This window comes from Paenibacillus rhizovicinus (genome assembly GCF_010365285.1).
Taxonomy (GTDB): Bacteria; Bacillota; Bacilli; order Paenibacillales; family Paenibacillaceae; genus Paenibacillus_Z; species Paenibacillus_Z rhizovicinus.
This window is the reverse complement of the sequence record NZ_CP048286.1, coordinates 3895549-3952594: the sequence shown is the minus strand read 5'-3', so window position 1 is coordinate 3952594 and position 57046 is coordinate 3895549. Positions and strand designations below refer to the sequence as shown.

The window sequence follows — 57046 nt, the reverse complement described above, 5'->3', positions numbered from 1 at the left end:
ATTTTGTTAAATAATCGGACGAGGACGTTCGCGTTTCGTGTTGCGAGTTGATTACCCTTATTATATAGCGGCATTTTGATGTGTCAATGGGCAGTTCGACAAATTCCGCGCATGTAAAAAACGCCAACCTCGTATAAAGGTAAGCGCTTCAGACGTCAATCCGTTCGCAATCCTAGGGTTTCGGCAATAGGGCCGATTCTCGGAAAATAAATATTAATTTTGCAATAAGGCTTCGACCGGCCGCCATTGCAGCTTGTCCCGCATGCCGACGACCGGGCCGATGACGATGGCGGCCGGACTGCGAAGCTGCGCCGTCTCCGGCATCGACATAATCGTCTTCAGCGTGCCGACGACCACCCGCTGCTCCTCCCATGTGCCGTTCTGGATCAGCGCGATCGGCGTGGCCGGCGGCTTGCCGTTCCCGAGCAGCTGTTCCACGATTTCGGGCAGCTGCTGCAGCCCCATCAGAATGACGAGCGTTTCCGCGCCGGCCGCCCACGCCCAATCCACGCATGCGCCGTCTTTGTCCGCGCACTCGTGGCCCGTGATGACGGCGAACGAAGCCGCAAGCTGGCGCTGCGTGACCGGAATGCCGGCATACGCCGGCGCGGCGATGCAGGATGAAATGCCGGGGATGATTTCGAACGGAATGCCTCGCTCGGATAGATAAGCCGCCTCTTCGCCGCCGCGGCCGAACACGAACGGATCGCCGCCCTTCAGGCGGGTCACCGTGAGTCCGCGCTGCGCATGCGCGGCGATAAGCGCATTAATCTCGTCTTGCTTCATCGTATGATGACCGGAGGCTTTGCCGACGTAGAGCAGCTCCGCATCCTTGCGCGCTTCCTTCAGCAGCGCTTCGGATACGAGCCTGTCGTATATAATGACGTCCGCCCGGCGGATGCTCTCCAAGCCGCCCACGGTGATCAGCTTGGGGTCGCCCGGTCCCGCGCCCGTTAAGTAAACTTTTCCGCTGCGGCTCATGCCCGTTCCCTCCTTAAGCGACGTCTTCTTCGGATACGGCGAAAAACTTGCCGATCGCCACCACCATGCTGCCCATCCGTTCTTCCTCCGGGAACAGCACCCGTTCCACGCCTTCCTCATGCAGCGCCTCCGCCGACAGTTTGCCGACGGCTGCCGCGAGCACTCGGCCAGCGAACGCCTCCCTTACCGCTTCCAGCTTGCCGCGTTCGGCCGCCCAGCCCATGACGCAGCGGACCTGCGCCGTGCTCGTGAAGGCGACGGCATCCACCTCGCCGCCGACGATCTCATCGACCAGCCGGCCGACGTCGCCGTCCTCGGGAGGCAGATGACGGTACGGGAGCAGTTCTTCGCAGACGGCGCCCCGGGCTTCGAGCTCGCTAATGATGCGCGGGGCGGGATCGCCGTACAGCTGGAGCGCGACCCGCCGCCCGGCAAGGTCGCAATGCTCCATCGCGCGAAGCAGGCCGGCCGTCGTGCCGTCGTCGTCGCGCGCATCCGGCGCCAGGCCGAACCTGCGCAGCGCCGCCACTGTTTTGTAGCCGCGGGCCGCAATCCGCATTCGGCCGAGCGCGGCGAGGAACGCCATAAGAAGTCCGAGCCTTTCTGCCGATTCGAGCAGCGCTTCCGTGCCTGTGCCGGTCGTCAGCAGGAGCCAATCCGCCGGATGAGCGATCAATGCGCGCAGCTGTTCCTCGATCGTCGTTTCATCCAAGTAAACTTGACCCTGCACCGGGCGAGACACCGCCGTCCCGCCGAATTTGGCCACCAGTTTGCCGAAATCGTCCGCCTTGCGCGGTCCCGTTACCGCTATGACTTTCCCTTCCAGTCGCGCTGCCGTCATTGTCGCCGCCTCCTATCTTGATTCCGCTCTATTGAAGCCGTGATGATGCATCATGCTCACTTGCGCCTGCGCTCCCTAGGATACTTTCGCTTCCAAGCCGTCCTCCAGGAACAGAATCACTTCGCCGTCGCCGTCCACCTCGACCCGGTACGCATTCACGCAGCCTTGATCCGGCGCCTGCACGATCCCGTCATGCAGATCGATCTTCCAATCATGCAGGGGACAATACACATGATGGTCGCACACGATTCCTTCGGACAGCTTGCCGTGCTTATGCGGACACCGGTTCTCGATCGCCTTGACCGTGCCGTCGGACAGCTTGAACAGCGCCAGCTCCAGACTGCCCATCCGGAACACCCGGCCCGAACGCTCGGGAAATTCGGAAATATGACCTACAATCACTTTGCCCATCGCTCTTCCGCTCCTTTACGCTGCCGCCAGGGCGGCAGCGTTATCTCTATAGTCGTGGTATGCAATATTAACTGATTGCTTGCCTTGCCACTGCCCGCTAACCGCCTACGACCCTGCCGGCGATGTCAGCGTCTCGAACGCGCTGCGCAAACTGTCGCTCTCGATGATTTCCTTCCATGGGTCCTTCGTCAGCTCTAACGTTTTATCAATGCGCGCGTTCAGCGCATCGCGATCCTCCTGCTTCTCGAGCGCCCGCTTGATCGCGTCCAGCCCGACGCGCAGCGACCATTCGCTCGTGCGCTCCAGATAATTCGCCGTTTCGCGGTAGTACTGCAAGTAAGCGCCGGTCCAGCCGAGCACTTCTTCCTCCGTCTTGACCTTGGTCAGCAGATCCGCCGCGCGGACGCGGGTACCGCCGTTGCCGGCGACGTAGATCTCCCAGCCGCCGTCGATGGCGACGACGCCAAGATCCTTGATCGTCGCCTCCGCGCAGTTGCGCGGGCAGCCGGACACGGCCAGCTTCACTTTGTGCGGCGTGTTCAAGCGTTCGAATTTCTTCTCCAGATCGACGCCCATCTTAATGGCATCCTGGGTGCCGAAGCGGCAGAACGTGTTGCCGACGCAGGTTTTGACCGTGCGCAGCGACTTGCCGTACGCATAGCCGGATGGCATGTCGAGATCCTTCCACATGCCCGGCAGGTCTTCTTTCTTCACGCCGAGCAGGTCGATCCGCTGGCCGCCGGTGAATTTGACGAGCGGCACCCGGTACTTCTCCGCGACCGTGGCGATCTTCATCAGATCCTCCGGCGTCGTCACGCCGCCGTAGATGCGCGGTACGACGGAATACGTGCCGTCCTTCTGGATATTGGCGTGGTTGCGTTCGTTGACGAAGCGCGATTCCTGCTCATCCTCGTGCTCTTCCGGGAACGCCATGCCGAGGTAATAATTGAGCGCGGGGCGGCATTTGGAGCAGCCCTCCGGATGATGCCAATCCAGCACGTGCATGACTTCCTTCGTCGTCGTCAGCCGCATCTTCCGAATGGCGTCGACCACTTCGTCGCGGGACAGCGTCGTACAGCCGCAGATTCCTTCCTTCGCTTGGGCCACTTGATCGGCGCCGAGCGTCGCGGTCAGGATCGCTTCCACGAGCGGCTTGCAGCCGCCGCAGCCGCCGGATGCCTTCGTGCAGGCTTTCAGGTCGGCAACGCTGGCGCATCCCTTCTCGGTAATCGCATGGGCGAGATCATCCTTCGTCACGCCGTTGCAGCCGCAGACGATTTCGTCGCCGCTCATGGCCGTGACGAGATCCGCCGTGCTCGCACCGCCTTTGCCGCCCCCGCCGCTGCCGGCAGGGCCGAACAGGACCTCCCTCTCCGAACCGGTGTAATCCTTGCCGCTGCGGATGGCCGAGAACAGCTTGGAGCTGTCGCTCGTATCGCCGAACAGCACCGCGCCGACGACCTTGCCGTTCTCGAACACCACCTTCTTATAGACGCCGTCCAAATCATCCTGAACGCGGAGCGATTTCGTCCCCGGCTGTTCGGCGAAGCGGCCGGCCGAGAATACGTTCACGCCGGACACCTTGAGCTTCGTCGACAGCACCGACCCGTGGTAACCGCCGCTCTCCGCGCCGGCCAGCCTTTTGGCCAGAACCGCGCCTTGCTCGTACAGCGGCGCCACTAATCCATAAACCATGCCGCGGTGTTCCGCGCACTCGCCGACGGCGTGAATATTCGCAACGTTCGTTTGCATGAAGTCGTTCACCACGATGCCGCGGTTCACCTCGACGCCGCTGCTCTTGGCCAGCAGAACGTTCGGCCGAATGCCGACCGCCATGACGATCAGATCGGCGTCTTCGCGCGTGCCGTCTTTGAAAGCGATACCCGTCACGCGTTCCTCGCCCAAGATCGCATCCGATTGCTTTGCCAGCAGAAACTTCATGCCCTGACGTTCCAGCTCCGCTTGCAGCATGCGCGATGCCGTCTCGTCTAATTGCTTCTCCATTAAATAGCCATGTATATGGACGACGCTGACTTCCATGTTTAAGTTGATGAGGCCCCGCGCCGCTTCGAGACCGAGCAAGCCGCCGCCGATTACGACCGCCTTGCGGTAGCGCTTGGCGGTTTCGATCATCGTCTCGCAGTCTTTGATGTCGCGGAAGGCAATGACCCCCGCTTTGTCGGCGCCCGGCAGAGGCAGCATGAACGGCAGCGAACCCGTCGCGAATACCAGATCGTCGTACTGCAGCCTCTCTCCCGCGCTCGTAGTCACGGATCGCTGTGCGGTATCGACCGCGACCGCCTCTTGCCCCGCCAGCAGCCGGATGCCGTTATCCCGGTACCAGTGCCAGTCGTTCAAAATAATATCGTTCATGCTCGCGTCCCCCGCAAGAACGGACGACAGCATGATGCGGTTATAGTTCGGATGCGGCTCCGCGCCGATAATGGAAATCTCGTAGCCGCTCGGATTCAGCTTCAATAGTTGTTCGACGAAGGAAACGCCGGCCATGCCGTTTCCAATCATGACGAGCTTCTTTTTCATAACGAATCTCTCCTTCACGTATAAGTGTTACGAGTCTTGCCCGCGTCACCGCTTAATGGCGTGATCCCCCGGGAACATAAAAAGCCCATCCCCGCGTCAAATAAAACATAGACGCTTGAGATAGGCTCCATTGCCTGATCGCGAGGGCACGCCGTTGTGCCGCCCTAATCGAAGATCTTGACTCGATTATATTTCGTACTCAGATATATGTCAACATTCTTGACACGAAATGTACATTCGTTTAATAATACTACCAGAGGCTTCTTTTTAGTTCGTAATCCGTCCTAATCAATGTCACCTTCCGTTACACTCCACGAGCCTGATTCGGCCTATTCATTAAGCCCCATGCCCCATCCACCGAGGTGATAACCGTTTGAAATCCATTCTTCTGGTTGAGAAAGATTCACCCCCTATCGACGTGCAAAATCTGCAGCGTTGCTGCAAGACCCTGCAACGGGCGACAAGCGTGAACGACGTCCGGCGCAGCATCGGCACGACCGACGCGGTCGTGCTCCATGTGCCGCACCAAGAGCTGGGCGAATGGCAGTCCGCGATCGCAGGAATGCGTCGGCTGCCGACGTTGTGGCTGTGCCCGGACGGCGCGGCGCCCACAGACAGCGACTGGGGATTGGCGCTCGATGGCGTCCTATTCGGTTCGATGAACAGCCCTGAAATGAACGTCGCCCTTCAATGGGGACTCCGTAACTTCCAGCAGCGCAAGCGCTGGGCGGAGGAACGGGAGCAGCTGACGCAGCGGATCGAAGAACGCAAGTGGATCGATCAAGCGAAGGCCGTACTGTGCGAAATCAAAGGGATTACCGAAGCCGAGGCCTACGATTTTCTCCGCAAGCAAGCGATGAACGAACGCAAGCGGATCGGAGATGTTTCCGCCTCGATCGTGAAGGTGTACCAGCTCATTCACGGCTGAAATAACGACGCGGCATCGGAGCAGGTATGGCAATTGACAGCCGGATCGTACATTTTCATTATTTTGTGTGAGGTATATTGACATCACGTTTTCTGTCCCCCTATAATGCAAACTAAGATCACAAAGACGTGTATCCGATCGATCACTAGGCGCGCACACCGACGTGCTGCCGATGGCAACGAGGCCGCATTGCAGTTTCTCTAGACTGCGATGCGGCCTTTTCTGCGCGCTCGGCGCGATTGCAATGACAGAGAGACAGAGAGAGATGAGCACTTCCAACCTGGAGAGGAGTTTTGTATCATGATGGACCGCAAAAGTTTCTTGAAGAGCGGGCATGGCCCCTCGCTGCTAAGCGCATTCCTGTATTTCGATTTAAGCTTTATGGTTTGGTCGCTGCTTGGCCCGCTGGCCGTCGTCATTATGAGCGACTATCAAATGGATGCCGCGCAGAAAGCCAATCTCGTCGCCCTGCCCGTTCTCGGCGGATCGGTGCTGCGACTCGTGCTGGGCTATCTGACGGACGTCATCGGGCCGAAACGCACCGGGCAAATGGGTCTGATCTTGACGCTGGTGCCTCTAGTCTGGGGATGGAAATTCGTCGATTCGTTGAATGAGCTGTACATCGTCGCCTTGATGCTCGGCATCGCCGGCGCGTCCTTCGCCGCGGCGCTGCCGCTTGCCAGCCGCTGGTATCCGCCGAAGTATCAAGGTCTCGCCATGGGCATCGCTGGAGCAGGGAACAGCGGAACCGTGTTCTCGACGTTGTTCGCGAATCGGATCGCGCAGCATTTCGGCACTTGGCATGTCGTGTTCGGCCTTGCGATCATTCCGATCGCGCTCGTCTTCGTCCTCTTCACTTTGCTGGCCAAAGACAGTCCGAACCAGCCCGCGCCGCGCAAGCTCTCCGATTACGGCGCCGTGCTGCGCCAGCGCGATACGTGGATGTTCTGCATCTTCTACTGCGTGACGTTCGGCGGTTTCGTCGGCATGTCCAATTACTTGACCATCTTCTTCAACACCCAATACGGACTCAGCCCGGTGCGGGCGGCGGACTTCGCCACGCTCTGCGTTATCGCCGGCAGTTTCTTCCGTCCAGTGGGCGGCTGGCTGGCCGACCGGGTCGGCGGTCTCCGCATGCTGACCCTGCTCTACGGCATCGTCGCGATCATGATGGGCTGCATTTCGTCCCTTCCCTCGCTGCCGGTCATCTTGGTCCTCCTGTTCATCGGCATGATGGCGCTCGGCATGGGCAACGGCTCCGTGTTCCAGCTCGTTCCGCTCCGCTTCCAGAACGAGATCGGCATCGTCACGGGCATCGTCGGCGCCGCGGGCGGGCTTGGCGGCTACTTCCTGCCGAAGATCCTCGGCAACCTGAAGCTGTCCACCGGCTCTTACTCGTCGGGCTTCCTCATTCTGAGCGGCGTAGCGCTCGTCTGCATCACGCTGATTCTGCTCGTTCAAGGCGCTTGGAAGAAATCTTGGATCGGCAGCGGCGGCAAAGCCCGCGGCGACGCGAATGTGCAGGGCACGATTGCATCCTAACCGATGAGCTTTTAGCGGCACGAGGCTTGCGGCACGAGGCTTGCGGCACGCTGCCCGCTGCCTGTCTGTCTGCTGATTCATCGACTTCGGCAAAAACATAAAAGGCAAGGCCGTTGTGCAGCGACAACGGCCTTGCCTTTTATTGAGATGCTGACGAGTTCCGTCCGCCAGCCCCAGCCTCTCCTTCTCATTCGCTCTCAGATAAGCCTACTCGCTGCGGCGCGCAAACTGCTCGTATAGCTCGGGCGTATTCAGGTTGATGAAGGCCGACGCCTCATCCTCCTCGGATATGGCGACCCTTATGGTCCGCAGCGCGCCCAGCAGCGACATGACCCGCAGATCGCTTCGTTCCAGCCGCGGCTCCAGCTCCCCAAGCGCGCTCGCATGGTAGAGCGCATGGAAGGGCTGGTTCGGCGTTAAGACGGCTTGCGGCGTTGGATCGAGTAACGCCTCGGTGCCAGTAACGGCCTGCCGCAGCCGGTCGAACAGCGCCGCCGAAACCATCGGCATGTCGCATGCCATGACGAAGGCATACCCGCCTTCCGGCATCGCGGACAACGCCGCATGCAAACCGGCCAACGGGCCGCAGCCCGGGTAACGGTCAGCCGCAAAAGCAATCTCCCCCGTCAGCCCTTGATGCAGCCCCTGCAGCCGGTTGCCGTAATCCCGCCCCCTTTCTTCCGTGCCGCAAGCGACGACAATGCGCCGGATACCGAGCGCCAGCATCCCTTCCGCCAAATGACGAATAAGCGGTTTGCCCGCCACAGGCAGCAGCGCCTTGTCACTTCCCATGCGCGTGCTCAGCCCGCCTGCAAGAATAACGCCGGTCACTTCCTCCGCTCTCATAGCCACCCTCCTTTTATCGTTCGATACCTATTACTTACGCAGAGATTCAAGAGAAGACTTCCTTCCCGCAACTATTCATGGACAGTCCCTAGGAAGGACACAAAATAGGTTTTCGTTCTGTTGTCTGCGGAAGCCGGCTCGCTCGGCAGCTGCCCGCATTGGTAGGCAACGGAAACCTTCGTGCCGAACATCGTTCTCCGTGTTTGCTTGACGCCGCAATCGGGACAATCGAAGCCGCATCCATCCGCCGTGTCTTTCCATTCCAGCCGAAAATGCGCCGTCGTCCTGTCGGCCGCATAACTCCGGCCGACCCACGGACACCAGGCGCAAACCGCCGTAATCACTAGCAGCAATAGGGCTGCCAGCACGATAATTTTCCGGCCCTTGTCGCTTCGCATCCGCGCCCTCCTCCCTACACCGCTCCGCTTTCCTGTTTCTCCCAGTATAAATGGCGGTGAATGGATTGTGAAGAAGGCCCGGCCTGCGGCATGCCGAAGCTCGGGCTCGGCTTTGACGCGCGTCCGAGCTGTAACTATAATAATTACAGGAAGAGAACGACCAATTAGGGAAGGATAGTCCATATGGCCATCAGCAGTCGATTTTCGGTTGCCGTCCACGTCTTGTGCTTGCTCGATGTCACGCATCCGGCCCGCTTGACCTCGGAGCGGATCGCGGGCAGCGTCAACACCAATCCCGTCGTCATTCGGCGCATGATGGGGATGCTGAGCAAAGCAGGCCTCATCCGCACAACGGCCGGCGTTGCCGGTGCCGAGCTCACTCGCGATGCAGACCGAATCACGCTGCTCGACGTGTACCGCGCGGTAAGGCAGGAACAGCAGGAAGGCTTGTTCTCCCTGCATGAAGATACCAATCCGGCTTGCCGGGTAGGCCGGCATATTACGTCCGCGCTCGAAGATACGCTGGCTCATGCACAAACCGCGATGGAGGCAGAGCTTGCGAAAGCGACGGTCAAGCAGGTGGCGGGGACGATTTTACAACGGGAAGTATTAGAAGACTACGCTTGAAGCAGGAATGAACGCGAGAGCAACCAGGGAGGATGATTCAGATGTCATTGGAAGAGATCGTAAAAGGACGCCGTTCCATTCGCAAGCTGACCAACGAGCCGGAGGTGCCGCGGTCGCAGATCGAGGAAGTCATCAAGCTTGCCCTCCATGCGCCTTCAGCCTTCAATATGCAGAGCGGCCGGTTGGTCGTATTGACCGGCGCGCACCACGAGCAGCTGTGGGATATCGTCACGGAGACATTGCGCGCCCGTGTACCGGCCGAGAAATTCGGCGCGACGCAGGACCGCATGAACGGCTTCCGCGCCGGAGCCGGCACCGTGCTGTTCTTCGAGGACCAAGCCCTGGTCAAGACGACGCAGGAGAAATCGCCGCCGTCCTACCAGGCGCACTTCCACAATTGGTCGCAGCAAGGAAGCGCCATTCTGCAGTACGCCGTCTGGCTCGGCTTGACCGAACAGGGCCTTGCCGCATCGCTGCAGCACTATAACCCGATCATCGACGAGAAGGTCATGCGCGAGTGGGAAATTCCGGACGACTGGGCACTCGTTGCTCAGATGCCTTACGGGCGGCCGGCCGAGACGCCGGGCGAACGCACCTTCCTGCCTTATGCGGACGTCGTGAAGTGGCACTAAAGCAGATTTGGCGTAATGTTTCATAACATTAAAAGCTGATGAAACAAAAATACCCACTCTTTATATTGACTATCCCGAGTTAGGTGTTATGATTATGTTATAAAACCTAACAAAATTGTTCTCTAGGGTTCCGTTTATCGATTTGTTGCTGGCGGCAGATCGGCAAAGCCTGGACCGAGAGAGAGCGGCTGCGCGCGCGGCTACACGGAGGGATAAAAGCCCGGGAGATTAGAGCGATCTAATTTCCCGGGCTTTTTATTTTGAAAAGGAGGGGTGCAAGATGAATAAACGCAACCGGTACTTGCTCATTCCCGCGGCATTGCTCTCCATCGCAGCGATATCCGCTTGCGGAACGAACAGCTCCAAGGACGCGGACATCGCGCTGCGGGTCGCGTACAACCAATGGGTCGGAAGCGCCGGCCTGTTTATCGCCGACAGCAAGGGATACTTCAAAGACGCCGGCATCGACGTCAAGCTAATTGAATTCGCCAGCCCTACGGAAGCTACTCAAGCACTGCTTAGCGACAACGTGGACATCGCGCTGACGACGCTCGATACCGCGGTTATGGTCAAATCGAACGAAGCGTCGAAGAACCTCAAAGTATTCAGCCTCACCGATCTCTCCAGCGGCGCGGACGGTATCGTAGCCGACAAGGATATCAAGACCATTGCCGATTTGAAAGGCAAGACGGTCGCCGCGACGATCGGCGCCGTGAACCATTTTCTCCTTGATCACGCGCTCAAGCAAGCCGGCCTCTCCGAATCCGATGTGAAGCTGAGCAATGTCGCGCCTGAACAAACGGGCCCGCTGTTCATGTCCGGCAAGGTGGACGCCGCGGTAACCTGGGAGCCTTACCTCTCGCAATCGATGGCCAAAGGCGGTAACTTGCTATTCTCCACGAAGGAAGCGCCCGATTTGATTATCGACGGCATGGTCGCCTCCGAAAATCTCATCCAAGACCACGGTTCCGAGATCCGCAAGCTCGTCGACGCGATCGATAAAGGCACGCAATTCTACTATTCCGATACCGACGAAGCAGCGACGATCGTGGGCGAGAAGCTCGATGCGAGCAAAGATGACGTGAAATCCATGATGGACGGCGTCAAGCTCATCCCGCAAAGCGAGGTCAAGCTCAAAATGACCGACGGCCTGAGCAGCCTCGAGCAGCATGCCCAAGACTTCTCCTCCTTCTTCTTGGATAAGAAATTAATCAAGAACGACATCAAGGCCCCCGACCTCTTCGACAATTTTTTATACCAATAGCCTCTAATAACCCCTATTCTACCGAAACGGAGTGATTTCCAATGAAACAACCGATCGATACGATCGTGGGAAAAGCAGCGCTGTTGATTATCGATGTAACGAAGGGCTCCCTGCTTCCGCCCGATAAAACGCCGATCCCGATCTTTGACGCGCAAACCGCGGTGGATAACATCAAAGTCGTCCTCGAATCAGCCCGGCAGGCGCAGATTCCGATTATTTTCTTCCAGGAGCTGCACCGTCCGGAGATGGTGGACTTCGGCAGAGAGCTCGAAGGCGTCGAGGACGTGCACTGTCTTGAGGGCTCCGAGGACGTCGAATTTCTCGACGACTTGAAACCGATGAAAGGCGAGTTCACGATCGGCAAGCGCCGGTATAGCTGTTTCTTCTCGACGGACTTGAACATTCTGCTCAAAGGACTGAAGGTGGAAACGCTCATCATTGGCGGGTTTCTGACCGATGTCTGCGTTCATTACACGTCCGCCGATGCGCATCAGCACGATTATTACGTTCGCATTATGCATGACTGCGTACGCGGCTCGAGCCCCGAAGCGCATCAGGCTTCCTTGAACGCGATTAAGTATTTGCAGACGGCATCGGAAACGAATTCAGCGGAAATTATCGGATTGCTCGAGAAAATGACGGTAAAATCCTAGGGATATCTGAAAATGCTTGAAGCCGGACGGGCACCGTCCGGCTTTTTTTTGCTGTGCGCTCAAGATCGTCCCTCCGCAGGAAACCAAAATTTTCGCCGGCAGACAAGCGTCGACAGCTTGTTCCAATTTCCTATGCTATGCTTGTAAACGAGCTGTAAATGAGGGAGGATCCCGATGAACCGAACAAGCAAATCAGCGTTCGCCTGCATCGTCATTGCCGCGGCGATCTTAACCGCGCTGCCGGAGAAACGGAAGGCCGAAGAAGCCTTGCCGGCGCTGCGGGACACCGGATCGAAGGTCCCGGCGGCACAGTCATCCGCTGCGCGGACGGCGAACGATTCTTCAAGTAAGTCCTCGGAAACCGATGCTGTCGGCCGCGCGCCGATTACACATAAACAGCTTACTGTCAGCTTCGACGGCAAGCCGCTGGAACTGACGCTCGACGCCATGGAAACAAGCGGCGGCACATTACTCCTCGATAGCTACAGCAACGGCGTCTCCATCCATCCCTGGCCCGGCCATGCGACGAAGGTCATCGCGGAAGCCGGCATCAATTTGTATACGATCGACCTCGTAACGACGCGCATGGACAAGCTGTTGGAGGACGAGAACGGCATATACAAGCTTCAGGAGGTAGAGAAAGACACGCTTGAAGATTCGGCATCTCCCATATGGGGCGGAAGCGCGACCGTCAGTCCGGACGGCCGTACGCTGATCTATTATTCCAACCGCAACGCGGCGTACGACCGCAACTATGACGGCTTCCTGTGGCGCAAAAATCTCGATACGGGCGAGGAGTGCGCCCTCTTGCCGGGCGGCTATTCCGTCCTCGGCTGGGGCCTGAAGGACGAGCTGTTCATTCGCCGCTTCGACCGAATCACGGAAGTGGACACCTCCCGCGGCACGGAGACGGAAATCGCTCCTTCCTCCCTGATTGCCGCCGTCTCGTATCCCTATTTAATCAATCAAGAAGCTTTGGGCAAACTGACCATCACGTATTTGGTCACGGGAGAAACCGCTTCCTACAGCTATCCGGGGTTGAACGCCATTCGTCAAATCTATCCTTCCCCTTACGGCTCATGGGCCGTTCTGGTCAATCAGGTCCAAGCCGATGCTTCGGACGAAACCATCGATCTGATCAATCTGTACACGGGCGAAACCCGTCATATTTTCCAGGATACGAAGTCGGCCGCCTGTGTCAGGTGGACAGCGCCCGATGCTTTTATCGTCTATGAAGAGCCGAACCATGAAGCTGACGACGAGGGCCGTCTCGTTCAGCTGCAAGCCTTGCTGGATAAGCCCGCACTGCCCATGCATAACTAGCATGACGGGCATAACCGGAACGGCTGGCAATCGGCGAAAAAAAAGAGCCGCCCCCTATGGGACAGCCCCTTCATTCAAATACCGGATCAAGCTTTCGGATCAAACGAGCTCTTCAGCGACACGATGCGGTTGAACACGACGCGTTCCGCGTTCGTATGCTTCGGATCGACGTTGAAGTAACCATGGCGGAAGAACTGGAACTTATCCTGTCCTTTCGCGTCCTTCATGTTCGGCTCGACGAAGCCTTGCAGCGTCGTAAGCGAGTTCGGATTGATGCGGTCCAAGAACTCCTTGTCGTCCGTGCCTTCCTCGTCGATAAGCAGCGGCTCGAACAGGCGGAATTCCGCCGGAACGGCTTGCGAAGCCTCGACCCAGTGGATCGTGCCTTTGACCTTGCGGCCGGTAAAGCCGGAACCGCTCTTCGTCTCGACGTCATAGGTGCAGCGAAGCTCGACAACGTTGCCGTCCGCATCCTTGATCGCCTCTTCGCAGCGGATAAAATACGCGTTCTTCAGGCGAACTTCATTGCCCGGGAACAAACGGAAATATTTGCTCGGCGGATTCTCCATGAAGTCGTCCTGCTCGATATAGATTTCGCGCGAGAACGGAATTTGGCGGATGCCCATCTCTTCGTTCTCCGCATTGTTCTCGGCGTCCAGCATCTCCACTTGCCCTTCCGGGTAGTTGGTGATGACGACCTTCAGCGGCTGAAGCACGGCCATCGTGCGCGGCGCCTTCAGCTTCAAATCCTCGCGGATGAAGAATTCCAGCATCCGCTCGTCGACCACGCTGTACGCGCGGGCAACGCCGATTTCGCGGCAGAACGCGCGGAGCGCTTCCGCCGTGAAGCCTTTGCGGCGCAGACCGCTGATCGTCGGCATGCGCGGATCGTCCCAGCTTTCGACGACGCCTTTGTCGACCAGCATCTTCAGGTACCGTTTGCTCATGATCGTATTCGTGACGTTCAGGCGGGCGAATTCATATTGATGCGGCTTGGATTCCAGCTCGCATTCCTCGATCACCCAGTCATACAGCGGACGGTGATCTTCGAATTCCAGCGTACAGATCGAATGCGTGACGCCTTCGATCGCGTCGCCGATCGGATGCGCGTAATCGTACATCGGGTAGATGCACCAAGCGTCGCCGGTCCGGTGATGATGGGCATGCGCGATACGGTACAGCGCAGGGTCGCGCAGGTTGATGTTCGGCGATGCCATGTCGATCTTGGCGCGGAGGATGCGTTCGCCGTCCTTGAACTCGCCGGCCCGCATGCGAGCGAACAGGTCGAGGTTCTCGAGGGTGCTGCGGTCGCGGTAAGGGCTGTTCTGGCCGGGCTGCGTCAGCGAACCGCGCATCTCGCGCATTTGCTCGGCGGACAGGTCGCAGACGAATGCCTTGCCTTTCTTGATCAGCAGCACGGCGCGATCGTACATTTCTTCGAAATAATCGGAAGCGAAGCGCAGGTCGTCCCACTCGAAGCCGAGCCAGCGAACGTCCTCTTGAATCGCCTCCACGTACTCTGTATCTTCTTTTACGGGATTCGTGTCGTCAAAGCGCAAGTTGGTTCTGCCCTTGAATTCGTCGGCAAGCTCGAAGTTGAGGCAGATCGACTTGGCATGTCCGATGTGCAGGTAGCCGTTCGGCTCCGGCGGGAAACGGGTAACGACCTCGCTCACCTTGCCGGACTGCAGGTCGTCGCTCACGATGTTCTTGATAAAGTTAGAGGATGATGTCTTATTCTCCATAACGACCAACCTTTCCCAAACAAAATTTCTGTCCACATAAGAATCTATTCGATTCCGAGTCTATGGAATGAACAAATCCTTAGTGGCGATCAAACAAACCTCTACCCGCGGTCGCTCATCTTCGAATAGCTTCGATAGAGGTTTTCTCATCCTACTAGTATACAGAATTTTAGCCTTCTTTATAACCACATAAGAATGAATAAAGTTTGCAAGTCTATGGAAAGAAGAAATTCTTATCCTAATCGCCAAGCTGAATGGGCGGCGCCGATAACGATCTTGACTTTCGGTCTGCCGAATATATACTTAGGTTAGCTAAACAAACTAAAATAAAAGGAGCATCGCCTTCCATGCAAGACGACTATGACCACGTACACCCTCCGCCGGCCGCGCACGAGCTGATTCGTTCCTTGCGCCAGCTGCGCCAGCTGCCTTGGAACAGCCGCAATCCCATCGAGAACTGCACGCCGAGCGAAACGATGACGCTGTTCTGCATTCGCCGGGCAACCACCGACAACCCCGCCGGGGTCAAAGCCTCGGAGCTCGGCAGCATGCTGAACGTCGCTTCTCCGACGATCACGCAGAGCGTCAACCTGCTCGTCGCCAAGGGACTGCTCCAGCGAAGCGCGGATCCGAGCGACCGCCGGGCCGTCCGCATTACGCTGACGGAAGAAGGCGCGCGTCTCACCGGACTTGCGCAGGAGGCGATGCAGGCGCGCATGAAGGCGCTCGCCTCCCATCTCGGCTCGGAACGGGCGCATCTGCTCGTCGAGCTGCTGGACGAGGTCACTACGTTCTTCCAAAGCATGGACGGCGAACCGGATCCCCGAAGCGGCACTTGGTGCAGACCCGGATGGAATTCCCCCACTACTCCCAAAGAAGGTGAATAAGTCTTTATGTTGAAACTGTTGCGCATGTTGAAACCCTATCGCGTGCTCGTCTTTTTCGTCCTGTTGTTCGTGTTCCTCCAATCGTTGTCGGACCTCTATCTGCCGACGCTGCTATCCGATATCGTCGACAATGGCGTCGTCAAAGGCGACTATCCGTACATTTGGAAAATCGGCTCCTTCATGCTGCTGTTCGCGCTTGTCGGCGGAATCTGTTCCATCGGAGCAAGCTTCCTGTCGGCCAAGTCGGCCGGCGGTTTCGGCCGCGACCTGCGCAGCCGCGTATTTGCGCACGTCGAGAAATACTCCTTGCACGAATTCGATAAAATCGGCACCGCTTCGCTCATCACGCGGACGACCAACGACATCACGCAAGTCCAGCAAGTGCTGATGATGATGATGCGGGTCATGGTCGCGGCGCCGATGATGTGCTTCGGCGGGATTATTATGGCGCTCTACAAGGACGCCCACCTCTCGCTGATCATTATCGCGATCGTACCGATTCTCGCAATCGTCATCTTGACCATCGTCAGCCGCGGCGTTCCGCTCTTCAAAGTGATGCAGGTCAAGATCGATAAGCTGAACCTCGTTCTGCGCGAGAACCTGACGGGTATCCGCGTTATCCGTTCCTTCAATCGCACGAAGCATGAACAGGCGCGCTTCAACGACGCCAACCTGGACCTGACGAACACGGCCATCAAAGTCAACCGCATCATGGCTTCCTTGATGCCGATCATGATGCTCGTCTTGAACTTCGCCAGCTTGTTCATCATCTGGTTCGGCGGCCTGCGCATCGACAGCGGCAACATGGCGGTCGGCGACCTGATGGCCTTCATTCAATACGCATGGCAAATCATGTTCGCGCTGATCTTCGCCTCCATGATGTTCGTCATGATTCCGCGGGCATCGGCGTCCGCGGCGCGGATCAACGAGGTGCTGAACATGGTCCCGGACATCAACGATCCGGCGGACGGCAGCGCGAAGCGGGCTTCGGGACGCGGAGAGCTTACGTTCGACAACGTTTCGTTCCATTATCCGGGCGCCGAAATGCCCGCGCTCTCCAACATTTCGTTCACGGCCGGTCCCGGCGAAGTGACGGCCATCATCGGCGGCACGGGCTCCGGCAAATCGACGCTGATCAACCTGATCCCGCGCTTCTACGACGTTACGGACGGCAGCATCAAGATCGGCGGCGTGGACGTGCGCGAGATCACGCAGGAGAATCTGCGCGCGGGCATCGGCCTCGTGCCGCAGAAAGCCATGCTCTTCACGGGCACGATCGCGGAGAACATCCGTTTCGGCAAATCCGATGCGACGGACGAGGAAATCCGCCATGCCGCCGTCGTGGCGCAGGCGTTTGATTTCGTCTCCGAGATGAATGACGGCTTCGATTCCCCGATCGCGCAAGGCGGCACGAACGTCTCCGGCGGTCAGAAACAGCGCTTGTCGATCGCGCGCGCGCTCGTCCGCAAGCCGTCGATCTATCTGTTCGACGACAGCTTCTCGGCGCTCGACTTCAAGACCGACGCCAAGCTCCGCGCCGCGCTGCGCCGCGAAACGACCGAGGCAACCGTCCTCATCGTGGCGCAGCGGGTCAGCACCGTCATGGATGCCGATCGGATCATCGTCCTCGATGACGGCAAAGTATCCGCCATCGGCACGCACCGCGAGCTGCTGCAATCGTCTAGCGTCTACCACGAAATCGTGACGTCACAGCTGTCAGAGGAGGAAATCGCATGAGCGAGCAACAGAAAGGTCCCGCTGGCGGCGGACCAAGCGGAACTGGCGGCCCGCCAGGGCAGCGTCCGGGAGGCCCGCCACCAGGCGGTTTCGGCTTCGGTCCCGGCCGCGGCGGCCCCGGCGGCATGGGCATGCCCGTGCAGAAAGCGAAGAATTTCAAAGGTACGCTTCGCCGCTTAATCGGCTACCTGCGACCGCATCGATTTGCCCTGCTCATCGTGCTGTTAACGGCCGTACTCAGTACGTTATTCTCCATCGTCGGCCCGAAAATCATGGGCAAAGCAACGACGAAGCTGTTCGAAGGCATCATGGCCCGCATCAACGGCCAGGCCGACGCGAAGATCGATTTTCATTACATTTGGCAAATTCTCGCCGTGCTCGGCGTGCTCTACATCATCAGCGCCGCGTTCAGCTTCATCCAGCAATACGTGATGGCGAGCGTCGCGCAGAAAACCGTCTACGGCCTGCGCAAGGACGTGAACGAGAAGCTCGAGAAGCTGCCGCTCAAGTTCTTCGATTCCCGTACGCACGGGGAAATTCTGAGCCGCGCCGTCAACGACGTGGACAATATCAGCGGGACGCTGCAGCAAAGCTTAACGCAGTTCATTACGGCGTTCGTCACGCTCATCGGCGTTATCGTCATGATGCTGACGATCAGCTGGATTATGACGCTTATCACGATCGTGACGCTGCCGCTCAGCTTCATTGCGATCAAGATGATCGCGAAGCGTTCGCAGCTGTATTTTAAAGGCCAGCAGAAGGCGCTCGGCGAGCTGAACGGCCACGTCGAGGAAATGTACACGGGGCATAACATCGTGAAAGCGTTCGGACACGAGAAGAAATCCGTTGCCAAATTCAACGACGTGAACGAACAATTGTACGAATCCGGCTGGCGCGCGCAGTTCGTCTCCGGGATGATCATGCCGATCATGGGCTTCATCGGCAACATCGGCTACGTGCTCGTCAGCGTGGCAGGAGGCATCCTCGTCCTGCACGGCAGAATCAACATCGGCGATGTGCAGGCGTTCATCTCCTACTCGCGCCAATTCGCGATGCCGATTACGCAAACGGCGCAGATCGCCAACATTATTCAATCGACGATCGCGTCGGCGGAACGGATCTTCGAGCTGCTGGACGAGGAAGAGGAAGTGCCGGAAGCGGCAAATCCGGTCGCGCTCACGGCAAGCAGCAGCGGCATGAAGGTGCGCGGCGACGTCAGCTTCAACCATGTGAATTTCCGTTACAAGGAAGATACGCCGCTGATCGAGGATATGGACATCCATGTCCGCTCCGGTCAGATGATCGCCATCGTCGGACCGACCGGCGCCGGCAAAACGACGCTGATCAACCTGCTCATGCGGTTCTACGAGCTGAACGGCGGCAGCATTACGATCGACGGCGCGGCCATCACGGACTTGAAGCGCGGCGATCTGCGCAGCCTGTTCGGCATGGTGCTGCAGGATACGTGGCTGTTCAACGGGACGATCCGCGACAACATCGCCTACGGGCGAAACGGAGCGACGGAAGAGGAAGTCTTCGCGGCTGCCCGCGCGGCGTACGCGGATCATTTCATCCGGACGCTGCCTGAAGGCTACGATACGGTGCTGAACGAAGAAGCGTCCAACATCTCGCAAGGGCAGAAGCAATTGCTGACGATCGCCCGCGCCATCCTGGCGGATCCGGCGATCCTCATTCTCGACGAAGCGACGAGCAGCGTCGATACGCGGACCGAGATCCACATCCAGCGCGCCATGAGCGAGCTGATGGAAGGCCGCACGAGCTTCGTCATCGCGCACCGGCTGTCCACGATTCGCGACGCGGACCTCATCCTCGTCATGAACCACGGCACGGTCATCGAACAGGGCACGCACGAGGAACTGCTCGCGGCAGGCGGCTTCTATGCCGACCTGTACGAGAGCCAGTTTAGCCAGAAGCGAACGCTGGACGTTGGTTAGAGCCTGCGGGGCGGGCGGCCTGGCCGGCGGGCGTGGCCCCCGCGGGAGTTACGCCTAGCCGGCGGAGGCGCTAGCCGCAGGCAACGCATAGTCGGCGGGTGCTCGATATAAACAGCATATGAAAGCCCTCTTCCATCAAGCTCAGCTTGATCGGAAGAGGGCTTTTGTTATAACTATTGTAGTGTACTGGGTACACTTCTTGCGGCGGTTTCGCCGGATTTCGACACATGTAGTGTACTGGGTGCAACTCTTGCGGCGGTTCCGGCCGAATTTCGGCCCATGTAGTGTACGGGGTACACTTCTTGCGGCGGTTCCGGCCGAATTTCGGCCCATGTAGTGTACGGGGTACACTTCTTGCGGCGGTTCCGCCGGATTTCGACACATGTACTGTGCTGGGTACAACTCTTGCGGCGGTTCTGCCGGATTTCCACCCGGCCCGGCAATATGACCGGTCCCGCTTTACCGCAGCGCGGGAACGCCGGGCCTTCTGGCGAAACGGTCCGGCGCGAAGCTTGCCTCCGCTCCGGCTACCGGCGGCGCCTCGCCGCGCAGCAGGCAGCCGACCATCGCGGCGGTCGCCGGGCTTAGCAGGATGCCGTTGCGGTAATGGCCCGCGGCAAGCAGCACGTTGGGACTGCCCGGAACCGCGCCGATCAGCGGCCAGCCGTCGCGCGTCGCCGGCCGAAGCCCCGCCCAGCGCATGACGGGCGCCCGTCCGTCCAGAAACGGAAACACGCGCGGCGTCCAGCGCGTAAGCCGGTCGATGCCGCGCTCCGTGACGGAATTGTCATAACCGGCCGAATCTTCGGAGGCGCCGCAGATCAGCCGGCCATCCTGCTTTTGCACCCAATAGGCTTGGCTGGAGAACACCATATGGCGCACGTTCTCCGCCTCGCCGGGAGCGGCACCGCCAACCTCCGCCCCCGTCAGATCAAACGCGCAGATCTGCCCTCGGATCGGATGGACCGGAATCGGAAACCCGCACAGCTCCGCATAGGCGTTCGCCCACGCGCCGGCGCAAATGACAAGCGCATCGCCGCTAACCCGGCCATGCGCGCTCGTCTCCACGGCAGCTTCCACCGTACCGCTGCCCTCACCAACGCCAACACCGGCCAGCGGCACGATTTCTCCCGCGTGCTCGAGAATGCGCACCCCAAGCTTCCGGCATGCCGCCTCCAGCGCAGCCACGAGCTTCGGCGCATGCACATGCGACTCCGCAGGGCAATGCAGCGCCGCGGCGACGCCCGAATGCAGCCGGGGCTCCAACTCCCGCAGCCGCTCCGGACCGACCAGCTCCGCGGACGCGCCGAAGCGCTGCTGCCAAGCAAGCCGCGCCTGCAAAGGCTGCACATCCGCCTCGTGCATCGCCACCGTCAAGCTGCCGCTCGCAACAAGCTCCGCAGACAGGCCGGACACCTCTTCGACGGCTTGCACCCAGGACGGGTAGCGATGCAAGCTGTCCAGACACAACCGAAAAAAAGCATCCGGCTGTTCGCCGTTCTCCGTGAACGGAGCAAGCATGCCGGCCGCGGCGCCCGAAGCCTGGCCGCCGACTCTCCCCGGCTCGACGACGGTAACCGCATCGCCGGCGAGCGCGGCCTCGAACGCGCAGGACAGGCCCACAATGCCGCCGCCCAGGACAACGATATGCCGGCTCATGGCGTTTCGCTCTTCGCCCGCGCCAAGCCCGCCGCCGATGATTCGGCTACGCCCGCGTGCGGCGTCGAGACGCCTTCCTCCATGCTGCTGGCCGAGGCATAACGGCGTTTCGCGATACGGCCGGACAAATACGACAACCGGCCCGCCTCGACAGCAAGCCGCATGGCGTAAGCCATGCCAACGGGATCCTGCGCCTTGGCCACAGGCGTATTCGCCAGTATGCCGGAAGCGCCAAGCTCCATCGCCTGCACGATATCCGCGGCGGAGCCGATGCCCGCGTCCACGATGATCGGCACGCGGGCTTCTTCGACGATCAGCCCCAAGTTGTACGGGTTCAGCAGACCAAGCCCCGTGCCGATCGGCGCGCCGCCGGGCATAACGGCAGCCGCGCCGGCTTCCTCCAGCCTTTTGCATAGGATCGGATCATCCGACGTGTACGGAAGCACGACGAATCCTTCCTTCACCAGCCGCTCGGTCGCACGAAGCGTCTCGATCGGATCCGGCAGCAGCGTCCGCGGATTGGCGCTGATCTCCACCTTAATCCAATCGCTCAGCCCCGCCGCCCTGGCAAGCTTCGCAATCCGCACCGCTTCGTCGGCATTGCCGGCACCCGAAGTGTTCGGCAAGAACATATAGCTGTCTCCGTCCAAATGCTGCAAAATCGCATCGTCCTCGGTATAGTCCAAATTAATGCGCCGCACCGCGAACGTCACGACTTCCGCCGCCGATGCCGCCAGCGCCTGCCTGAATACCGACGGACTCGGAAACCGGCCCGTGCCTAGAAAGAACCGGGAGCGCAGCTTTTTCCCGCCGATTACCAACTCATCCCCGCTGCTATAGATTGACTCATCGAACAATGTCACGTTATTAGCCTCCTCCGACAAAATGGACCAACTCCAGCACGGCGCCGTCCGCAAGCCCTGCAGCCGCCCACGACTCGCGGGCGATAATCTCGCCGTTCAGCTCGACGACCAGGCTCTTGCCGACCAGGCCGAGCGCTTCAATCAATTCGCTCACGGTCCGGGCGGATGTTTCCTCGCGGCGTCCGTTGACAGTGACGGCGAACGTCCCCGACCGACCGTCGGCGCTGTCTCCTTCATGTCCAGCCGACAAGTCCTCGCTCCCGAGCCCGCCAACTACAGCCGTTTCCGCCTGCGCCCGTCCGCGTCCGCTCTCGCCATCCGCTCCCTTAGCCGCAGCCGCGAAGGCATCCAATCGCACACGGAATGCACGGCATGTTTTCGCGGGATCTTCGCTGCCAACGATGGCGGATACCGCGCAAATGCGCGTCGCTCCCGCCGCAAGCACCTCATCCACGTTGCCCAGCGTAATGCCGCCGATGGCGACCCACGGTATCGATACCTGCGCCGCAGCTTCACGCACATACGAGGTCGTGACCGCGGTTCTCCCAGGCTTCGTGCCCGTCGGGTAAACGGGACCGACGCCGATGTAATCCGCGCCTCCCCGTTCAGCCGCAAGCGCCTGCTCCAAGCTGTGCGTAGAGATGCCGATGATCGCGTCCGGCCCGAGAATCCGCCTCGCTTCCGCAAGCGGAAGATCGTCTTGGCCAAAATGCGCGCCGTCCGCGCCTACGGCAAGCGCAATATCGATATGGTCGTTAATAATGAGCGGCACCCCGTAACGGGCCGTCAACGCGCGAAGAGCCCTCGCATCCGCCAAAAGCTCTTCTTTCGAAGCATCCTTCTTCCGCAGCTGCACGATATCCGCGCCTCCGAGAATCGCCTGCTCCATCACCTCGAGCATATCTCGCTCAGGGTGGTAATTCGCTGCCGTTATGGCATACAGCTTGAAGTCCCGCCAGTTTTTCCCCATGATTCAACGCTCCCTCGTTCCGTTCAACTTTACAGGCGAGCGCCGAGCCGCCCGCCGCTTACGAATAATCGAACAGCTGCCCCATGCATGCCGCAGAAACTCCGGGGCCGCACGAAATGAGACGAACGCTAGATTCCAACCGCCGCCCAGCCGAAGCGCGATCCGCTAAGATTCATAGAAAAAAGTCCTAGAAATCAAAAAAACCGCTCCGGCGAGGGAGCGGTGAAATGTCGCGGTCGGCTGCCCGCGGCTGCGCGGCACCCTCTCGGGTGTCTCGGCGGCGGGCGGAGTTTGCGGCATGCCGGGCGGGTAAACGCCGTCGACGATGCCGTGCAAGCTCGGGTCGCACGTACATTCCCACTTTCCTACGCTGGCATGACCCAGATCAGGTTCGAAGGGACCAAGGCATTCGCCTTATCTCAGCCCGTGCGGGCGCCCCTAGTGGATTTCATGGTTAGACTATACCCCCGAAAGGCAACCGCTGTCAACGAGACTTACAGAATCCAGGCTTACAAAATCGCAAGAAAACAAAGATTGACAGAGGGAAATATCTCCATATATACTTACTTTATATAATAAAGTTTATTACTTAATGTAACTAAATAAACGGAGGTTTTCCAACATGTCCACGTCCAAATGGCTCGTCGATGCCACGCACAGCAGCGTAGATTTTACGATCAAACACATGATGATTGCGAAAGTCAAAGGCACGTTCCATGAATTCAGCGCTGAAATCGAAGCGGATCCTACCGATCTGACGACGGCCAACATCCAATTCAACATCGTGCTCGCCAGCATCGATACACGCAACGCCGACCGCGACAACCACCTCCGCACGGGCGATTTCTTCGATATCGAGAAATACCCGACGCTGACGTTCCAATCGACGTCCATCAGCAAAACGGGCGACGGCGAGTACGATGTCGTCGGCAACTTGAACCTTCACGGCCTGACGCGTTCCGAAACGTTCCATGTCAGCTACGAAGGCACGGGCAAAGACCCATGGGGCAACGAGAAAGTCGGCTTCAGCGGCAAAGGCTCCTTCCGCCGCAGCGACTTCGGCCTGACGTACAATGCCGTCCTCGAAACAGGCGGCGTTCTGATCGGCGACGAAGTGAAGTTCACGATCGAGATCGAAGCCGGCAAAGCGAACTAATCGTTATGCATACAGGAGGTCCCCGTAATTGGCAATTTCATTGCCATTTATCGGGGGCCTTTTTTTGTTGGGTCGATTGGCTCGGGGAGGTTAAGCCGGATGGGACGAGGTCCGGGGCCGGCTCGGCGCGAGACAGCCGCTTGTTTAGGCATGTTGCCCTGCCTTTTACCATAAACTGGTGAAGATACAGCCCTGCGCATGCCGCCCTTCTGCGGCCGGCGCGGAACGGCGGGAGTGAGGCGTGACTGATGGACACGGTCGTTGTATTCCCCCACTGCGCGTGGGAGACGTTTCCTTACGGAAGCTTGATCGAAAGGCTTGGGCGGGGCCGGTCCGTCCTCTTCGTCGCGAGCGCGGAAGCCATGGCCGGCGCGCCGCGGCAGTACGGCACGATTACGCTCGAAGCGCTGAACGGCCTCCCGTGGGAACGGGCGGTGGCCATCGTGACGCATCCAAGCTGGGTGTATGAAATCGCCGGACGGAAGCCGGCTGCGCTGCTTGTGCTCCTTCCGGCCGAGCTCGAGAACGGCGAGCGGGATTATTTGGACTGCCGCGATGAATTATGCGCGTTAGCGACGGCCGTCGTGACATCCTCGGAGCCCTTTTACTTCGAGCAGTGGTTCAGGCGGGGCCGGGTTTTTCTCCAGGACGGCCTGGACACGGCCTCCGATTTGCTCGCCGACGCAGCAGCCGCCGATGCCGCCGCGGGCAAGCAGGTGGATGCGCTGGCAGCGCTCCAGCTTCGGCGGCGCGTGGATTTCAGGGAGGAGCAGTTGAAAGCGCTGCGTCCTTCCGCGATGCAGTTTTTCTTTCAAGCGGTCTACTACTATCTGTTGGGAGAAGGCGAGAATGCCGAACGATGGGCATTGGACGCCTTTCACCTCGCCATCCTAGGCGCCGAAGAGGCCCCGGTGGCGACCTATTATCGGTTTCTCTCCGCGATTCGTCTGCTCCAGGGACGCGCGGACGACGCGATCGCAACGTATGGAATCGCCGCGGTGACCGAGGAAGAACGCGCAGCCTGCAAGGAGATGGCCGTCCTGCAGGCTGCCGGCGAATCGCAGCTGGCGGCAGCGTTGTTGTACCGCGCGAATGATGATTTCCGGCAAGCCGCGGCGCTATTGAACCGCGTGCTGGAGCGGTATTCCGCGCCTCAGGACGCAGAGCCCTCCGCGACAAGTCCCGTGCTTGATACGGCAGGCGCGCTCCGGGAGCGTGCCCGTTCCCTCCTGCTGGACGTACAGGAACGGAGCGGCCGGCCGGGAGCCGTGCTCGCCCTGCTCCCTTCGCCGCGTAACGTGAAGGAGCGGCTGCGGCGGAATTTGCTGGAGGGGCGCGCTTTTGCGCTTGAAGGCAGGCTGCATGATGCCGTATGCGCGCTGCTGCAAGCAGCCATGACCGGCTTGGAGCCGCTGCATGCGATCGCCGGCATCGCATCTGCCCGCGCGAAAGCCAAAAAACTGGAAGAGGGGGAATTGACGTGAGCGAAGCGCCGCTGCTGCGCAAGTCCGCCGGCAACAAGCTGACCGCGATGCTGCAGGTGCGCAATGAAGCAGGCCGCTATTTGGAGGCCGCGCTTGCCGAATTATCCGGCTTCGTCGATGAAATCGTCATCGTGGACGATGCCAGCGAGGATGCGACGGCGGACATTTGCCGCTCCTTCCCGAAAGTCGTCCGGCTCGTTCAGCTGCCGACGCCGCTGTTCGGCCAAGAAGGCCGGCTCCGTCAGCTGCTCTGGCAGACGGCCGTCCAAACGGAGCCCGACTGGCTGCTGTCGATCGACGCGGACGAATTTTTCGAACGGAAAGCGAAGACGCAAATCCGCGCGTTGATTAACCAAGACCGCTACGACTGGGTTTCTTTTCGCATGTACGACTTCTGGGGCTCGCTCGCTTACTATCGGGAAGACGAACTATGGCAGCTGCATAAGCGCCACACGATGATGCTTGTCCGCTACCTCCCCCTCTACTCGTATGTCTACCCGGATTGGAATCATCATGTACCCCGCTTGCCGCTTACCTGTTCTGCCTTGCCCGGCTTCCAGTCCGAGCTGCGGGTGAAGCATTACGGCTGGGCTGGCGGCGAAACGGAACGGCGAGCCAAATACGAGCGGTACAAAACGATCGATCCGGACGGGAAATGGGGCAGTCTGGCCCAATACGAATCGATTTTGGACCCCAGCCCCGCGCTCGTTCGCTGGCAAGAGGACGAGGAGGCAGGCAAACCTTGAGAACGGTGACGATTTTGACGCACAGCTATTTGAACGGCTACACGGAGGGAGAAGGCTTCACGCGACCGTTCGGCGGGGGACTGGAACGCTACATGCATGATCTCTGCGCGGTCATTCGGGACAAAGGCTGGCAGCCCGTCATCCGCCAGCTCTCCTATTACAAGAGCTTCGATACCGTCTACGAAGGCACGATCGTACGCGGTTATCCTTATGAGCTGAACGACATCGCTGGCGCTTTTGATCGGATGGCCGCGGACGCGGAGGGGCTGATCATCTATGCAAGCTGCATCTGGCACCCGATCGCCTACAAGCCCGGCAGCATCGGGATTTGCCATGGAATCAACTGGGATTGGCCGGATTTTGGCGACAAGGTGAAAAGCGGCGTCGCATACATGATTCAACTCGCCGTGGACGGACTCGACCGGCTGGTGTCGGTGGATTCGCATTTCCAGACGTACTGCCGCTCGGTCTGTACGTTCGACGATCCGGCGAAGCTCGTGCTGCTGCCGAACGCGGTGGACACGGATTGGTTTGCAGCGGAGTACGCGGAAACGGGACTTGGTGCAGGGAATAGCGCGAGGGGGTCCGAGGTAGAAGGCGCATTAAATGCAGGCGTGGATGCAGATGTAGGTGCGGGTGCGGGTGCGGGTGCGGGTGCGGGTGCGGGTGCGGGTGCGGGTGCGGGTGCGGGTGCGGGTGCGGGTGCGGGTGCGGGTGCGGGTGCGGGTATAAGTGCTGAAGCCGATGTTGCGGAACACGGCGCTTTGCGGCTGTTGTTTCCTAGACGTCTCAGCTATGAGCGCGGCATTGTGCCGATGATGCTTCTGACGGACCGGCTGCTGGCGGAGTTCCCTGCGCTGACGGTGGAATTCGCGGGTGAGCTGGTCGAACGAACGCCGGTGGCCGTCGCTTTTCAGCTGTGGCTCGACACGCAAACGGAGCAGGCCCGCAAGCGGATCCTGCACAACACGTATTCGTTCGAAACGATACGCGAGGCTTACCGGGCAGCCGATGTCGTCATCATCCCCACCGTCTATTCGGAGGGCACCTCCCTCTCCTGCCTGGAAGCCATGAGCTGCGGAAAAGCGGTCGTCGCCACGAATGTCGGCGGCTTAAACGACCTCATCACGGACGGTTATAACGGCCGGCTCGCCGCGCCGACCGTGAATGCGCTCCACGCCGCCGTCAAAGAGCTGCTGGCAGACGCCGGCCTTCGGGAAAAGTACGGCGCGGATGCCGCGAGGACGGCGGCTGCTTTCGATCTCAAACGGTGGAAGCAGCGCTGGGGGGAGCTGCTGGAGGAGCAGTTCGCGCGGAACGGGAGCTGATGGCGGGCCTGCTGCAGTCCATGGCAGGCGTGAATGGCTTACCTGACGGGCTGCATGCTGCCGCTTCACGGCTCGGACCGCCAAGAAAATAGCGCCTGGCTGCTCCGCGGCTTATACAGGCGGGAAGACGGCCGTGCCGAGGATGAGCGGCAGGGCCTCTTCGCTGTACAGCGCGGGCAGGTTTCCGCCCGCGCACGGGGTGCCCGCGGCGCGCGCCAGAGCCGCGCCTGCGGCGGCGAGCCCTGCGGAGGCGGCGCGCCGCTGCCATGGGCGCGCGCCCTCCGCTCGGGCGGCGGCGAGGTCCTCCGCCGCTGCCCGCCATTCGCCGCCGGCGGCCGCGGCCCAGCCGGCCGCCAGGCGGTGCGGCGCAGCCGCGGCCGGGGCAGGCCGGCCCCGCCCGCGGCAAGCGCGGCGCGCAGCGCCGCGAGCTGCGCAGGCGGCGCGGTGCGGAGCAGCGCCGCGAGCAGCAGCGGCGGCACGGCGCGGAGGGCCGCCCGCGCCGACGCCGGTGCCGCCGGGGCCGCGGCCGCATGGAGACGCAGCCATGCGGGCACGGCCCCGAGGCGAAGCAGCGCCAGGGCGATGGCGCTGCCGGCCGCGTCCGGCGGCATCGCTTGCGCGGCTCCCTCGCATGCCGCCAGCGCTGCCCGGGCAGCGGCCGCGTACTCGCTGCCCACTCGCCGCTCCTGCATGAAATGCGCGCGCTCCGCATCTCCTTCGCCCAGCGCCAAGGCAAAACCATACACCGCAAGCCTTGCCGCATCAGCGTCGCCAGCCTCGCATGCGGCATCCCAAACCTGTCGTCCGCGCTGCGCTTCACCGCGTTGGACAAGCCACAATCCTTCCGCCAGCGCACCCGGCGAACGGCCGCCCGCGCCGCCGACTGCGAGCGCCCACACCGCGGCAGCCTCGTCCGGCTGCCGCAAATCGCACAGCCATTCCAGCAGCTGGCCTTCGAGCCAAGGGAATGGCGGGGCACTTGCAGCGGCAGAGCTTCTTGCAGCCTCCAGCCACAACGGCCGCAGCGATGCATCCAGCTGCCCCAGCAGCAGCAGCCGCTGCCAGCTTGGCGCATGATCAAACCGCTGCGCAATGGCCGCGCCGTACGTCTCCGCGGCTTCGCGATAACGATACAGCCGTTCCAGGGCCGCTCCGGCCAGACCGAGCGCGCGATACGTTCCCGCGCCGGCCGCCGTGGAATAACAGGCCGGCGCCGGACCCGCCGACATCGCCGCCTCCGCGCTCCACAGCGCGGGCAATGGCGCGTCAAGCGCGAGCAGCACCTCGCACCGCGCTTCGTGCACGTCCGCAAAATCCGCATAACGCCGCGCCGCCATAGCCGCATAGCGCTCCGCATCCGGCAAGCGCCCGACCGCGCGGCAGGCGTGGATGATTTTCAGCGCCAGATCCGAGCCGTAGCCGGGATCCCGTTCCAACTGCGCGAGCGGCTCGAGCCAGCTGAGCGCAGAGCTGTATTCGCCGGATGCGAACAGCTCCGCCCCCGCCGCATACCGCAGTGCCGGATCTTCCGGGGAAACGGCCAGCGCCCGTTCCAGCAGCCGCCGGTTGCGCGCGAACTTGTCCCGCTCCGCGATGACCTCGTCGCGATACCCCTCATGCCGAATTTCCAAGCCCTCCGCATAGCCGATTGCCGCATCTCCAAATGCTTCGCAAACGGCGGTCGCCGTCTCTTCATGCACGAGGCCGCGAAACCGAATCCGCGTATCTCGTCGGAACAACCGGCACACGGCATCCGTCACCGTATCCCCGTTCGCCCCGCTTCCGACGCGGCTGTTCACCTTGACGAAATAGCCCCATTTTGAGGCATCGCCGAGCAGCGCCCGCCACGCGTCGGCATCTCCGACCGCCAGCCGTTCGTCGGCATCCAGCACGAGAATCCAGGGCTGCGCGGCTGCCGCGAGCGAGCCGTTCCGCGCCTCGGCAAAATCGTCCTTCCACGCCGCATGAATAACCCTCGCCCCGAAAGCCTCCGCGATCACCGCCGTATCATCGGTCGACCCCGTATCGACGACGATGATCTCCATGACAAAAGGAACCGCGCTGCGCAGGCAATCCGCCAGAAAACGGCTTTCGTTCCGCACGATCATGCACAGCGACACCGGAAGCGGTCCTCCTTCGGATCCGCCGCCATCGCCGCTGCTGTCATTGCTGTTTTCATTGCTGTTTTCATGGTCATTGCCGCCAAAACCGTTCGTCTCTTCCGGTTCGGTCCCCATCGCCTGCCCTCACCCCCTGCCGGAAGACGGCAGCGTCAATCGCAAGCTTTGCACCGCCTGCGCATGCCCGGCCATCTGCTGTACGGCCGCCAATTGCCGGTCGGCCAGCGCAACAAGCGCCTTTACGCCGGCCCGCACGCCGTCGCGCGCCGCCGTATTTACCGCCGCATCCCCGGCAGGCCGTCCGTCCAGCAGCGCTCCGACGACGCTTCGAATGCGCTGCGCCGCAAGCGCCGAGCCATCCCCGCCGCCCGCAAGCAGCGACGGCAGCCACTCCCAAGCTGCAGGCGGATAAAGCGAATCCTCCCCGGCGTCCAGCCACGACCGCGCTTGGTTCAGGGCAGCCATACGGAATTTCGCCGTTCCCGGTGCCGGAGCAGCCGCTACGGCTTCGCGGCCGGATTCCGGCGACACTCCTGCCGGCTGCAGCCCTTCCGCAAGCTCGGCGGCTGCTTCCTCAGAAGGCTGCATGCCCCTCTCTGTGCCGGACGAAAGGTTCACGTCTTGTGCTTGCTGGCCTTCTATTTTCGCAACTGCGGACGCGTCGCCTCCGGCTTCCCTGTCCCCCGGCAGTCCCGCGGCCAAGCGCGCGCCTGCGCCCGCAAGGTCCAGCCAAAGCTGCAAAATCGCTCGCTCCCCGCCTCCCGCTCGCTCCATCCATTTCTCCAGCCACATCATCAACGCTTCGTGACAGCCGCAGTCCAGCATGATGGCGGCGAGCTTCTCGACGGCCTGAGGCGACTCCAGCGCAAACCGCGACCAAGCGAATTCGGCCAGCCGCTCCGGCGCCGCGGTGACTTTCATCATCCGGCAGAGCCGATAAAGCGGCGCAAGCAGGCTGCCCTTGAAACGCACGGATTCGGCGTACCAATGCGCTGCCGTCTCGGGATCCAGCTCCGCCTCATGCATCATGCCAAGCCAATAAGCCGACTGGTAGGTGCCCATGCCGTCTTCCGTGTGATAGAGGGCGGGCGCTTTTCCGATTGCCATCGCGGCGGCAAATGCTTCGGCGGCCTGCCTTTTCCTGCCCAGCGCGGCGAGGCTCACGCCTTTGGCATGCCACAAATCCGGATATTCCCCGTACCACCCCAGCCCTTCCTCCGCGGCCTGCAGCGCTTCCTCCCATCTGCGCAGCACCTGCAAGCAGCTCGTTTCATGCTTCACTATGAGATGCGCATAGCTGAGCGAAGCGTAATCGATGCCGTCCCGGGCCCTCCGAAATGCCCGCAGCGCTTCCTCCACCTCGCCCGCGCGAAAATACTCGACACCCAGGTTATACCAGTTGAACCGATTGTCCGGCTCCTCCTGAATCGCCTGTTCAAGCAGCGTGCGGTTGCGCCGCACTTTATCCTTAGCCGCCACGACCTCGCGCCGGTAGCCGTAATGATGGATGATCACGTCACTGAGATGAAAACGCGCCTGCGGCGTATGCCGCATAATGGGCACCGCGATCTGCTCGTGAATTCTGCCTTCGAACCGATATCTCCGGTCGTTGCGGAACATTCGCAGCACGGGATTGATCGTCGCCCCGTCGCCGCCGTCCCCGGAATAGTTCCACACGTTCAGGAAGAAACCCGTGATCTCCCGGTGAAGCGCCAGCTCCCGCAGCTGCTCCCGCGTTCCGGCATCGAGCTCTTCGTCGGCATCGAGGAAGAGGATCCACTCCCCCTCCGCGTGCGCCAGCCCGATGTTGCGCGCCCCGGCAAAATCCCCCGTCCACGCGCTGCGCACGACCGACGCGCCGGATTTTCGTGCCATATCCACTGTACCGTCCGTCGAACCCGTATCGACGATGACGATCTGGTCCACGATGCCTTTGACGCTTTGGAGGCAGCGCGGCAGGTCGCGTTCTTCGTTCTTAACGATCATGCAGAGCGTAATCAGCTTCGGCTGCTTCGCCAACGTTCATGCGCCTCCTTTGCGCGGCGGTCCATGGCGTCCGCCAGCCCATCGCTTCCGTTTGCAGCATCGCCAGCTGCAGCTGCTCGATATCCGCAAGCGGCCAGCCGCCGCCGTATGCCGCCGATGCGTGCTCCACCCAAGGCAGCAGCGCCTCCCGGGCCAGCGTCAGCGAGCAAAAGGCTGCGCCTAACCGGGCGCGCGCCTGCATCGCCTCGTCCTCGCTGTCGATTGCGGCCTCGAACATGGCCAGCGCCTCGCTGTACAGTCCTTTTAAGAGCAGCAGCTCGCCGAACGCAAAGCTTTCCTCCGCAAGAAGCGGCCGTTGCTCCATCGCCTGCAGCAGCCTCGCCGCTGCCGCTTGAGCATAACCATGGCGGTAGAGCGACAACGCGAATTGTTCCTCTAACGCTGGAGCAGCCTGCCGCAGCCTGACTGCAAGCGCCAGCAGCCCAAGCTCCAGCGCGCGCTCGACCAGCATGCCGACAAAGGAGACCCAGCCCGGAAGCGACGAGTCCACGCCCGAGGTACGGATCGGCCGAACCGCTAAGTAAGGCGCGGCGTATCGCTCGACGGCAGCGAACAGTACCGACAGTTCCTCGGACGCGGCGGATATTGCTTCGCGCAGTTCGCCGCCCAGCGGCACGCCCGCTTCCCAGCTATACAACGCGGCATCCAGGCACAAGCCGGCTGCCTGCGCAGGATCCAACGTCGGCGCCGACGCTGATTCTTCTGGCGACGCGTTGAGCTTCTTCGTGTCTGACAATGCGTTCACCTCGAGTGCCGCGCTCGAGGCATATGCGGCGCTCGAGGCTTGTGTGGTCGGGCCGTGTGATGCACGGGGTGCTGCTCTTTCGGCGGTTTTGCCGGAATCCGGGTCGTGTGATGCACGGGGTGCAGCTCTTTCGGCGATTTCGCCGGATTCCGGCACATGTAGTGTACGGGGTGCAGCTCTTTCGGAGCTTTCGTCGGATTCCGGCACATGTAGTGTACGGGGTGCAGGTCTTTCGGCGGTTTCGCCGGATTCCGGCACATGTAGTGCACGGGGTGCAGCTCTTTCGGCGATTTCGCCGGATTCCGGCCCATGTAGTGTACGGGGTGCAGCTCTTTCGGCAATTTCGCCGAATTCCGGCCCAGTCGTTTCACTCCGAGCCGCCGCAGCCAGCCCGCTCGCCGCCCCAAAAGCGCTGCGCCCGCGCCGCCCAAGCGCCGCCAGCAGCAGCGCCCGGGCTGCGCCCGCATGCCCCGCGCCCGCGAGGCTCGCCGCATAGGCGCGGGCATCATCCGGCGCGAGCGGCCCGGCCTCGCGCCACAAAACCAGCGCGGCGGCATGCGCCCCTATGCCGCCAAGCACCCGGGCAAGCAGCGCCGAATCCCCCGGCGCCGCAGCCCCCCTCGCGGCCTCCCCATCCCCGGAGGCCGCCTCGCTCTTGCCCAGGCTCGAAGCCAGCGCTTCGTGGATGGCTTCGTCGCCCTCGCCCGCGGCCTGCAGCTGCTCCGCCCAGCCGGCCAGGGCAGGCCCGTAACGCGGCGCTTCCTTGGCCGCCGCCGCGTACAAGCGCAGCGCGTGCTCGCCGCGGCCAAGCGCGGCCTCCGCAGCCGCAAGCCCGCAGCGGGCGCGATAGGTTCCCGCGCCCGCTTCCCGCACGGCGCCGCGCGAGGCATCGCCCGCGCGCAGTGCCGCTTCATAAGCGCTGCGCGCATCCGCCGCGCGCCGCTGGGCCATGAGACTGTCGCCGTACGCTAGCTGGACGTCCGGATAATCGGCGTATCGGTCAACCTCCCGATGCAGCAAGGCAGACGCGCCGTCGGCATCGCCCAGCGCCAGCAGCGTTTTGGCCCGGTCCCGAATGAGCATCTCCCGATATGGCGCGTCTGCCGGCGCAAACAAACAAGCCAAAGCAAATGCCGCCGCGGCATCCTTTGGCTTGTTCAATTGACAGAACGCAACACCTTGATTGTACAAATGGAACGGATGATCCGGTTCGAGGCGCAGCGCCTTGCCGATTAAGCGGAGATTGCGCGCAGCCTTCGCCTTGCGTGCCATCTTTTCCGGCAAATAGCCGTCATGCCGGAGACGAAGCCCGCTCGGCGGCCCGTCAACCGCGTACGGCTGAATCCCTGGCCGGACAAGCTGCTCATGAATGACGCCGGTATAGCGAAAGCCGCAATCTGCCCGGAACAGCCGCACCGCATCATGCGACAACAGATCGCTTGCTCCATGACCATAGCGGTTTTCAATGACGAGTGACAAGCTGTCGCTCTGCGCCTCGCGCAAGAGGCGGCGAAGGCTTGCCCGGTCCACTCCGGCGTCCAGCCATTCGTCCGCATCCAACACGAGCACCCACACCGTACGCGCCGCATCCAGCCCTGCATTGCGCGCCGCCGCAAAATCATCCTCCCATGCCGCCCGGACAACTCTTGCCCCGAACGCGTTGGCAATGTCGATCGTCCCGTCCATGGAGCCGGTGTCCGTAACGACAATCTCATCCGCGAGTCCCTGTACGCTCCCGAGACAGCGGCCAAGGACGTCTTCTTCGTTGCAAGCCAGGACATGAATGCCGAGCAGCATGGAATCACGCTCCCATTTTAAGTGCCTTGCGCGTTAAAATAGACATCGATGGTCGTCGGGCTGCCCGAAGCCGCCGAACGATAGGAGAGCCGGGTGTACTTCAAGAACCGCTGCGGCACGAGAACGTCCACGCTGCCGGAAGATATGCCCGTCGACGTGTCGACATCCGCATACCAGTTGGTGCCGTCGGCGCTGATCTCTACGCGGGCATCCGCTTTGTTCGTGCCGGGACCCCGGTTATACACGAAGAAGGAATACGTTCCGAGCACGCTCGTCGTCACCGGATTCAGAGATGTAAAGGCATTGCCCGTTACGAGCGAGGTGTTCGCCTGTTCAATGAAGCTTTTTTGCGAAATCGACGTTACGCTGCTTAACGTACCGGCCGTAATCGTTGCTCCAAGCACGCTCGTGATCGTTCCGTTCAGCAAGTTCGTCAGCGTTCCCGCCGTAATCGTTGCTCCGAGCACGCTCGTAATCGTGCCGTTCAGCAAGTTCGTCAACGTGCCCGCCGTGATCGTTGCTCCCATCACGCTGGTCAACGTTCCGTCCAGCAGGTTATCGATCGTGCCGACCGTCACCGTACCGCCGGAGATCGCCACCGTACCGGCTGTGATCGTGGCTCCCATTACACTCGTGATCGTACCGTTTAGCAAGTTCGTCAGCGTTCCTGCCGTGATCGTCGCCCCAAGCACGCTCGTAATCGTACCGTTCAGTAAGTTCGTCAACGTTCCTGCTGTGATCGTTGCTCCCATGACGCTCGTAATCGTACCATCCAGCAAGTTGTCGAGCGTACCTGCTGTAATCGTCGCCCCCATCACGCTCGTCAGTGTACCATCCAGTAGATTATCGATCGTGCCGACCGTCACCGTACCGCCGGAGATCGCCACCGTACCGGCTGTGATCGTGGCTCCCATTACACTCGTGATCGTACCGTTCAGCAAGTTCGTCAGCGTTCCTGCCGTGATCGTCGCCCCAAGCACGCTCGTAATCGTACCGTTCAGTAAGTTCGTCAACGTTCCTGCTGTGATCGTCGCTCCCATGACGCTCGTGATCGTACCATCCAGCAAGTTGTCGAGCGTACCTGCTGTAATTGTCGCTCCCATGACGCTAGTCAACGTTCCGTCCAGCAGGTTATCGATCGTGCCGACCGTCACCGTACCGCCGGAGATCGCCACCGTACCGGCTGTGATCGTGGCTCCCATTACACTCGTGATCGTACCGTTCAGCAAGTTCGTCAACGTGCCCGCCGTGATCGTCGCCCCAAGCACGCTCGTAATCGTACCGTTCAATAAGTTCGTCAACGTTCCTGCTGTGATCGTCGCTCCCATGACGCTCGTGATCGTACCATCCAGCAAGTTGTCGAGCGTACCTGCTGTAATTGTCGCTCCCATGACGCTAGTCAACGTTCCGTCCAGCAGGTTATCGATCGTGCCGACCGTCACCGTACCGCCGGAGATCGCCACCGTACCGGCTGTGATCGTGGCTCCCATTACACTCGTGATCGTACCGTTCAGCAAGTTCGTCAACGTGCCCGCCGTGATCGTCGCCCCAAGCACGCTCGTAATCGTACCGTTCAATAAGTTCGTCAACGTTCCTGCTGTGATCGTCGCTCCCATGACGCTCGTGATCGTACCATCCAGCAAGTTGTCGAGCGTACCTGCTGTAATCGTCGCCCCCATCACGCTCGTCAGTGTACCATCCAGTAGATTATCGATCGTGCCGACCGTCACCGTACCGCCGGAGATCGCCACCGTACCAGCTGTGATTGTCGCTCCCATGACACTTGTAATCGTACCATTCAGCAAGTTCGTCAACGTGCCCGCCGTGATCGTCGCCCCAAGCACGCTCGTAATCGTACCGTTCAGCAAGTTGGTCAACGTTCCTGCCGTGATCGTCGCCCCAAGCACGCTCGTTAACGTACCGTTCAGCAAGTTCGTCAACGTTCCTGCCGTGATCGTCGCTCCCATGACGCTCGTGATCGTACCATCCAGCAAGTTGTCGAGCGTACCTGCTGTAATCGTCGCTCCCATCACGCTGGTCAACGTTCCGTCCAGCAGGTTATCGATCGTACCGACCGTCACCGTTCCGCCGGAGATCGCCACCGTACCTGCTGTAATTGTCGCTCCCATCACGCTCGTGATCGTACCGTTCAGCAAGTTGGTCAACGTTCCTGCCGTGATCGTCGCCCCAAGCACGCTCGTCAACGTGCCCGCTGTGATCGTCGCTCCCATCACGCTCGTGATCGTACCGTTTAGCAAATTGTCGATCGTGCCGACCGACACCGTCCCGCCTGAAATCGACACATTGCTAAGCGTGCCATCCAAAATAATATTCAGTATATGGCCTTCCGTATCCGTTGCTACCGGCTGCGGCGTCAGCGTCGCATCCTGACCGAATATTAAGGTGCGCAATTTGTCCGGATTCGGATTAAAGGCCGAAAAATTCGGCATCGTTCCTCACACTACTTTCGGTTTAAAAATAGTTCTTGCCTTCTACTCCGAGCATCATCTGACCCGTTGCGATTGAAAATACACCGTCACCCCCGTTGGTTTGCCTTCGTTCAGCGACTTCACCAGTAATCTCGTGTACCGTTGAAACTTGATCGGCACGACAATGGCTGTGCCGCCATCCGGGACGATTTCTTCGGCATCGGTCGCATAATCTCTCCCGTTGGGACCGACTTCCACCTGTGCGATAACGGGCTCGCTCCCCCTATTGACGACCGCATAGGAATAGACGCTCTTATTGGAGGTATCCTGCGGGGGCAGCGCGACAAATTCATCCGTCGTTGACACGTCTGCAAAAACCTGTTCCGAGAATAAAGGGGCTGGCGGTTTGCGCTTGGTGCTGCAAGCGTGCTTCGAATCGCCGTTTCGTTTGTGACGCGGGGGAAGGCAACTTCTTCCCTTGTGGCGATCGCGGCGTCTTTTTTGGCTCATGTCATCTTCCCCTTGGTCAACGCTCATTTACTCTATGTTCGCATTCGAAATCCGGAAACGGCACATGTCCGTAGTTTGATTGTCTGCCCTTGCATAAATCCATGTTTCCCTAGGGCGGGCCGGCCCCCTTCGTCCATATACTGAATCAGAGGCTGCCTGCCGCAAGGCGGGGCCAACCTATGACCACCGAGGTGCTGCATGAACAATTACAATGTGTTTAACACCGAACATAACCCTGTTTATATGCAGCAAAATAACAATTTCACATCGCCGGGCATTAACGGCTTGCCGGAACTCGACGCCGCCAAGAGCGGCTTTCTCTTTATCCTGACCAGCGGCAGTGTCGCCGCTGGCAGCGGCAGCTCTCTTCTGCTGCAAGTAACGAATTCGAACGGCAGCGGCAAGAAGCTGTACATTTCAGGCATTACCGGAGGCACGACCGCCGCGGCCACGCTGACGGTCTTGTCCGGCGGCACGATTACGGGCGGCACGACGCCTACCCCGATCAACGCCTTGTTCGGCAGCGCCACGACAAGCGTCGTGACAACCAAGCAGAACACGGGCACCTTGGGCGGCACGCCGACAACCGTTATGGCCATGCAGCTCACGGCAGGCATGTACAATGTCGAACTCTCGGGCGGTCTTATCGTGCAGGCGAACCAGACCCTCTCCTTGACGCTCGGCACCGGCGCGCTGACAGGCTCGATCAATTTAACCTGGTGGGAGGCGTAGAGAGATGCCGAATCATTTCATATTCGACCAGAGCAACAGCAATTTCTTCGGGAAGCTCGTCAATACGTATGCCGCGCCGGGCACCGTCGCCCCGCCGGATAACAACGCGGCCGTCAACGCACGGGAGTTTGTTGCCACGTTCACCTCTTCCTCCTCCCTTGGAATTCTTGGTGGCAGCGTAATCGCGACCATGCAAATCTCGAATCCCTCCGGCAGCGGACGAACGCTCTATGTCTCCCGAATAACGGGCGGTGTCGGGATCTCGCTCAGCCTGCTCTCTTCCTTCAACGGTTCGATGACGCTTAATCGCGCCGGAACGATCGCGTCCCCCTCAACGCTAACCCCGTTCAATACGCTGTTCGGCAGCGCCGCCGCGAGCGTCATGACGGCCAGCTCTTCCGCGAGCGCCATTAGCGGCGGCACGGATTTCATCAACTACCCGATCGAACCGGGCCTGTTCAGCCTCGATTACAACGGCAGTCTCGTCGTACCGCCGAACCAGTCGATCTCCGTTACGGTCAGCGGAGCTCTCAGCGTGGCCGGCGTGCTCGCGTGCTTCGCCAATATCACGTGGTGGGAGAACTGACGGCCGCCCGCTCCCCTCGAACCGCACGCAAAAAAACAGCGGCCGCCCGCCAATGACGGGAACAGCCGCTGTTTTGCCTATGCCATATGAAGTTTCAAGATCTCTGTCAGCTCTCGGAAACGTCGCAGTCGCGCGCATGCACGTCTGCCGTTAGTTTCCGCAGCTGCTCCCGCAGCGAGACGATATCGCCCGGGGACAAGCTCGTCTGGCAGAATACGCGCTCCGGTATGGCAGCCGCGCGATCCTTCAGGCCGCGCCCTTCGTCCGTCAGTCGGACGATCACGCTCCGTTCATCCTGCTGATCGCGCTCGCGCCGCAGCAGCTTCATGCCTTCCAGCTTCTTGAGCAGCGGCGTCAGCGTCCCGGAATCGAGATACAACCGGCGGCCGAGCTCCTTCACGGGCACTTCGTCCTTCTCCCACAGGGCAAGCAAGGTGACATACTGCGTATACGTTATGCCAAGCTCGTCCAGGAACGGACGGTACAGCTTCGTCACCTCGCGCGCGCAGGCATAGAGGGCAAAACAGAGCTGGTTATCCAACTCGAGCTGCGCACTCTTCTCCATTTCATGTCTCCCTCTTTCTCCTTGTGACTGTATATCTACACAATTAAATTGCATGCAATTTATGTGGTTAGAATATCAGCTGACGTCAAGACTGTCAACCGTATTCCTTCTCGTTCACTCGCTGCAGCTTCATGAATTCGCGCAGCATCGCGATTCGCCAAACGACGATCATCCCGAACGCGAGCACGAAGAACAGCGCTCCCGTCTGCGGTATCGACACCCGGCTCTCGATCGCATCATGTGCAAGCAGCCTCACGATGAGCAAGCCGAGCAGTATGAAAATGAACATTTTGGACCGCTTCAGCACGATCTCGTCTCCGACTCGTTCCAGCTTCGACGAGCGGATAAGCGGGTAGGCGAATACGGTGGCGCCGGCGGCAAATGCAAGCAGCGCCCATGTCCACGGGATATGCGTCTCGGGCACGACGAACATGAGGAAGCCGGTGGACATGCCAAGCGGCGGAATGATGATTTTGCGCATCGTCGTCGGACGATTGCTGGCGCGCAACCGCAGAAACATCACCGCTGCGCCCGAGAGCAGCGTGATGATAATCGATGCGGCATGCCCGAACGAGAATGATTGCGGGAGAAAGCTCATCAACACGCACTCCTTTTGAACGGTTTCGTTCTAGTTTCGACATATTCTCTTATCCTACCTATTTTGCGCCGCCGTTGCAAACGCCGCCATTTGCCGGCTATCTATCACGCTCTAGGCGAGGACATCCCGGTGAATCTTCACGACCGCTTTGCGGATCGGCATGTCCTCCTCCACCGAGCAGTTCGGACGGTGGATATCCGTCGGGAACAGGACGATGAAGTCTCCAGGCACCAGATCGATGGCATTCTCGTTCCGTACCTCGCCATAGAAGGCGATATCCTGCGTTTCATAGCGGTCGTCCACGATGATTTGATCCTCCGATACTTTGGCAACGCGCATCTGTTCGCGCCCTTGCAGCAGCAGCTGCACATCCGTATGCAGCATATGCGTCTCCGGCTTCACCTCGCGCCAAGGACGCGTCTCAGGTTCATTGATGAGCAGGAACATGCCTTCTTCGCCGAGCTCATGCCGTCCTGCAGGAAGCGCATCCAGGTCCATGCTTTGCAAGCGCTCGATGGCGCGGCGTACGCCGGCCGGGAACGTATGCTTTTCATTCTCCCAATTGTTCAAATCGCTGAAGATCATTATCCTAGCTCCCTTCGGTAATGACTGTTTTGACTCTGCCCACGTCGCCGCTTTGCAGGCGCACCTTGATACCGTGGGGATGATTCGGCGAATTCGTCAAAATATCCTTCACGACGCCGCGGGTAAGCCGCCCTGTCGGCTGGTCTTTCTTCAATACGATGTCGACCGTGAGACCGGGTCTGATGTTGGAACGCTGTTGTCCGTTTGTGCTCATACGTTGTAACTCCCTCTATGGCTTTTTTCTGTACACATCATAAGCCAGCGAACAAGTGAAGTAAAGATTTGGGCCGTTCGCCCATTTTCCCGTTGACAGCGATAATGAGAATCACTATCATTAGGTATGCAAACACATCTTGCCTTTCAGAGAGGTTGGTTCCGGACGCATGAAGAAAATCAAATACTGCTGCCGCAACTTTAAACATGGTTCCAAATCCGTGTTCAAGTCGCTCAAACAGGAGTTTCCCGACTTGAAACAGAAGAAGAAGGACTGCCTCAGCAATTGCAAGCTGTGTTCCAAGCAATGCATGGTGCTCATTGGAAAGAATGAAGTTATCGTCGCCCCGACCGCAGACGTGCTGTATGCAAAACTGAAGCATCGGATAGGCTAATATGGAATAGTATGGTACGATATGAGAAGAAGCTCCCGCTATCCTGAAGGATACGGAAGACTTCTTCTCTTTACGTTTACCATAACCAATATGACAAGGGAGGTGCGGCCGATGATGAACGAAGTCCTAAGCGAAGCAGTTAACGAGCAGATGAATTTCGAGTTTTATTCCGCCCATGTGTATATGGCGATCGCCGCTTATTGTTCCGGGGAAAGCCTGGACGGCTTCGCCAATTTCTTTATCGTTCAAGCGGAGGAAGAACGTTTCCACGCCATGAAAATGTACAAGTATCTCAATGACCGCGGCAAGCGCGTCAAGCTAGACGGCATGAGCACACCCAACAATGACTATAGCTCGATTCTCGAAGCGTTCGAACACGCCTACCATCACGAGCAAGAAGTCACCAAGCGCATCTACCACCTGTCCGATCTCGCCATGAACGACCGCGAGCATGCGACGATCCAGTTCCTGAAATGGTTCATCGACGAGCAGGTCGAAGAAGAATCCATGTTCGACAGCATCATCAACAAGCTGAAGCGGATCGACAAGGACAGCAATGCCTTCTTCATGCTGGATACCGAGTTCGCCGCGCGGACATTCGTTCCGCCGACGAACGCGTAACGATCATAGACAGTACGCAAAAAGGACAATCTTCGAGGATTCTCGGGGATTGTCCTTTTTTATTGCCGCTCGTATACGAACGCGTTCGTTCCTAGCGCCGCATGTCCCCATGCAGCTTCCGCTCTCGTCCCGCAACTATCAACGGCGCTTCGTCGTCAGAATAGTGAGCGCGAACTTCGGCAGCACGAGCTGGCGGCGCCAGCGCGAAGGCTGCTTCAGCAGCCGGTACAGCCATTCGACGTTCAGCTTCTGCCAGATGACCGGCGCGCGCTTCACTTTGCCCGCGATAACGTCGAGGCTGCCGCCAACGCCGAAAGCGACCTTCGCTTTCAGGCGGCTCTTGTGCTTGTAGATCCATTTCTCGGCGTTCGGCGCGCCGAACGCTACGATCAGCAGATCGGGCTGCTTCCTCTCGATGTCGGCGACGAGCGCTTCTTCCTGATCGCCTTTGAAGTATCCGTTATGCCTGCCGACGATCGTCACGCCGGGATACTTGTCCGCAATGATGCCGGCGGCCTTCGCGTTCGTCTCCTCGTCGGCTCCGACGACATACAGCGAGAAGCCGCGCTTCGACGCGCCTTCAAGCAGCCGGATCAATAAGTCGAACCCGGTCACGCGCTCCGGAATATGTACGCCCTGCCATTTTGCCGCCAGCACGACGCCGATGCCGTCAGGCGTAATCAGATCGGCCGCATTGACGATCTGCTGCAGCTCCGGCTGCTGTTTGGCTGCCATTACGATTTCGGGATTAGCCGTAATCAGGTGGAACAGCCGCGACTGCGAGCGTTCGCCCGCCAGCTTGCCTTGAAGCACTTTCACTGTATCCGAAAGCGTCATTTTCGAGAATGGTACGCCCAATATCTTGACGGAATCCATACTTCACCTTCCTCTGCACACGTTTGCTGTCCCTTATTGTAGCATAGGGCGCATGCTGGCGAAAGAAGCCGGCCATCCGCGGCCGGCATCTCGACTGACACGCTAAGGGACCCCCGCACGCGCGTTGATGCAATTAGAACTTATCCGCAATCCAGCGGATCAAGTCGCCGATGATCGGCACGAGCCCGAAGCCGTGTTGACCGATGGCGACAAGGCCATAGACGCGCTCGCCGATCGCTACCGCGCCGAGCACGTGCTGCCCGATGGCCACGGCGCCCAGCGCGTTCCCGCCGATGGCGACAGCGCCTAGCGCGGATTCGCCGATCGCTACCGCGCCCAAGGCGAGGTCCCCGATGGCAACTGCTCCCGCGGACAGCCCGCTCGATATCGCGACGGCGCCGAGCGCCAGCATCCCGCCGAGGGCAACCGCGCCGAACGACAGGATGCCGGCCGCTACCGCGCCGCCTGCAACCAGGCCGACCGCAATGTCGCCGATTGCGATGAGGCCGAAGGCGATTTTCGGTCTTCCTCTGCCCGCGCTCGTGCGGACGCTAATGACGGGAAACTTGGATGTCGGCCACTGGTAGTCGATCTCATCCCGTCCGTTATTCCCTAAATAGCGATTAAAACGAAGCAGCCGCTTCCACTCGAACATGCTGGCGATCACTCCCTCATGGGACCATTGGTGATTCAATGCTTTCTTTCCAGCGTATACTAAATACAAGAGCCCAGGCAACCTCGTCCGCGCAATATTAAACGATTTTTTAGCGCACCCGCGCTCCTATGAAGCATGATCCGATTATACGAAAGGCAGGTCGATGCGGGATGAAGAGAATCTTCTCGTTCATGATAGGCGCCGTTGTCCTTATGCTGGTCTTCTCCATGCTTGCCGGCTGCTCCGGGAACAGTCAAAACATAGCCAATCCGCCAGGCAATGCGCCGTCAGGGAATCAAGGCAGCGGCGATACGGCCACACCGGGCAGCGGTACGAATACAGGAAACAACGGTACGGTAACGGAACCGGCCAATACGCCGGACGGCAATACGAGCACGAATTCGAGTACGAATCAGGGGACAAACGCAGGAACGAATTCGGGTACGGCGGCCAACGACGGGAAGCCGAAGATCGTCGCCTCGAATGAAGCATTCCGGGTCTATGAACCGGCGCCGGATGCGGTAATCGGCAAGGCATTTACGGTGAAAGGCGAGGCGAGCGTCTTCGAAGCGGCGTTCAGCTACTCCTTGGAAGACGGACATAATGTGCTGGCGGAAGGCCATGCCATGGCCGACATGGGCGCGCCGGAATGGGGGAAATTCGAGTTTACGGTAACGTTGACCGACATGCCGACCAGCCCGACCGGCGTACTGACGATCTACGAATCGAGCGCCAAGGACGGCTCGTCCGTTCACGAACTGCATATTGCCTACACGTTCGAGAAAGGGCTGCTGAAGCTGGAAACGGAATAGCGCGCATGCGCGTACCGGCGAAGAACGGCAAGGTTGTCCATTCATGAAGAAGGCGGTTGTCTCCCGGGACAGCCGCCTTCTTCGCGCGAGGCCTTAGACTAGCGGGACGGACTCAATCGGAATCGGCATGACGTTCGCCGATCATTCCGCCGACCGCCAGCACGTACTTCAGCGATCCGTTCGCTTGACCGACGGGGAAGGACAGTTTATACGTGTTCGAAGCCGTCACCGGCGGCCTTGCCCGAGCGGCATCCGCGAATGCCCACTTGCCGTTGTCCCACACGAAGATCGGCTGCAGGTTCTCGGCTCCCGCGGGCAGATCGTAACCGGAAACGTTCTCCGACCGGATCGTCACGGTGCTTGTCTCCGTCCCCGGCTTGGGAGGCGTAAGCGTAACCGCGCGCGGCCGAATCGCGCTCGGTTCCGCGGTCGAGGCAGGTGACCCGCTCGGGGAGATGCCGCCGCTGGCTTCCAATTCCGACAAGAGCTTGCTGCTCTTGTAGAAACGTTCGTCGGTCATCGTCAGCAAGTAGTCGCGGAAGGTGCTCTTGATATGCAGCCCGTTCAGCAGCGCTCTAACGGGAACGAACAGCTGACCGTTCTTCAGCACGGGCACCGTATCGAGCTTCGTCTCCTTGCCGTTATAGGCAACGCGCTTCGAATTCAGCGTCACTTCGACGGTTTGGCCCTCCCAAGCAACCGTAGCCTTCTTGCTTGCCGAATCGTAGCCGACCTTCGAGCCGATCAGCTCGCTCACGGCCCGAAGCGGCAGCATCAGCCGCTGCTGGGTATCGAAATACGGTACGTCGGGCGTCGTGTAGAGCACATAATATTGATTGATTTTCAGCAGCACCGAGTAGGAAACCGCTGCCGAGCCGGGAGAGCCTCCGGCGGCTGCCGTCGTTCCGGCAAGCCCGGGCGCAAGCAAGGAAGCCGTCATCACGAGCGAAAGCGATAAACGTTGGAAGGCTTTCACACCATTCACTCCTCTTTATCAGAACTCATGCATTCGTATGATGCAAACGGCAGGAAGAAGGTTCCAGCTCCCCGTGCGCATATCCAAATAAACGTCCCGCCTGGCCGGACAGTCCGGAAATAGCGGATGGCTGCCGTTAGCCCAGGCTATGGAGCGCCGCCAAAGCTTCCGCCTGGTCCGCGAGGAAGAAGAATTGCTTGCCCTGGTTGCATTCATAGATGAAATCCCGCAGGCTCTTGCTGTCATAGCCGCTGAAATCGCCGACGATGGCAAGCTTGACGCCATAGTTGGTAAACTTCTGCAAGATATCGCCGGCCAGCTTCGTCCGCAGCTCGAAGAAGTCGTCCGTCAGGTTTTCTTTGCGAATAAGCAGTTTATAGGCCTCGTTGTTATAGCTCACGGAAGCCATCAAATCCAGCGCATCCTGCACCTCGCCGATGACGATCTCGTCGCTGTCGACGACGGCCACCTTGGACGCGCCTTTCTGGTCGATCGTGATGTTCATGCTCCTATCCCCTTTCTATGCTCGATTGATCGAGCGAAACGCCCTCATTTAGAAATTGAAATTGTCCGGATCCGCTCCAAACCGTTTGTTCCGGTTCATCGCATCGAGCTGCGCCATGTCGTCGTCCGACAGCGCAAAATCGAATATCGCTAGATTCTCCATCATCCGGTTCCGGTTCGCGCTCTTCGGAATCGTCACCACGCCGTGCTGAATATCCCAGCGCAGCACGATCTGAGCCGGCGTCTTCCCGTATTTGGCCGCGAGCGCCGACACTTCCGCTTGGTCCAGATGGCCCGACATGAGCGGCCCCCAAGCCTCAGGCTGGATGCCGAGCTCCGCGCAGAAGGCGCGCAGTTCCGTTTGCGCCAGCAGCGGATGAAACTCCACCTGGTTCACCATCGGAACGACGCTGCAAGTCTCGAGCAGCTCGCGAAGGTGATTGGGCTGGAAATTGCTCACGCCGATCGCTCTGGCATGCCCTTCGCGGTAGAGGTGCTCCAGCGCCCGCCACGTATCCGCAAACTTGCCTTTGACCGGCCAGTGAACCAAGTAAAGATCGATAACGTCCAAGCCCAGCTTCTTGCGGCTGGACTCGAACGCCCGGAGTGTCGATTCATAGCCCTGCTCCTGATTCCACACTTTAGTCGTGACGAAGATATCGTCCCGCGCGATGCCGCTGTCCTTGATCGCCGTACCGACGCCGGCTTCGTTATCGTAGAAGGACGCCGTATCGAAGGAGCGGTAGCCAACCTCTACTGCCGTCCGAACGGCATCGGCGACCTCGCGGCCGTCTTGAAGCTGCCATACGCCGAAACCGAGCATAGGCATCGGTACGCCGTTCCGCAATACGACTTGCTGATCGAGCTGCATGTCATTTATCCCCTCTCGCTTGTTTGGATGCTTGTCATTCTTATCATAGAGTCGCCGCGCGGCGAAAGATAGCGCTTTTTACCGCTAATAGCAAGCTGTTTCACTTGGTTCCACCGCCGCATCGCCTTCAACTAGCTCTGAAATGCCTGGTGGAGGATCACCAGGCATTGGACTATGGATCTATGGTTCATGGCCTCTTCAATATGCCGAGGAAAGCTGTCCACGGACCGACGTCCGTCCGATAGCGTTCGGCCATGACGCGCACGATTTGGGCAAGATGCGTCATATCGTGAACGACCCATGTCGATAGCAATTCCCTCGCCTTTACGACTCCGAACGACGGATGCCTGCCCGTACGCTCCAAGTCCTTCGCCGGATCCACCAACATGCGCAATTGATTTATATTCGCGGTTCGAATCGTTTGAAACTCCTCAAGCTTCTGCTGCAGAGGCAGCTCGGACCGGCCCAGATGGGCGAAACGGTCGAAAGGCGGAAACGGCTTGCGCTCTCCCTCCTGAAGCAGGAAGGCCAATCGCGGGAGCCAATTCGTTCGTTCGCCTTCGATGAGATGGTCAATAACCTCGACGGGGTTCCACGTGCCTTCGCCCTCGTTGGACTTAAGCCAGTTATCGGACAGGCCGGATAGCATAGCCGCTACAGTAATCGGGGTACGCTCGAGCACCTCAATGGCCTCTTCCAATTGGAAATTCATCTTATTCTCCTTCCCGAACGGTTGCTTGCTCCTATCTAATTAAGAACGGGTTGACTCTGATGCCGTAAGCGCTATGCCTCTCTATTCTATCAAGATGCCCGGGGTGTTTCATCTGCAACGAGGCGATTCGCTAGAAAATCGAAACGGCGCATTGTGACCGAATAAGCTTCATACGATTCGCTAGGTATCGGCATGCCAGCCCAGCCAGGTGGAAGAATGACAAACGAAAAAAGAGCCTGCCCTCCCGGGCAGACTCGGCTCCATGCTCGCTCGCGATTAGCCGCCGAGAAGCCCCGCTTCTTTCAAGTTCAAATAACTGGCCGTGATCGTCTCGAACGGCGACAGATTGCGCAGTCGGTCCTGCTCGACGACCATCCACTCCACCCCGATTTCGCGGGCTTTCAGAATCGACGGCGCGATCCGGACGACTCCGGTGCCGACGGCGGTCCATTGGTCCGGCTCCTCCGCCGTCCGCACGTCCTTCACGTGAATGGCAGGCACGCGGCCGGCCATTTTCTCCAGCACGGGCACGGGATCGACGCCGCCCATCGTAATCCAGGCGATGTCCATTTCGAAGAACACCGCTTTCGGATCGGTATACTCTGCCAAGATATCCATGGCGCAAACCCCGTTCCACGCGGTCCGGAACTCATGCGCGTGATTGTGGTAGCAAAGCTTGACGCCTTCTGCCGCAAGACGGGCGCCGGCTTGATTGTAGAGTTCCGTGTCGCGAAGCAGCTCGTCCTTGGAATCGCAAGGCCCCCACCACACCGTTACATGCGGAGCCTGCAGGGCCACGGCATTGGCGGCCAGCTTGTCCAGCCCTTCCCGCAGCGATTCGCGGCTCGCGCTGAGCGTGATGGTCTCCATTCCGAGCGCGCGGTAGCGTTTCAGGTTACTCTCGACGTCGCCTTCCAACAGATAGTGCTCCACGCCTTCGATGCCTTGATAGCCGATCGCCGCCGCCTTGCCCGCCGCGCCCCAGAAATCCGCCTTCATCTCTTCATGGATGATGCCGATCAAACCGAGTTTAGGATTCGTCATCGTCATTACGCTCCTTGTCCGGCCGCCGGTGCGAAATGGCCGGCTTCCAGTAGTTGAATGAATGGATTATCGGTCACGCCTTCAAGCGGAAGCTCCACGCGCGCATGGCGGCGGACCGACTCGTAGAACGCATAAATGATTTCGCTGGCGCGGAGCGCTTTGCGATACGACAGCTCCGGTTCCGTGCCCGCGGCAAGACTGCTGACGATATCGTCGATGACGCCTGTCATTTGGTTGCCTTCCGGACTTGAAGGAACCTCCGGCTTCCAGGCCGGGTCGTCATAGGATCTGACCTCGCCGATCCCTCCGTCCCAATTCACTTCGATGAAGCCGCCGCTGCCGATCAGACGGATGCCGGTATGCATATCCTGGTCCGGTCCCCCAGTCTGAATATTGGCGCGAACGCCATTCTCGAAGACAAGCGTGCCGACCGCCATGCTCTCCGCGCGGACGTTGAACCAGTTCAGCGGGTTCGTGCCGTCGACGGCGCCAAGCACCCATTTCACGCCGATCTCTTCATTGAAACTGAGCGCCTGATCGAAGGTGTGCGTGCCGCAGTCCAGCAGATTCGGCGGCGAGTAGAGATCCATGCGGAGCAGCTTGCCGATCCGCCCTTCCTTCATCCACTGGCGGACAAGCTGATTGCCTTCCGCGAAACGGCGCTGATGGCAGAACGTCAGCTGACTGCCCGTCTCCTCGGCGATACGCGCCATCTCCAGACAGTCGCCCCAAGACGGAGCCATCGGCTTCTCGGAGTGGACGGCTTTCACGCCGGCCGCCGCGCAAGCCTGGAACATCTGCAGATGCAGCGGCGTCCATAGGCAGGAGATGACGATATCCGGTTTAACCGCCGCCAGCATCTCTATGTAGTCGGCATACACGACCGCGTTAAATCCGTAATGGTCGTTAAACGCCCGGGCCGCCTCCGTATTCAGATCGGCTAGCGCAACCACCTCGCAGCGGCTGTCTGTCTGCACGGCAGCGGCATGGGGCTTCGCCCGATTCCCGCATCCGATGAACGCAACACGATACACAGTCAACTCTATCGCCTCCTCGGTTTCTTCCAAATGTAAGCGTATCACAAACCGAGGAAGCCGGGGATAGAGAGATGTCCGTTCCGCATAGGAAAAATGTCGTTTGATCCTACTGCGACTGCGTCTGTGACTACGACTATTACAATCGTGCTACGCTTGATTCATCGGAGCATGATGCGCCCCGCCCAGCATGTCCTTGCGTCTGTATGCGCTCAGCATGAGGCCCAATGCGCCAAGCTCCAGGCAGGTATTCGCGTTCCAATTCAGAATCGGCAGCTGCATGCCCCCGAGAACCGGAAACATGCCTAGGCACATCAAGACATTCCACAGATACTGAATGCCGAGTACCACCGACAAGCCGATAACCAAATTTCTCGCATACCCGTCCGAAAGTTTCATTCCCATCAGGATCATCCGGCTCACGAAAAACAGCGCAAGCACCGCGACGGCGATGCCGAATACCCAGCCAAGGCTGTACACCAAATAAGAATACGTAAATTGACCCGCGATATCCGGCAGCGTGCGGGTCGGGGCCCCGAAGCCTTGTCCCCACATGCCGCCGCTATGAATGGCTTCAATCGAGCGCACCGTATGATAGGCGGTGGACTCATCCCGATGAAGGAAAGCCATATGCCGCTCCCAAACCGAACGCCATAAATCCGAATTATACGTCTTTTGAACATAGAACAGGAGTAGCGCGAAGATGCTTAGACCGGTCAGCAGCAGCTTCCATTGCCTGTTCATGAGCAGGAGAACGGCCACACCAAACAGATAGATGATCAAATAGCCGACCGCAGGCGCCGATAGGAAGAGAAACACCGGAAGCACGACATAGACAACCCCGCCGAAAACCGATCTTTTGGCAGATGCCATCCAGTCTCCACTCGGAACCGATTTCGCATTATGCAGCAATCCGGCCACGGCGATGATCAGCAAATACGGGGCTGCCGCACAGATGTTGATCGTATACGCCCCTATCATAATCCACTGCTTTGCCCCGTTCAGCTGAGTGCCATGCCATTGAACGGCAGCCATAAGCAGCAGCGTGCCGGCATAGACGGCGCCGGATACGTTCAGCAGCCTGCGGTAGTCGATGAAATACAAGCTGCCCATCACGGCAATGCCCATTCCGGCAAAAACCAGCTTGCGGCCGATCGCCAGCTGTCCGTCCAGCGCGGCATTTAACGAGAACGACGCGATCACCCCCAGAAGGAGCATGCACGCCGTCAGCGCGATGACGCTCCATTCCGTCCGCGGCTTATGCGCCTGGTGCAGCTGTTTGCCCACTTCCTCCGGATCGCCCATCTGCAGCAGCGCCTCATGGACGGCTTCATCCTCGCTCTTCCCATGGCGATCGACCTTCTCGTCGATCAGCTCTTCCAAGTGACTTTGCATTTCCAAGCGGATTTCCTCATGCATCGCCTTGGCCTTGATTTGCGCGCATAGCCTGTCCAGATACCGACTCACGGCCGCATGCCGTCCGATGTCCCCCATTACGCCCGCCCCTCCCCGATAATGCGCGAGACCGTCGAGCTGAACAACGTCCATTCCCGCTCCTTCTCGACCAGCGTCTTCTGTCCTTCCTGCGTCAGCCGGTAATACTTGCGCTTCCGTCCGCCTTCCTCGCCCCAGTAAGCTTCCACGAGCCGTTCGACCTCAAGGGTATGCAAAATCGGATACAACGTCCCTTCCTTGAACGTGAACAGGCCGTCGGACTGCTGCTCGATCCGCTTCGCCATCTCGTAGCCGTACAAATCCTTATGCTCCAGCAGCTTCATGATCAGAATGACCGTACTGCCTTTCAGGAGCTCCTTGTTGATTTTCATCGCGTCCTCCTTTTAATACCTCGACTATCTATGTATCGTTTATCTAGGTATAACATGAATGCCGAACGACTGCAACTTTTTTCCAGTCCGACCAGTCTATCTATGTGCTCGCTTACCCTTAAAGGAGGATTATTCGATGAACATACAACGTTTGTACGCACTTGGCTTGTCGATACTGCTGGCTGCCGGCGTCTTGGGCGGGACGACGGCTGCAGCGCAGGCGGCTGAGCTCCCTGCTGCTGCGGCAAGTTCCACTGCGCAGGCACCCGCGGCAGCGGATGATGGTTCCGCGGCTGCCGTTCCGGCGCCCGCGAAATGGCCGGAAACGATTCAAGCAGCAGTTATCGCGCGGGTCCAGATGCAGCACGCCGATATGATTTACGTGCCGCTCTTCGGCTCCCGTGAAGCGGACAAGGCCGCCCTTGCGAAAACGGCGATCATCGTGAACCGGCTCATCGGGAAACTCAAACCGTCGAAGGAGCAGCTGGTCGGCGAAGATTCGTTCTTCTCTACCAATCTCGATGTGATGCTTACGGACGGCACCGAGATCTATCTGCGTTTCAAGGATTCGAAGAACGTGCTGGTCTATATCGGAGAGGATGAATATAGCACCGTCGACGATCTCGCCTTGAGCGAGTTGTATAAGCTGCAGCAATCGCCGCAGTCGGACGTCAGCACCCGCAGTCCGGCCATCGGGCAGACCGTCCGCATGACGGGCAGCGACGCTCCCTTGCAGCATGGCATGGTCAGGGTATTCGTCGAGACGCCGGGCTCATCCGGCGGCTACCAGGCGCCGAAGGGCATCTATTACCCGTCCAAACGGGCATTGCTCGTCTATTCGGCGCCTTACTCGGAGGCACGTTACGACTTTCAGTTCACGATGCCCGCGTACGGTGAAGCGATCGACGGCAGCTTCAAGCCGATTACGCCCGGAAAATACGAGCTCGACGTCGATACCGGCGCCAGCATGACCATGCGCAGCGTGACGATCGCCCCTCCGGCAGCCGCCCAGTTTGTCATCAACGGCGTCGTCGTAAGCGACCCGGCGCTTGCGCCAGTGGTCAAGAACGGCGTCATGCTGCTGCCGATGCGCGCGCTTGCGGAAGCATTCGGGTGGGACGTGAAATGGGACGCCGCGCATAAAGCCGCGTTCGTTTCCTCGCTGTCCGAGGTTCCTGCCGCAAGTCTCGGAAGCAGCACCGCTTTGTCGCTGTGGGTGAACGGCGAGCAGCTTGCCGGCGCGAACGCCAAACCCGTAGTCGTGAAGGGCAGCATATATCTGCCGCTGCGGGCGACGGCGGAGGCGTTCGGCTTCCATATCGAGTGGACGCAGAGCGTTCGCGGCGCGTTCCTCACTTTCATGCCGCAGCTGCTGAAGGAGAGCCTATATGCGGGCGACGCGAGGAAGCTTGCTGCCGTGAAGCTCATGAACGGCTATGTAAATGCGCTTAACGGCCGCGACGTCTCCGCGCTCGGGAAACTGTTCGTCAAGAATGCCGCGCCGGCGACGGTGATCGAAACGATCGGCCAACGGCTCATCACGGGCATCCGCTCCGTCACGTTCGAAGACCGTCCCGGCGGCACGCTGCTAGCGAACGCGACGTTCACGTATTTGTTCGATCCGAACGGCAATAAATCGGGTACCCCGGGAATCGTGTTCGCGCTGGAGGATGGGGTTTGGAAGATCGCGGATGTGGATTGATGCGGAGTAGAAGTATGGAGTAAGAACCAGCAACAGGAATCCAGAATAGAAACTTTGTACAAGAATAAAGCGGCCGCCTCGGACTTTGAAGTCCTGGGCGGCCGCTTTGAGTCTGTTACGAACCTTTATGTTCCTTCTGGTGTCGTCGTCGAAATCTGCCAGCGAATGCCGTACGGATCGACGAGACGGCCGAACATGCTGCCCCAGAACATTTTCGCGAAAGGCATGAGCACGCTGCCGCGCGCGGCAAGGTTGTTGAAGGCTTGCTCCGCCTCCTCGGCGCGCTCGTACTCCAGGGTCAGATCCAGCCCGTTGCCGCGCTGAATCGTATCGGAGTCGGCCATATAGAACGTCAGTCCCGCCGCCCGCAAAATCAAATGCATCACGCGTTCGCGATCCTCCGGCGCACCGCCCGGCATGTCGCCGAAGGTTTGCACGCTCGCGATCTCCCCGCCAAGCGCTTTCGCGTAGAAGTCTGCCTGCTCGCGGGCGTTGCTGCTGTAGATGTAAGGGGTCAATTTAGCCATGGTGGTCTACTCCTTTGTTATACGCTCTCATTGGGAGGACAGAGCACTCACGCAAGCTGCCGTCGTCGATTCTAAAGCTCCCGATGAATCCAGAAGCGCCTCACGACATTGCCGTTCTCTTCGGTAATTTCGGAATGGAATTGCCCGCCGTTCGCGCGAATCGTCCGTTCCGAGCCGATATTATCGCGGTCGCAGATGACGAGTACTTCGCGGATGCCGAGACGGTCCGTCAAGGCGAGCGCCTGCGAGAGAATGGCCTTCGCATAACCTTTGCGCCTCTGCGAAGGAATAATCCCATACCCGATATGACCGCCGCCTTCTTCCAGCTTCCGATTCAGCTTGTGCCGGATATTGGTGGCGCCGACAACCGTACCTGCCTCATCCATGAGCCAATACGTCGAATGCGTTACCCCGCCTTCCGGCGCCGTCGTCTCGGCTTCCTGCAGAAACCGGAGATGCGCGGGAAAATCAGTCGGGTCCATGCTGACGACCCATGGCACGATATGCTCGCCGCTTGCGATCCATTCGTTATAGAACGTTTTGTACGCCGCTTCATGCTCCGCGGACGGCTTGACCAAATAAACGCCGTCGCGGGCCAGTGCCGCTTGTTGATGGTTATCCATATGCGCGTTCTTCCTCTCTATAGAAAAGGCAAGGCATCAGTAAGTTCTCCTGCTGCCTTGCCTTGGAATGCTTAACGCGAACGGGTGCGCTGCGGTCTGCCGCCGGCGCCTTGCTTGCCGCCGCCCGGGCGGCCGCCCTTGGCGCCGCCGAACGATGACCGGCCGCCGGACGACCGTCCGGACGATGGACGTCCAGGCGGGCGGCCTTGGCCTTTATCGCCGCTGCCTGGGAACTGCGGCGCGCCGCCGGAACGGCCTGCGCCGCCGCGCGATGCTCCCGCGCTGCGGCCGCGGGTTTCGCCGCCGCTGCGAGCGTCGTCGCGCTCCGCGTCGCGGCCTGCGCCGCCCCACGATGCCGCGCCGCGGCTTTCACCGCCGCGCGATGCTCCGGCGCTGCGGCCGCGGGCTTCGCCGCCGCTGCGTGCGCCGCCGCGCTCCGCGTCGCGGCCTGCGCCGCCCCACGATGCCGCGCCGCGGCTTTCACCGCCGCGCGATGCTCCGGCGCTGCGGCCGCGGGCTTCGCCGCCGCTGCGTGCGCCGCCGCGCTCCGCGCCCGGGCTGCTCCACGCTGCCGATGCACCGCGGCCGCGGGCTTCGCCGCCGCGTGCGGCCGTGCCGCGTTCGCCGGCTGCTTCGCCCGCCGGCGTGCTGTAGCGCGAGCGTCCGCCCCGCGGAGCGTCCGCGCGCTTAGCGCCCCATTGCTGCGGCTCATCCGTACCGGAGCCGCGTTTGGCCGCGCCAGCATAGGCGCCGCCGGCCGATCTGCCGCCTGCGGCGGAACGACCGCCACGGCCAGCCTGGCCGCTGCGTCCGCCTTGCGCGCCGCGTCCTGCACCGCCGGCGCCATTGCGGCCTGCGCCTCTGCGCTCGCCGCCGGAACGGCCATCGCGCGGACGTTCGCTGCGCGCTTCACGCGCAGGCGCGCCGCCTGCGCGGCCTTCGCGCGGAATCGACATCTGGATGCCTTTCTCGATGGCAGCCAGCTCCAAACGGTCATGCGGCGAGACAAGCGTGATCGCCAGCCCTTCTTCGCCAGCGCGGCCCGTCCGGCCGATGCGGTGAATGTAGCTCTCGGCATTCTCGGGAATGTCATAGTTGAAGACATGCGTGACGCCTTCCACGTCGAGACCGCGCGCCGCCACGTCCGTCGCCACGAGCAGATGCAGCTTCGCATCGCGGAAACGTTTCATGACCTGCTCCCGCTTCGCCTGCGACAAGTCGCCATGCAGCTCGTCGCTGTTGAAGCCGTTCTCCTGCAAGTAATCGTTCAGCGCGCTCGCGCGTTTCTTCGTCCGGCAGAAAATAACGCCAAGATACGGGTTGTGCTCTTCCAGCAAACGTTTCATTTGTTCCAGCTTGTTCTGAGCGCTGACCTCGACGGACAGCTGGCGAATGCCTTTGACCGTCACTTGCTGCGCGCGGACCGTAATTTCCTTCGGTTCGATCATGTAGCGCATCGCGAGCGAACGGACGCCTGCCGGCATTGTCGCCGAGAACAGCATCGTCTGCTTGCGGTACGGCATTTGCGTCATAATTTCCTCGACCTCGGTCAGGAATCCCATATGGAGCATTTGGTCCGCTTCGTCCAATACGAGCATTTTGACCGCGCCCAGCTTGATCGTGCCTCTGCGGATATGATCCAGCAGACGGCCCGGCGTCGCCACGACGAGATGCACGCCGCGTTTCAGCTTGCGCAGCTGCGATTCCACGTCCTGCCCGCCGTACACCGCAAGCACGCTGAATTCTTCCTTGCTCGCCAGCCGGTTCTTCAGCTCCGTCGTAATTTGCAGCGCAAGCTCCCGCGTCGGCGTCAAAATCAAGCCCTGCACGTCATCCCGCTCCGCGCGCGTCTTCTCCAGCATCGGCAGCAAGAAGGCCAGTGTCTTCCCCGTTCCCGTCTGCGCCTGGCAGATCACGTCGCTGCCTTGCATAATAACCGGTATCGCGCTTTCCTGAATCGGCGTCGCTTCCGTGATTCCTTCGTTCCGCAGCGACAGCGCTCTTTCCTTCGCGATCCCTAATTGTTCAAAACCTGCCAATTATTCCACCTCATTTTTTCTATGCAACCCATTAATCCCTTTACAGTTACCCCGTCTCATCAACCGGTATTTCCTATCGTACCACATTCGCGGCTCTCCCATGTACCGAATGTTCCCAAATCGCTTCCTGCGCAGCTCATTTGACCGCTCCTCCGAAGCTTCAAACGCCCTTCATACAAGTCCCTTATACTCTATCTTACCCAGATTACATGAGGTTTAAGGAGGCCTGAACCGTGAAAGCTGCAAAATGGCTCAAATGGAAAATCGGGACGGTATGCGCCATCCTGCTTGTCCTTATCTTCCAGCTCGTCAAATCCAGCCCGCAGTTTCAGCTTCAAATCGACGATCAAGCCGCATCCAAGGCCTCGCCCGGCAGCATCGACCTCCGCGCCGACGATGACGACAGCGTTATGCGGGAATGGCAGGAGCAGGACACGCCGTCCTCCGGCGGTTCGTTTCAAGAATCGGATGGCCGGCAGGGCCGGCGCTTCTCCAGGTCCGGCGAGGGCCGCGGGAGCGTGCAGCAAGGCGGCAACGGCTTCGATGCCCGAACGAGCCGGTCCTAGACCGACGGGACGCTCATCCACCCGGCATGCCGGAATGCCGTCAGAAGCCGTCAGCACGCGGAAAGGGGAGATCGCCGCATGAACCGTGATCGTGAACAGCACACAGAGAGCACCGCACTGACCACTTTTGCATTCCGGGCAATGAATACGGCCGTCTCTTGCACCCTGTCCTGCGAGCACAAGGAGCAGGCCGAGCAATGGAAGCAAACCGTGATGTCCTGGTTCCGCTATATCGAGAACCGCTTCAGCCGTTTCCGCCCCGGCAGCGAACTGGTACAGCTCAATAAGACGACAGGTACAGATTGTCTAGTCTCCTCCGCCATGCTGGAGGTGCTGCAGCTCACGGAATTATATCGGAAGCAAACGGAGGGAACCTTTAGCCCGTTTATTTTGGATGCTCTGCAGCGATGCGGTTACGACCGTTCGTTCGAACAGCTGACTGCTGCCTCGGGCGCAGCAGCCGCTCTCTCGCCTGCTGCGCATTTTGCATCCGCCGACTCTGCCATCGACATCGATGCGCCTGCCATCCAAATCAATTCCTATATGCAGTCCGTGAAGCTCCCTTCCGGAGCAGCGATCGACTTGGGCGGCATCGTCAAAGGCTGGGCGGTTCGGCGATTGGCCGACTGGCTCCGGCGCAAGCATGGCGTTGCCCGCGGAATTCTCAATGCCGGCGGCGATCTGGCCGTATGGGGCGGGGGACCGCTCGGTTCTAACGAGTCTCCTGTGTCGTCCGGCACAGAGGAGATCACCGATATCGGCACGCGGGCGACCGCGGAGACCTCCGCCTGCAACGCGCCTGCCGCCTACGCCGCATCGC

At 60.0% G+C, this 57046-nt stretch carries 54 protein-coding genes and 2 riboswitches (1 of these 56 cut by a window edge); of the genes, 22 read left to right on the top strand and 32 right to left on the bottom strand.

What is annotated here, in order from left to right:
- Window positions 1–213 precede the first annotated feature (213 nt).
- The 4 genes from cobA to nirB form a co-directional block, all read right to left on the bottom strand.
- Complete coding sequence (gene cobA / locus GZH47_RS17780; protein WP_162642244.1) at window positions 214–981, bottom strand: uroporphyrinogen-III C-methyltransferase; 768 nt, start codon at window positions 979–981, stop codon at window positions 214–216.
- A gap of 13 nt (window positions 982–994) precedes the next feature.
- Window positions 995–1822, bottom strand: coding sequence for a uroporphyrinogen-III synthase (locus tag GZH47_RS17775; protein WP_162642242.1), 828 nt, complete (start codon window positions 1820–1822; stop codon window positions 995–997).
- A 75-nt stretch (window positions 1823–1897) separates the two neighbouring features.
- Complete coding sequence (gene nirD / locus GZH47_RS17770) at window positions 1898–2233, bottom strand: nitrite reductase small subunit NirD (protein ID WP_162642240.1); 336 nt, start codon at window positions 2231–2233, stop codon at window positions 1898–1900.
- 105 nt (window positions 2234–2338) lie between these two features.
- The gene (nirB, locus tag GZH47_RS17765; protein ID WP_162642237.1) at window positions 2339–4774 is read right to left on the bottom strand and encodes a nitrite reductase large subunit NirB; all 2436 of its coding nucleotides are present in this window, start codon (window positions 4772–4774) and stop codon (window positions 2339–2341) included.
- A 373-nt stretch (window positions 4775–5147) separates the two neighbouring features.
- Between nirB and GZH47_RS17760 the strand changes: the two genes are divergently transcribed.
- Window positions 5148–5702: an ANTAR domain-containing response regulator gene (locus tag GZH47_RS17760; RefSeq protein ID WP_225446115.1), complete on the top strand. Its 555-nt coding sequence runs from the start codon at window positions 5148–5150 to the stop codon at window positions 5700–5702.
- Window positions 5703–6005: 303 nt separating this feature from the next.
- A complete protein-coding gene (locus tag GZH47_RS17755) occupies window positions 6006–7244 on the top strand; it encodes a nitrate/nitrite transporter (protein WP_162645306.1) in 1239 nt (412 codons plus the stop codon).
- A gap of 207 nt (window positions 7245–7451) precedes the next feature.
- Here the strand turns inward: GZH47_RS17755 and mobA are convergent, their stop codons facing one another.
- Window positions 7452–8090, bottom strand: coding sequence for a molybdenum cofactor guanylyltransferase (mobA, locus tag GZH47_RS17750; protein WP_162642235.1), 639 nt, complete (start codon window positions 8088–8090; stop codon window positions 7452–7454).
- 71 nt (window positions 8091–8161) lie between these two features.
- Window positions 8162–8488, bottom strand: a complete 327-nt coding sequence (locus GZH47_RS17745; protein WP_162642232.1) for a hypothetical protein — start codon at window positions 8486–8488, stop codon at window positions 8162–8164.
- A 183-nt stretch (window positions 8489–8671) separates the two neighbouring features.
- On the opposite strand from GZH47_RS17745, the gene GZH47_RS17740 reads away from it, so the two are divergent.
- From GZH47_RS17740 to GZH47_RS17720, 5 genes are all read left to right on the top strand, one after another.
- On the top strand, window positions 8672–9115 hold the full coding sequence (locus GZH47_RS17740) for an Rrf2 family transcriptional regulator (protein WP_162642230.1): 444 nt from the start codon (window positions 8672–8674) through the stop codon (window positions 9113–9115).
- A 32-nt stretch (window positions 9116–9147) separates the two neighbouring features.
- The gene (locus GZH47_RS17735) at window positions 9148–9747 is read left to right on the top strand and encodes a nitroreductase family protein (protein ID WP_162642228.1); all 600 of its coding nucleotides are present in this window, start codon (window positions 9148–9150) and stop codon (window positions 9745–9747) included.
- Between the two features lie 111 nt (window positions 9748–9858).
- Window positions 9859–9976, top strand: a riboswitch (guanidine-I (ykkC/yxkD leader).
- Window positions 9977–10027: 51 nt separating this feature from the next.
- Entirely contained in the window at window positions 10028–11011 is a 984-nt protein-coding gene (locus GZH47_RS17730; RefSeq protein ID WP_162642226.1) for an ABC transporter substrate-binding protein, read from the top strand.
- Between the two features lie 41 nt (window positions 11012–11052).
- Window positions 11053–11664, top strand: coding sequence for a cysteine hydrolase family protein (locus GZH47_RS17725; protein WP_162642224.1), 612 nt, complete (start codon window positions 11053–11055; stop codon window positions 11662–11664).
- 174 nt (window positions 11665–11838) lie between these two features.
- Window positions 11839–12987 carry a TolB-like translocation protein gene (locus tag GZH47_RS17720; protein WP_162642222.1) on the top strand — a complete coding sequence of 383 codons (1149 nt, stop codon included), beginning with the start codon at window positions 11839–11841 and terminating at the stop codon, window positions 12985–12987.
- Window positions 12988–13073: 86 nt separating this feature from the next.
- On the opposite strand, the gene GZH47_RS17715 is transcribed toward GZH47_RS17720, so the two are convergent.
- Window positions 13074–14732, bottom strand: coding sequence for a glutamine--tRNA ligase/YqeY domain fusion protein (locus GZH47_RS17715; RefSeq protein ID WP_162642220.1), 1659 nt, complete (start codon window positions 14730–14732; stop codon window positions 13074–13076).
- Between the two features lie 347 nt (window positions 14733–15079).
- Between GZH47_RS17715 and GZH47_RS17710 the strand changes: the two genes are divergently transcribed.
- The 3 genes from GZH47_RS17710 to GZH47_RS17700 are packed head-to-tail and all read left to right on the top strand — an operon-like array spanning window position 15080 to window position 19311.
- Window positions 15080–15619, top strand: a complete 540-nt coding sequence (locus tag GZH47_RS17710; protein ID WP_162642218.1) for a MarR family winged helix-turn-helix transcriptional regulator — start codon at window positions 15080–15082, stop codon at window positions 15617–15619.
- Between the two features lie 6 nt (window positions 15620–15625).
- Window positions 15626–17356, top strand: a complete 1731-nt coding sequence (locus GZH47_RS17705; protein WP_162642216.1) for an ABC transporter ATP-binding protein — start codon at window positions 15626–15628, stop codon at window positions 17354–17356.
- On the top strand, window positions 17353–19311 hold the full coding sequence (locus GZH47_RS17700; RefSeq protein ID WP_162642214.1) for an ABC transporter ATP-binding protein: 1959 nt from the start codon (window positions 17353–17355) through the stop codon (window positions 19309–19311). The genes GZH47_RS17705 and GZH47_RS17700 overlap by 4 nt, the downstream gene beginning before the upstream one ends.
- Window positions 19312–19770: 459 nt before the next feature.
- Here the strand turns inward: GZH47_RS17700 and thiO are convergent, their stop codons facing one another.
- From thiO to thiE, 3 genes are read right to left on the bottom strand one after another with little or no spacing between them, the layout of a single operon-like run.
- Window positions 19771–20970, bottom strand: a complete 1200-nt coding sequence (gene thiO, locus GZH47_RS17695) for a glycine oxidase ThiO (RefSeq protein WP_162642211.1) — start codon at window positions 20968–20970, stop codon at window positions 19771–19773.
- Window positions 20967–21833 (bottom strand): thiazole synthase, encoded by an 867-nt coding sequence (locus tag GZH47_RS17690; protein ID WP_318653373.1) that lies wholly within the window; start codon window positions 21831–21833, stop codon window positions 20967–20969. Before GZH47_RS17690 ends, thiO begins: the two co-directional genes overlap by 4 nt.
- 4 nt (window positions 21834–21837) lie before the next feature.
- Window positions 21838–22803, bottom strand: a complete 966-nt coding sequence (gene thiE, locus GZH47_RS34520) for a thiamine phosphate synthase (protein WP_162642208.1) — start codon at window positions 22801–22803, stop codon at window positions 21838–21840.
- Between the two features lie 345 nt (window positions 22804–23148).
- Window positions 23149–23253, bottom strand: a riboswitch (TPP riboswitch).
- 172 nt (window positions 23254–23425) lie between these two features.
- On the opposite strand from thiE, the gene GZH47_RS17680 reads away from it, so the two are divergent.
- The 4 genes from GZH47_RS17680 to GZH47_RS17665 all read left to right on the top strand — a co-directional run bounded on the left by GZH47_RS17680 (window position 23426) and on the right by GZH47_RS17665 (window position 27517).
- Entirely contained in the window at window positions 23426–23959 is a 534-nt protein-coding gene (locus GZH47_RS17680; protein ID WP_162642199.1) for a YceI family protein, read from the top strand.
- A gap of 248 nt (window positions 23960–24207) precedes the next feature.
- Window positions 24208–25443, top strand: a complete 1236-nt coding sequence (locus GZH47_RS17675) for a hypothetical protein (RefSeq protein ID WP_162642196.1) — start codon at window positions 24208–24210, stop codon at window positions 25441–25443.
- Window positions 25440–26189, top strand: a complete 750-nt coding sequence (locus GZH47_RS17670) for a glycosyltransferase (protein ID WP_225446113.1) — start codon at window positions 25440–25442, stop codon at window positions 26187–26189. Before GZH47_RS17675 ends, GZH47_RS17670 begins: the two co-directional genes overlap by 4 nt.
- 5 nt (window positions 26190–26194) lie before the next feature.
- Window positions 26195–27517: a glycosyltransferase family 4 protein gene (locus tag GZH47_RS17665; protein WP_225446550.1), complete on the top strand. Its 1323-nt coding sequence runs from the start codon at window positions 26195–26197 to the stop codon at window positions 27515–27517.
- Between the two features lie 65 nt (window positions 27518–27582).
- Here GZH47_RS17665 and GZH47_RS17660 read toward each other — a convergent pair whose 3' ends face one another.
- From GZH47_RS17660 to GZH47_RS17630, 5 genes are read right to left on the bottom strand one after another with little or no spacing between them, the layout of a single operon-like run.
- On the bottom strand, window positions 27583–29754 hold the full coding sequence (locus tag GZH47_RS17660; protein WP_162642179.1) for a glycosyltransferase family 2 protein: 2172 nt from the start codon (window positions 29752–29754) through the stop codon (window positions 27583–27585).
- A 9-nt stretch (window positions 29755–29763) separates the two neighbouring features.
- On the bottom strand, window positions 29764–31656 hold the full coding sequence (locus tag GZH47_RS17655) for a tetratricopeptide repeat-containing glycosyltransferase family 2 protein (RefSeq protein ID WP_162642177.1): 1893 nt from the start codon (window positions 31654–31656) through the stop codon (window positions 29764–29766).
- Complete coding sequence (locus GZH47_RS17650) at window positions 31613–34225, bottom strand: glycosyltransferase (RefSeq protein ID WP_162642175.1); 2613 nt, start codon at window positions 34223–34225, stop codon at window positions 31613–31615. Before GZH47_RS17650 ends, GZH47_RS17655 begins: the two co-directional genes overlap by 44 nt.
- Before the next feature lie 17 nt (window positions 34226–34242).
- Window positions 34243–36675 (bottom strand): beta strand repeat-containing protein, encoded by a 2433-nt coding sequence (locus GZH47_RS34145; protein WP_225446112.1) that lies wholly within the window; start codon window positions 36673–36675, stop codon window positions 34243–34245.
- Window positions 36676–36729: 54 nt separating this feature from the next.
- Window positions 36730–37020 (bottom strand): DUF6385 domain-containing protein, encoded by a 291-nt coding sequence (locus tag GZH47_RS17630; protein WP_162642172.1) that lies wholly within the window; start codon window positions 37018–37020, stop codon window positions 36730–36732.
- Window positions 37021–37362: 342 nt separating this feature from the next.
- Between GZH47_RS17630 and GZH47_RS17625 the strand changes: the two genes are divergently transcribed.
- Both GZH47_RS17625 and GZH47_RS17620 read left to right on the top strand, forming a co-directional pair.
- Window positions 37363–37896 (top strand): hypothetical protein, encoded by a 534-nt coding sequence (locus tag GZH47_RS17625; protein WP_162642170.1) that lies wholly within the window; start codon window positions 37363–37365, stop codon window positions 37894–37896.
- A gap of 4 nt (window positions 37897–37900) precedes the next feature.
- A complete protein-coding gene (locus GZH47_RS17620) occupies window positions 37901–38482 on the top strand; it encodes a hypothetical protein (protein ID WP_162642168.1) in 582 nt (193 codons plus the stop codon).
- Window positions 38483–38588: 106 nt separating this feature from the next.
- Here the strand turns inward: GZH47_RS17620 and GZH47_RS17615 are convergent, their stop codons facing one another.
- The 4 genes from GZH47_RS17615 to GZH47_RS17600 form a co-directional block, all read right to left on the bottom strand.
- Complete coding sequence (locus GZH47_RS17615) at window positions 38589–39047, bottom strand: MarR family winged helix-turn-helix transcriptional regulator (RefSeq protein WP_162642166.1); 459 nt, start codon at window positions 39045–39047, stop codon at window positions 38589–38591.
- Window positions 39048–39141: 94 nt separating this feature from the next.
- Window positions 39142–39645 (bottom strand): CcdC family protein, encoded by a 504-nt coding sequence (locus GZH47_RS17610; RefSeq protein ID WP_162642163.1) that lies wholly within the window; start codon window positions 39643–39645, stop codon window positions 39142–39144.
- 111 nt (window positions 39646–39756) lie between these two features.
- Window positions 39757–40230 carry a NanQ anomerase/TabA/YiaL family protein gene (locus GZH47_RS17605; protein ID WP_162642160.1) on the bottom strand — a complete coding sequence of 158 codons (474 nt, stop codon included), beginning with the start codon at window positions 40228–40230 and terminating at the stop codon, window positions 39757–39759.
- Between the two features lie 4 nt (window positions 40231–40234).
- Window positions 40235–40444: a YwbE family protein gene (locus GZH47_RS17600; RefSeq protein ID WP_162642157.1), complete on the bottom strand. Its 210-nt coding sequence runs from the start codon at window positions 40442–40444 to the stop codon at window positions 40235–40237.
- 169 nt (window positions 40445–40613) lie between these two features.
- On the opposite strand from GZH47_RS17600, the gene GZH47_RS17595 reads away from it, so the two are divergent.
- Both GZH47_RS17595 and GZH47_RS17590 read left to right on the top strand, forming a co-directional pair.
- On the top strand, window positions 40614–40838 hold the full coding sequence (locus tag GZH47_RS17595) for a DUF1450 domain-containing protein (RefSeq protein WP_162642154.1): 225 nt from the start codon (window positions 40614–40616) through the stop codon (window positions 40836–40838).
- 114 nt (window positions 40839–40952) lie between these two features.
- Window positions 40953–41459, top strand: coding sequence for a ferritin (locus GZH47_RS17590; RefSeq protein ID WP_162645303.1), 507 nt, complete (start codon window positions 40953–40955; stop codon window positions 41457–41459).
- Between the two features lie 138 nt (window positions 41460–41597).
- Here GZH47_RS17590 and GZH47_RS17585 read toward each other — a convergent pair whose 3' ends face one another.
- Both GZH47_RS17585 and GZH47_RS17580 read right to left on the bottom strand, forming a co-directional pair.
- Window positions 41598–42335, bottom strand: a complete 738-nt coding sequence (locus GZH47_RS17585; RefSeq protein WP_162642151.1) for a WecB/TagA/CpsF family glycosyltransferase — start codon at window positions 42333–42335, stop codon at window positions 41598–41600.
- Between the two features lie 133 nt (window positions 42336–42468).
- Window positions 42469–42990 (bottom strand): hypothetical protein, encoded by a 522-nt coding sequence (locus GZH47_RS17580; RefSeq protein WP_162642149.1) that lies wholly within the window; start codon window positions 42988–42990, stop codon window positions 42469–42471.
- A gap of 170 nt (window positions 42991–43160) precedes the next feature.
- Between GZH47_RS17580 and GZH47_RS17575 the strand changes: the two genes are divergently transcribed.
- Window positions 43161–43802 (top strand): Gmad2 immunoglobulin-like domain-containing protein, encoded by a 642-nt coding sequence (locus GZH47_RS17575; RefSeq protein WP_162642146.1) that lies wholly within the window; start codon window positions 43161–43163, stop codon window positions 43800–43802.
- Window positions 43803–43914: 112 nt separating this feature from the next.
- Here the strand turns inward: GZH47_RS17575 and GZH47_RS17570 are convergent, their stop codons facing one another.
- From GZH47_RS17570 to GZH47_RS17535, 8 genes are all read right to left on the bottom strand, one after another.
- Window positions 43915–44778 carry a copper amine oxidase N-terminal domain-containing protein gene (locus tag GZH47_RS17570; RefSeq protein ID WP_162642144.1) on the bottom strand — a complete coding sequence of 288 codons (864 nt, stop codon included), beginning with the start codon at window positions 44776–44778 and terminating at the stop codon, window positions 43915–43917.
- Window positions 44779–44914: 136 nt separating this feature from the next.
- Window positions 44915–45283, bottom strand: coding sequence for a DUF4180 domain-containing protein (locus tag GZH47_RS17565; protein WP_162642142.1), 369 nt, complete (start codon window positions 45281–45283; stop codon window positions 44915–44917).
- A gap of 48 nt (window positions 45284–45331) precedes the next feature.
- On the bottom strand, window positions 45332–46153 hold the full coding sequence (locus tag GZH47_RS17560; RefSeq protein ID WP_162642139.1) for an aldo/keto reductase: 822 nt from the start codon (window positions 46151–46153) through the stop codon (window positions 45332–45334).
- A 187-nt stretch (window positions 46154–46340) separates the two neighbouring features.
- Window positions 46341–46865: a DinB family protein gene (locus GZH47_RS17555; protein ID WP_162642137.1), complete on the bottom strand. Its 525-nt coding sequence runs from the start codon at window positions 46863–46865 to the stop codon at window positions 46341–46343.
- A gap of 276 nt (window positions 46866–47141) precedes the next feature.
- Complete coding sequence (locus tag GZH47_RS17550) at window positions 47142–47909, bottom strand: sugar phosphate isomerase/epimerase family protein (protein ID WP_162642134.1); 768 nt, start codon at window positions 47907–47909, stop codon at window positions 47142–47144.
- Between the two features lie 5 nt (window positions 47910–47914).
- Window positions 47915–48943 carry a Gfo/Idh/MocA family protein gene (locus tag GZH47_RS17545; RefSeq protein ID WP_225446549.1) on the bottom strand — a complete coding sequence of 343 codons (1029 nt, stop codon included), beginning with the start codon at window positions 48941–48943 and terminating at the stop codon, window positions 47915–47917.
- 150 nt (window positions 48944–49093) lie between these two features.
- Window positions 49094–50491 carry an FtsW/RodA/SpoVE family cell cycle protein gene (locus tag GZH47_RS17540; RefSeq protein ID WP_162642129.1) on the bottom strand — a complete coding sequence of 466 codons (1398 nt, stop codon included), beginning with the start codon at window positions 50489–50491 and terminating at the stop codon, window positions 49094–49096.
- Window positions 50437–50769, bottom strand: a complete 333-nt coding sequence (locus GZH47_RS17535; RefSeq protein WP_162642125.1) for a PadR family transcriptional regulator — start codon at window positions 50767–50769, stop codon at window positions 50437–50439. The genes GZH47_RS17540 and GZH47_RS17535 overlap by 55 nt, the downstream gene beginning before the upstream one ends.
- Before the next feature lie 136 nt (window positions 50770–50905).
- On the opposite strand from GZH47_RS17535, the gene GZH47_RS17530 reads away from it, so the two are divergent.
- Window positions 50906–52471: a copper amine oxidase N-terminal domain-containing protein gene (locus GZH47_RS17530; RefSeq protein ID WP_162642123.1), complete on the top strand. Its 1566-nt coding sequence runs from the start codon at window positions 50906–50908 to the stop codon at window positions 52469–52471.
- A 125-nt stretch (window positions 52472–52596) separates the two neighbouring features.
- Here the strand turns inward: GZH47_RS17530 and GZH47_RS17525 are convergent, their stop codons facing one another.
- The 3 genes from GZH47_RS17525 to GZH47_RS17515 all read right to left on the bottom strand — a co-directional run bounded on the left by GZH47_RS17525 (window position 52597) and on the right by GZH47_RS17515 (window position 55660).
- Window positions 52597–52998, bottom strand: a complete 402-nt coding sequence (locus tag GZH47_RS17525) for a VOC family protein (protein ID WP_162642120.1) — start codon at window positions 52996–52998, stop codon at window positions 52597–52599.
- Between the two features lie 71 nt (window positions 52999–53069).
- The gene (locus GZH47_RS17520) at window positions 53070–53621 is read right to left on the bottom strand and encodes a GNAT family N-acetyltransferase (protein ID WP_162642117.1); all 552 of its coding nucleotides are present in this window, start codon (window positions 53619–53621) and stop codon (window positions 53070–53072) included.
- Window positions 53622–53692: 71 nt separating this feature from the next.
- The gene (locus GZH47_RS17515) at window positions 53693–55660 is read right to left on the bottom strand and encodes a DEAD/DEAH box helicase (RefSeq protein WP_162642115.1); all 1968 of its coding nucleotides are present in this window, start codon (window positions 55658–55660) and stop codon (window positions 53693–53695) included.
- A 233-nt stretch (window positions 55661–55893) separates the two neighbouring features.
- Between GZH47_RS17515 and GZH47_RS17510 the strand changes: the two genes are divergently transcribed.
- Both GZH47_RS17510 and GZH47_RS17505 read left to right on the top strand, forming a co-directional pair.
- The gene (locus GZH47_RS17510) at window positions 55894–56226 is read left to right on the top strand and encodes a hypothetical protein (RefSeq protein ID WP_162642111.1); all 333 of its coding nucleotides are present in this window, start codon (window positions 55894–55896) and stop codon (window positions 56224–56226) included.
- 78 nt (window positions 56227–56304) lie between these two features.
- A protein-coding gene (locus GZH47_RS17505) for an FAD:protein FMN transferase (RefSeq protein ID WP_162642109.1) crosses the window boundary here: on the top strand, window positions 56305–57046 show its 5' portion. Its footprint extends 461 nt past the window's final position; the window shows 742 of its 1203 coding nt (coding positions 1–742); its start codon is at window positions 56305–56307; its stop codon lies off the right edge, out of view.

Coding starts and splice junctions, on each gene's coding strand:
- GZH47_RS17710 (WP_162642218.1), top strand. CDS start 15,080: ATGCAAGACGACTATGACCACGTACACCCTCCGCCGGCCGCGCACGAG.
- GZH47_RS17530 (WP_162642123.1), top strand. CDS start 50,906: ATGAACATACAACGTTTGTACGCACTTGGCTTGTCGATACTGCTGGCT.
- GZH47_RS17735 (WP_162642228.1), top strand. CDS start 9,148: ATGATTCAGATGTCATTGGAAGAGATCGTAAAAGGACGCCGTTCCATT.
- GZH47_RS17555 (WP_162642137.1), bottom strand. CDS start 46,865: ATGAATTTCCAATTGGAAGAGGCCATTGAGGTGCTCGAGCGTACCCCG.
- GZH47_RS17730 (WP_162642226.1), top strand. CDS start 10,028: ATGAATAAACGCAACCGGTACTTGCTCATTCCCGCGGCATTGCTCTCC.
- GZH47_RS17605 (WP_162642160.1), bottom strand. CDS start 40,230: ATGATCTTCAGCGATTTGAACAATTGGGAGAATGAAAAGCATACGTTC.
- nirD (WP_162642240.1), bottom strand. CDS start 2,233: ATGGGCAAAGTGATTGTAGGTCATATTTCCGAATTTCCCGAGCGTTCG.
- GZH47_RS17675 (WP_162642196.1), top strand. CDS start 24,208: ATGGACACGGTCGTTGTATTCCCCCACTGCGCGTGGGAGACGTTTCCT.
- GZH47_RS17705 (WP_162642216.1), top strand. CDS start 15,626: ATGTTGAAACTGTTGCGCATGTTGAAACCCTATCGCGTGCTCGTCTTT.
- GZH47_RS17680 (WP_162642199.1), top strand. CDS start 23,426: ATGTCCACGTCCAAATGGCTCGTCGATGCCACGCACAGCAGCGTAGAT.
- GZH47_RS17650 (WP_162642175.1), bottom strand. CDS start 34,225: ATGCTGCTCGGCATTCATGTCCTGGCTTGCAACGAAGAAGACGTCCTT.
- GZH47_RS17775 (WP_162642242.1), bottom strand. CDS start 1,822: ATGACGGCAGCGCGACTGGAAGGGAAAGTCATAGCGGTAACGGGACCG.
- thiO (WP_162642211.1), bottom strand. CDS start 20,970: ATGAGCCGGCATATCGTTGTCCTGGGCGGCGGCATTGTGGGCCTGTCC.
- cobA (WP_162642244.1), bottom strand. CDS start 981: ATGAGCCGCAGCGGAAAAGTTTACTTAACGGGCGCGGGACCGGGCGAC.
- GZH47_RS17585 (WP_162642151.1), bottom strand. CDS start 42,335: ATGGATTCCGTCAAGATATTGGGCGTACCATTCTCGAAAATGACGCTT.
- GZH47_RS17575 (WP_162642146.1), top strand. CDS start 43,161: ATGAAGAGAATCTTCTCGTTCATGATAGGCGCCGTTGTCCTTATGCTG.
- GZH47_RS17745 (WP_162642232.1), bottom strand. CDS start 8,488: ATGCGAAGCGACAAGGGCCGGAAAATTATCGTGCTGGCAGCCCTATTG.
- thiE (WP_162642208.1), bottom strand. CDS start 22,803: ATGGGGAAAAACTGGCGGGACTTCAAGCTGTATGCCATAACGGCAGCG.
- GZH47_RS17620 (WP_162642168.1), top strand. CDS start 37,901: ATGCCGAATCATTTCATATTCGACCAGAGCAACAGCAATTTCTTCGGG.
- GZH47_RS17700 (WP_162642214.1), top strand. CDS start 17,353: ATGAGCGAGCAACAGAAAGGTCCCGCTGGCGGCGGACCAAGCGGAACT.
- GZH47_RS17580 (WP_162642149.1), bottom strand. CDS start 42,990: ATGTTCGAGTGGAAGCGGCTGCTTCGTTTTAATCGCTATTTAGGGAAT.
- GZH47_RS17600 (WP_162642157.1), bottom strand. CDS start 40,444: ATGAGCACAAACGGACAACAGCGTTCCAACATCAGACCCGGTCTCACG.
- GZH47_RS17590 (WP_162645303.1), top strand. CDS start 40,953: ATGAACGAAGTCCTAAGCGAAGCAGTTAACGAGCAGATGAATTTCGAG.
- GZH47_RS34145 (WP_225446112.1), bottom strand. CDS start 36,675: ATGCCGAATTTTTCGGCCTTTAATCCGAATCCGGACAAATTGCGCACC.
- GZH47_RS17660 (WP_162642179.1), bottom strand. CDS start 29,754: ATGGGGACCGAACCGGAAGAGACGAACGGTTTTGGCGGCAATGACCAT.
- GZH47_RS17725 (WP_162642224.1), top strand. CDS start 11,053: ATGAAACAACCGATCGATACGATCGTGGGAAAAGCAGCGCTGTTGATT.
- mobA (WP_162642235.1), bottom strand. CDS start 8,090: ATGAGAGCGGAGGAAGTGACCGGCGTTATTCTTGCAGGCGGGCTGAGC.
- GZH47_RS17720 (WP_162642222.1), top strand. CDS start 11,839: ATGAACCGAACAAGCAAATCAGCGTTCGCCTGCATCGTCATTGCCGCG.
- GZH47_RS17535 (WP_162642125.1), bottom strand. CDS start 50,769: ATGAAAATCAACAAGGAGCTCCTGAAAGGCAGTACGGTCATTCTGATC.
- GZH47_RS17740 (WP_162642230.1), top strand. CDS start 8,672: ATGGCCATCAGCAGTCGATTTTCGGTTGCCGTCCACGTCTTGTGCTTG.
- GZH47_RS17625 (WP_162642170.1), top strand. CDS start 37,363: ATGAACAATTACAATGTGTTTAACACCGAACATAACCCTGTTTATATG.
- GZH47_RS17560 (WP_162642139.1), bottom strand. CDS start 46,153: ATGCAGCTCGATCAGCAAGTCGTATTGCGGAACGGCGTACCGATGCCT.
- GZH47_RS17520 (WP_162642117.1), bottom strand. CDS start 53,621: ATGGATAACCATCAACAAGCGGCACTGGCCCGCGACGGCGTTTATTTG.
- GZH47_RS17755 (WP_162645306.1), top strand. CDS start 6,006: ATGGACCGCAAAAGTTTCTTGAAGAGCGGGCATGGCCCCTCGCTGCTA.
- GZH47_RS17525 (WP_162642120.1), bottom strand. CDS start 52,998: ATGGCTAAATTGACCCCTTACATCTACAGCAGCAACGCCCGCGAGCAG.
- GZH47_RS17615 (WP_162642166.1), bottom strand. CDS start 39,047: ATGGAGAAGAGTGCGCAGCTCGAGTTGGATAACCAGCTCTGTTTTGCC.
- GZH47_RS17610 (WP_162642163.1), bottom strand. CDS start 39,645: ATGAGCTTTCTCCCGCAATCATTCTCGTTCGGGCATGCCGCATCGATT.
- nirB (WP_162642237.1), bottom strand. CDS start 4,774: ATGAAAAAGAAGCTCGTCATGATTGGAAACGGCATGGCCGGCGTTTCC.
- GZH47_RS17540 (WP_162642129.1), bottom strand. CDS start 50,491: ATGGACGTTGTTCAGCTCGACGGTCTCGCGCATTATCGGGGAGGGGCG.
- GZH47_RS17565 (WP_162642142.1), bottom strand. CDS start 45,283: ATGAACATCACGATCGACCAGAAAGGCGCGTCCAAGGTGGCCGTCGTC.
- GZH47_RS17715 (WP_162642220.1), bottom strand. CDS start 14,732: ATGGAGAATAAGACATCATCCTCTAACTTTATCAAGAACATCGTGAGC.
- GZH47_RS17595 (WP_162642154.1), top strand. CDS start 40,614: ATGAAGAAAATCAAATACTGCTGCCGCAACTTTAAACATGGTTCCAAA.
- GZH47_RS17550 (WP_162642134.1), bottom strand. CDS start 47,909: ATGACGAATCCTAAACTCGGTTTGATCGGCATCATCCATGAAGAGATG.